29 protein-coding genes, 1 other RNA gene and 1 pseudogene are annotated in these 45910 nt (G+C 45.8%); 26 read left to right on the forward strand and 5 right to left on the reverse strand.

Going from position 1 to position 45910, the window contains the following annotated elements; genetic code table 11:
* The first annotated feature begins 96 nt into the window (after positions 1 to 96).
* Entirely contained in the window at positions 97 to 1338 is a 1242-nt protein-coding gene (gene serA / locus ACGF63_RS12485; RefSeq protein WP_036842827.1) for a phosphoglycerate dehydrogenase, read from the forward strand.
* Between the two features lie 48 nt (positions 1339 to 1386).
* Here serA and ACGF63_RS12490 read toward each other — a convergent pair whose 3' ends face one another.
* The 3 genes from ACGF63_RS12490 to zapA all read right to left on the reverse strand — a co-directional run bounded on the left by ACGF63_RS12490 (position 1387) and on the right by zapA (position 2655).
* Positions 1387 to 1983, reverse strand: a complete 597-nt coding sequence (locus tag ACGF63_RS12490; RefSeq protein ID WP_036842830.1) for a 5-formyltetrahydrofolate cyclo-ligase — start codon at positions 1981 to 1983, stop codon at positions 1387 to 1389.
* A gap of 39 nt (positions 1984 to 2022) precedes the next feature.
* A non-coding RNA gene (gene ssrS / locus ACGF63_RS12495) (6S RNA) lies at positions 2023 to 2208 on the reverse strand.
* Positions 2209 to 2325: 117 nt separating this feature from the next.
* Positions 2326 to 2655, reverse strand: coding sequence for a cell division protein ZapA (zapA, locus tag ACGF63_RS12500; RefSeq protein WP_021324001.1), 330 nt, complete (start codon positions 2653 to 2655; stop codon positions 2326 to 2328).
* Between the two features lie 183 nt (positions 2656 to 2838).
* Between zapA and ACGF63_RS12505 the strand changes: the two genes are divergently transcribed.
* From ACGF63_RS12505 to ACGF63_RS12545, 9 genes and pseudogenes are all read left to right on the forward strand, one after another.
* Complete coding sequence (locus tag ACGF63_RS12505; RefSeq protein ID WP_152962439.1) at positions 2839 to 3414, forward strand: YecA family protein; 576 nt, start codon at positions 2839 to 2841, stop codon at positions 3412 to 3414.
* A gap of 48 nt (positions 3415 to 3462) precedes the next feature.
* Positions 3463 to 4779, forward strand: coding sequence for a Xaa-Pro aminopeptidase (gene pepP / locus ACGF63_RS12510; protein WP_152962438.1), 1317 nt, complete (start codon positions 3463 to 3465; stop codon positions 4777 to 4779).
* A gap of 8 nt (positions 4780 to 4787) precedes the next feature.
* Positions 4788 to 5965, forward strand: a pseudogene (gene ubiH / locus ACGF63_RS12515) (2-octaprenyl-6-methoxyphenyl hydroxylase).
* 38 nt (positions 5966 to 6003) lie between these two features.
* Positions 6004 to 7236, forward strand: coding sequence for an FAD-dependent 2-octaprenylphenol hydroxylase (gene ubiI, locus ACGF63_RS12520; protein WP_036842838.1), 1233 nt, complete (start codon positions 6004 to 6006; stop codon positions 7234 to 7236).
* A gap of 358 nt (positions 7237 to 7594) precedes the next feature.
* Entirely contained in the window at positions 7595 to 8689 is a 1095-nt protein-coding gene (gene gcvT / locus ACGF63_RS12525; protein WP_036842841.1) for a glycine cleavage system aminomethyltransferase GcvT, read from the forward strand.
* A 107-nt stretch (positions 8690 to 8796) separates the two neighbouring features.
* Positions 8797 to 9189, forward strand: coding sequence for a glycine cleavage system protein GcvH (gcvH, locus tag ACGF63_RS12530; RefSeq protein ID WP_387631154.1), 393 nt, complete (start codon positions 8797 to 8799; stop codon positions 9187 to 9189).
* Between the two features lie 87 nt (positions 9190 to 9276).
* Positions 9277 to 12153 (forward strand): aminomethyl-transferring glycine dehydrogenase, encoded by a 2877-nt coding sequence (gene gcvP / locus ACGF63_RS12535; protein ID WP_387631157.1) that lies wholly within the window; start codon positions 9277 to 9279, stop codon positions 12151 to 12153.
* 263 nt (positions 12154 to 12416) lie between these two features.
* Complete coding sequence (locus ACGF63_RS12540; protein ID WP_081738130.1) at positions 12417 to 12536, forward strand: DUF637 domain-containing protein; 120 nt, start codon at positions 12417 to 12419, stop codon at positions 12534 to 12536.
* Between the two features lie 280 nt (positions 12537 to 12816).
* Positions 12817 to 13719, forward strand: coding sequence for an Rpn family recombination-promoting nuclease/putative transposase (locus ACGF63_RS12545; protein WP_387631160.1), 903 nt, complete (start codon positions 12817 to 12819; stop codon positions 13717 to 13719).
* Positions 13720 to 15648: 1929 nt separating this feature from the next.
* Here ACGF63_RS12545 and ACGF63_RS12550 read toward each other — a convergent pair.
* Both ACGF63_RS12550 and ACGF63_RS12555 read right to left on the reverse strand, forming a co-directional pair.
* Complete coding sequence (locus tag ACGF63_RS12550; RefSeq protein ID WP_387631163.1) at positions 15649 to 16056, reverse strand: hypothetical protein; 408 nt, start codon at positions 16054 to 16056, stop codon at positions 15649 to 15651.
* Complete coding sequence (locus ACGF63_RS12555; protein ID WP_036842849.1) at positions 16034 to 16720, reverse strand: hypothetical protein; 687 nt, start codon at positions 16718 to 16720, stop codon at positions 16034 to 16036. Before ACGF63_RS12555 ends, ACGF63_RS12550 begins: the two co-directional genes overlap by 23 nt.
* Before the next feature lie 954 nt (positions 16721 to 17674).
* Here ACGF63_RS12555 and ACGF63_RS12560 point away from each other — a divergent pair.
* From ACGF63_RS12560 to ACGF63_RS12635, 16 genes are all read left to right on the forward strand, one after another.
* Positions 17675 to 19108, forward strand: coding sequence for an FAD-binding oxidoreductase (locus tag ACGF63_RS12560; protein ID WP_152962432.1), 1434 nt, complete (start codon positions 17675 to 17677; stop codon positions 19106 to 19108).
* Positions 19105 to 19956, forward strand: a complete 852-nt coding sequence (locus ACGF63_RS12565) for a HemK/PrmC family methyltransferase (protein ID WP_387631167.1) — start codon at positions 19105 to 19107, stop codon at positions 19954 to 19956. The genes ACGF63_RS12560 and ACGF63_RS12565 overlap by 4 nt, the downstream gene beginning before the upstream one ends.
* A 24-nt stretch (positions 19957 to 19980) precedes the next feature.
* Positions 19981 to 21255, forward strand: a complete 1275-nt coding sequence (locus tag ACGF63_RS12570; protein ID WP_387631170.1) for an aminotransferase class I/II-fold pyridoxal phosphate-dependent enzyme — start codon at positions 19981 to 19983, stop codon at positions 21253 to 21255.
* 58 nt (positions 21256 to 21313) lie between these two features.
* A complete protein-coding gene (locus ACGF63_RS12575; protein WP_239002352.1) occupies positions 21314 to 21655 on the forward strand; it encodes a chorismate mutase in 342 nt (113 codons plus the stop codon).
* The gene (pabB, locus tag ACGF63_RS12580; RefSeq protein ID WP_387631173.1) at positions 21636 to 23705 is read left to right on the forward strand and encodes an aminodeoxychorismate synthase component I; all 2070 of its coding nucleotides are present in this window, start codon (positions 21636 to 21638) and stop codon (positions 23703 to 23705) included. The genes ACGF63_RS12575 and pabB overlap by 20 nt, the downstream gene beginning before the upstream one ends.
* Positions 23702 to 24574, forward strand: coding sequence for a prephenate dehydrogenase dimerization domain-containing protein (locus ACGF63_RS12585; RefSeq protein ID WP_387631176.1), 873 nt, complete (start codon positions 23702 to 23704; stop codon positions 24572 to 24574). Before pabB ends, ACGF63_RS12585 begins: the two co-directional genes overlap by 4 nt.
* A gap of 22 nt (positions 24575 to 24596) precedes the next feature.
* The gene (locus tag ACGF63_RS12590) at positions 24597 to 26129 is read left to right on the forward strand and encodes an MFS transporter (protein ID WP_152962428.1); all 1533 of its coding nucleotides are present in this window, start codon (positions 24597 to 24599) and stop codon (positions 26127 to 26129) included.
* Positions 26130 to 26894: 765 nt separating this feature from the next.
* Positions 26895 to 28154, forward strand: coding sequence for a hypothetical protein (locus ACGF63_RS12595; protein ID WP_387631180.1), 1260 nt, complete (start codon positions 26895 to 26897; stop codon positions 28152 to 28154).
* A 792-nt stretch (positions 28155 to 28946) separates the two neighbouring features.
* The gene (locus ACGF63_RS12600) at positions 28947 to 33395 is read left to right on the forward strand and encodes a hypothetical protein (RefSeq protein WP_387631183.1); all 4449 of its coding nucleotides are present in this window, start codon (positions 28947 to 28949) and stop codon (positions 33393 to 33395) included.
* Positions 33388 to 34662 (forward strand): hypothetical protein, encoded by a 1275-nt coding sequence (locus ACGF63_RS12605; RefSeq protein ID WP_387631186.1) that lies wholly within the window; start codon positions 33388 to 33390, stop codon positions 34660 to 34662. Before ACGF63_RS12600 ends, ACGF63_RS12605 begins: the two co-directional genes overlap by 8 nt.
* A 15-nt stretch (positions 34663 to 34677) precedes the next feature.
* A complete protein-coding gene (locus ACGF63_RS12610) occupies positions 34678 to 35022 on the forward strand; it encodes a hypothetical protein (protein ID WP_387631189.1) in 345 nt (114 codons plus the stop codon).
* Complete coding sequence (locus ACGF63_RS12615; RefSeq protein WP_387631192.1) at positions 34961 to 35242, forward strand: hypothetical protein; 282 nt, start codon at positions 34961 to 34963, stop codon at positions 35240 to 35242. The genes ACGF63_RS12610 and ACGF63_RS12615 overlap by 62 nt, the downstream gene beginning before the upstream one ends.
* 4 nt (positions 35243 to 35246) lie before the next feature.
* Positions 35247 to 37721, forward strand: coding sequence for a pentapeptide repeat-containing protein (locus tag ACGF63_RS12620; protein WP_387631195.1), 2475 nt, complete (start codon positions 35247 to 35249; stop codon positions 37719 to 37721).
* A 64-nt stretch (positions 37722 to 37785) separates the two neighbouring features.
* A complete protein-coding gene (locus ACGF63_RS12625; protein WP_387631198.1) occupies positions 37786 to 37953 on the forward strand; it encodes a hypothetical protein in 168 nt (55 codons plus the stop codon).
* 527 nt (positions 37954 to 38480) lie between these two features.
* The gene (locus ACGF63_RS12630) at positions 38481 to 40145 is read left to right on the forward strand and encodes a ShlB/FhaC/HecB family hemolysin secretion/activation protein (RefSeq protein ID WP_387631201.1); all 1665 of its coding nucleotides are present in this window, start codon (positions 38481 to 38483) and stop codon (positions 40143 to 40145) included.
* Between the two features lie 48 nt (positions 40146 to 40193).
* On the forward strand, positions 40194 to 45910 hold a 5717-nt coding region (locus ACGF63_RS12635; RefSeq protein ID WP_387631204.1), incomplete at its 3' end, for a filamentous hemagglutinin N-terminal domain-containing protein.

The following is a 45910-nucleotide window of genomic DNA, read 5'->3' on the forward strand; positions in this document are numbered from 1 at the left end:
TAGCAATCGTTTGTATTGCTGTGTCTGTTTTTTTTGTTATGTTGAGAGAATGAATCTTAAATGTAATGAAAATTGACGTAACAATAGGCAGGGTAAATGGTTAAGGTATCTCTGGAAAAAGACAAGATTAAATTTTTGCTATTAGAAGGTGTACATCAGAGCACGGTGGAAAACCTGCGGGGAGCAGGCTATAGCAATATTGAATATCATAAAGGGGCGTTAGATTCTCAGGCGTTAAAAGAGGCAATTCGTGATGCCCATTTTGTTGGCATCCGTTCTCACACACAATTGACAGAAGATATTTTCCAGGCAGCAGAAAAATTGGTTGCTGTGGGGTGTTTCTGTATCGGTACCAATCAGGTTGATCTGAAAGCCGCTGCCAAACGGGGTATCCCCGTCTTTAATGCGCCATTTTCTAATACTCGCTCTGTTGCTGAGATGGTACTTGGTGAGTTGTTGTTACTACTGCGCCGTATTCCTTTAGCGAATGCTAAAGCGCATCGTGGCGTATGGGATAAACAGGCTAAGGGCTGTTATGAAGTGCGCGGTAAAAAACTGGGTATTATCGGTTATGGTCATATTGGTACTCAGCTGGGTATTTTGGCTGAAAATATTGGTATGGATGTTTACTTCTACGATATTGAGAACAAATTGCCATTAGGTAACGCTCATCAGATTCGTCATTTATCAGAATTACTGAATATGAGTGATGTGGTCAGTTTACACGTACCAGAAACGCCATCAACGAAGAATATGATGGGGACGCAGGAACTGGCATTGATGAAACCGGGTTCTATCCTAATTAATGCTTCACGCGGAACGGTGGTGGATATTCCGGCATTGTGTGAAGCACTGGAAAGTGAACACTTGTCCGGTGCGGCTGTGGATGTATTCCCGGTTGAACCCGCGACCAATAATGATCCGTTTGAGTCGCCTTTGCTTAAATTTGATAATGTGTTGTTGACTCCGCATATCGGTGGTTCTACACAGGAAGCGCAGGAAAACATTGGTTATGAAGTGGCAGGAAAGTTAGCGAAGTATTCTGATAATGGTTCTACCTTATCAGCAGTCAACTTCCCGGAAGTTTCTCTTCCTGCTCATGCTGATGATACCAATCGGTTTTTACATATTCACGAAAATCGTCCAGGTATATTGAATAGTATTAACCAAGTGTTTGCTGCACAGGATATTAATATCGCTGCTCAGTACTTGCGTACCAGCGGGGATATGGGATATGTGGTGATTGATATTGTGACTGAGAACCCAGCTCAGGCTGAAATGGTATTTCAGGAACTGAAAGCTTTGCCGGGTACTATCCGTTCTCGCCTGCTGTACTGATTATTTTGCTACGCCGTAAATGGGCGCATTATGTAAGGTGCCCATTTTTTACTGCCATTGCCAGATTTTTTCGGGAGTGATGATTTCTGGTAATGGGATATCCCACTCGGCTGAAGGTAATGTATCGACTAATTGGCAGTTATGAGCCAGGCCAATCGGATAGAAATTTTTTTGTTGCCATTGGCTCAATGTACGATCGTAAAAGCCACCTCCCATTCCAAGTCGCTGTCCTGTGCGGTCGAAAGCAACCAGCGGGATCATCATGATATCCAGCTCAGATAAGGGTAAGAGCTGCTGAACATCCAGTGGTGGCTCTTCTATATTGAAACGATTTCTAACAAGCAACGTATTTGGTTGATAGTTTAAAAACAGCAGATGGTGGCGACTGAAAGGGTGCAATACAGGTAAATAGATCTGTTTGTTTTGTTGCCAGAGTTGGTTAATTAGTGGTCGGGTATCAAGTTCACCATCAAATGAAAGAAATAGTGCAATTTTATTGGCTTGGTGAATTCTGGGGTGGTTGACAACTTTTTCTGCGGCTTGGTTTGCAAAAAGGGCTTGTTGCTCAGGGGTTAGCTCACGGCGTTGCTGGCGTATTTTCTTTCTGATGTTTTGCCTGAGTGATAACAGGGGAGCTGATGGCATGGAACCTGACCTGTTAATGCGAGCAATGATTAAAATTGAGGGTTCTCCAAGATGCCGTTACAGGTAGTAACCCTTGAACCCTAGGTTCAAGGTGAACGCAGCGTCGCATCCTTAAGGCTTCTCGGACGGACCGAGCATGCACACCGGCTGCGGAGCACTACATTCTATCATGTATGAAATATCGGCTCAGGGGACTTTCCCCGTTCACGAACATCTCAGAGAAATTTATTCAGTGCTTACGCTTACTAAGCAACTTTATGTAACCTATTGTATAAAACTAAACACAGAAAGCAACTAATTATCGAATGATTCACTCACTAATGCATGATTTATCAATAGAATTCATTCATTTGATGCAATAGTACGCTCAGTGATGCGACCTTGCTCCACTAATGCTTGTTCTATAGTCTGTTGAAGCATCTTTATTTTTTGTTCCATATTGTAAGCATAGTCACGGGTTTTCACTTTTTCTTGTGCCAGCTCATGACAGACATTCAGTGCCACAATAAAAACCAGTTGTTCAGTATTGGTTACTCTGGTGCGTTCTTTTAAATCTTCTAAACGTTGTTCAAGTTCCACCGCGGCAGCCAGCAATGCTTCTTTTTGCTCTGATGGACAATTGACACGTAATGACCGCCCAAAAATCTGGATATCTACTGGTTGTGCAGACATGACCCCTTCCTGACTTATTACTGCGTCCTGGCTCTCATTCCTGATAGGATAAAGCAAGACGCCAATCATTACAGTGCGATACCGACAGACAACTCACGATTAGCTATGGCTGTTGTCTGGTATAGCGACTCCCCTTGGTGGTAGCATAGCATGAACTTACACCGTCAACGATGACCAATACACATGTCTATACAGAATTCATTACCAGATTATCAATCTTTTGACAAAATATTGCATCAGCAGTCAGTGGCGCTGACAGCGGCTGAGATGCATGGGTTGATTAGTGGCTTACTGTGCGGTGGTAACCGTGATAGTAGTTGGCAAGCTTTAGTTCATGATTTAGCCAATGATGGACTGGCTTTTTCCCATCCATTAGCTCAACAATTGCGTGAATTACGTGAAATTACATTTGAATCATTGGATGACAGTCATTTTGCATTCCATTTATTGTTGCCCGATGAGGAAGATAATGTGTTTGAACGGGCAGATGCCCTGTCTGGATGGGTAAACCATTTCTTATTGGGATTGGGTGTCGCGCAACCAAAGTTCACAGATAAAAAAGAGGTCAGTGAGATTGTGGGTGATTTGCGTAATATCGGTCTGCTTGGCTATGAAGAAGGCGATGATCAAGAAGAGCTGGCTCAGGCATTGGAAGAAGTTCTTGAGTATGTGCGGGTTGCTGCGCAGCTTTGCTATATCGCTTTTGCTCAGCCTAAAGCGGTTTCAATTGCAAAAAATGATAAGCCAACATTGCATTAATTGCTGTTTATTGAACTCAAAATAATTAACTAAGTCGCAGGAGAGGGTATGATCAAACAAGAATATTTATCCCGCCGTCAGGCTTTACTGGCAAAAATGGCACCGGCTAGCGCAGCGATTATTTTTTCTGCCCCGCCTGCACCACGAAATTCGGATAATGAATATCCCTATCGCCAGTACAGCGATTTCCTTTATTTGACTGGATTCAATGAACCGGAAGCTGTGCTGATATTAATCAAAAGTGATGATACGCATAATCATAGTATTCTTTTTAATCGAACACGTGACTTAACGGCGGAAATTTGGTTTGGCCGCCGTCTTGGACAAGAAGCGGCACCAGAGAAACTGGGCATTGACCGGGCTTTGCCTTTTGATGATATCCAGGAAGAGCTTTATCAGCTGTTAAATGGTTTGGATGTGGTTTATCACGCACAGGGTGAATTTGCCTATGCGGATGAAATAGTCTTCCAGGCGCTGGATACACTGAGAAAAGGCGGTCGCCGTAATCTTTCAGCCCCTTTAACGATAACTGACTGGCGTCCTTGGGTACACGAAATGCGGTTGTTCAAATCCAAGGCAGAAATTGAAATGATGCGCCGGGCAGGTGAAATCAGCGCACAGGCACATACGCGTGCGATGAAGACTTGTCGCCCTGGCATGTTTGAATATCAACTGGAAGCTGAAATTCATCACGAATTTACGCATCAGGGTGCACGTTATCCTTCTTACAATACGATTGTAGGGAGTGGTGAAAATGGCTGTATTCTGCACTACACCGAGAATGAAAGCCGGATGAAAGAGGGTGATCTGGTGCTGATTGATGCAGGTTGTGAATATCTGGGTTATGCCGGAGATATCACCCGTACTTTCCCGGTGAATGGCAAGTTCAGCCGTGCCCAGCGTGAAATCTACGATATCGTACTGAAAACACTGAAGGTTTCATTGGAATTGTATAAACCGGGCACCAGCATCAACAAAGTAACAGAACATGTTGTGCGGATTATGGTGGAAGAGTTGGTGAAACTGGGCATTATGCACGGTGAGGTTGAACATTTAATCGAAACCAAAGCCTATCGCCAGTTCTTTATGCATGGCCTCAGTCATTGGTTGGGTTTGGATGTGCATGATGTTGGGCACTATGGCGTAGAGCGTGATCGCATTCTGGAACCGGGAATGGTATTAACGGTTGAACCCGGGCTTTATATTGCACCGGATGCTGATGTGGCGCTGGAATATCGTGGTATCGGTATCCGTATTGAAGATGACATTTTGATCACTGAAACTGGTAACGAAAATCTGACAGCCAGTGTGATTAAAGAAGCTGATGAGATTGAAGCTCTGATGGCGAAAGCAAAACAGGGTTAAGTTAAGGTATGAACGTGATTATCGTTGGAGGGGGCATGACTGGCGCGACACTTGCGCTGGCGATATCTTCCCTGAGCAAGGGGCGGATTCATGTTTCCCTGATTGAAGCAGCAGAGCCGGAGCAGAAGCACCCCGGCTTTGATGCCAGAGCGATAGCGCTGGCTTACGGTACGTGTCAGCGTTTACAACAGATAGGGGTTTGGTCTGCTCTGGAAGATTATGTGATACCAATAACTCACGTTCATGTTAGTGACCGTGGTCATGCAGGGTTTGTGAACCTTTATGCAAAAGAATATCACATTCCGGCTTTAGGCAATGTTGTCGAACTGTATGATGCAGGTAAATGCTTGTTCGGCTTACTGAAAAATGCTCCCGGTGTGACACTGTATTGTCCATCCAAGGTTCTGACCGTTGAAAGAACGATGTCATCAGTGACTGTTACCCTGGACAGTGGCGATCAACTGCAAGGTGAATTGCTGGTCGCCGCAGATGGCAGTCATTCCGCGATTGGTCAAGCCTGCAATATTCAGCGGCAACAGCACCCTTATGAACAGATTGCCGTGATTACTAATGTGCTGACGTCAGAGCATCCACAGGGCAGGGCATTTGAACGTTTCACAGAATATGGCCCACTGGCTCTGCTACCAATGTCTGGGGGGCGGAGTTCACTGGTATGGTGCCATCATTTGGATCGGCGAAAGGAAATAGCTGGCTGGAATAATGAGCAGTTTCTGAGGCAGTTACAGCGGGCATTTGGCTGGCGATTGGGCAAAATGTTGGAAACCGGCTGGCGCCACAGTTATCCACTCACACTATCCACTGCAAATCAACAAGTCAGCCACCGATTGGCGCTGGTGGGTAATGCTGCACAAACATTACATCCGATTGCCGGTCAGGGTTTTAATCTTGGTATGCGCGATGTGATGACACTGGCTCAGATTGTTTCTGAGGCTTTTGCGGCTGGTCAGGATATTGGTGCTTACCCGGTTTTGGCTAATTATCAGCAGCAACGGATTTTAGATCGGGAAAATACCATTGGTATTACTGATGGATTGATACGGATATTTGCCAATCGTTATTTTCCATTAAGAGTTGGGCGTAATCTTGGCTTGATGGCGATGGAAAAATTCTCTCCTGTGCGGGATATACTGGCCCGCAGACTCTGGGCTGGGTCGCCCAAAGATAACCGCAGATAAAGCAGACAAAATAAGAGGACGTTATATTATGCAATCATTTGATGTGGTTATCGCTGGTGGCGGTATGGTAGGTCTGGCGCTTGCCTGTGGCTTACAGGGCAGTGGTTTGCGGGTGGCTGTGGTAGAAAGCTATCCGCCTGCTCAATCGGTTTCTGCCGGAGAAGAGTATGCTTTGCGGGTTTCTGCAATTAATGCTGCCAGTGAGCGCCTGTTACAGCATCTTGGCGTGTGGCAACAGATTTTGGATATGCGTGCCAGCCCTTATCAGGGAATAGAAGTCTGGGACCGGGATAGCTTTGGTCGCATTCGGTTCAGTGCGGCTGAATATGGCCTGGAATATCTTGGTCATATCATTGAAAACCGGGTTATTCGTGAGATGTTATGGAAAAAAGCAGAAAGCCTGTCGGATGTGACCATGTTGACGCCAGCGGCTTTGCAACAGATTGCCTGGGGAGAAAATGAAGCTTTCATGACATTATCCGATGGTCGCATGTTAACAGCCCGTTTAGTGGTTGGTGCTGATGGCGCTCATTCATGGTTGCGTCAACATGCTGATATCCCCTTGACATTCTGGGATTATGAACATCATGCGTTGGTGGCGACGATTCGGACCGAAGAGCCTCATGGCAGTGTTGCCCGTCAGGTCTTTTATGGTGATGGCATTCTGGCGTTTCTGCCTCTTGCTGATCCACATTTATGTTCTATCGTCTGGTCACTGCCGGGTGACGCTGCAGATCAGTACAAACAGCTTGATAACACGCTGTTCGACCAGCAACTGGCGGTGGATTTTGATATGCGTCTTGGTCAGTGTGAACTGATCAGCGAGCGCCAGACAATTCCATTGACTGGTCGTTATGCCCGTAACTTTGCCGCTCATCGTCTGGCCTTAGTGGGAGACGCAGCTCATACCATTCATCCATTGGCAGGGCAGGGCGTGAATCTGGGCTTTATGGATGTGGCTGAACTTATAGGTGAATTGCGTCGTCTGCATTGTCAGGGGAAAGATATTGGTCAACACTTTTATTTACGTCGTTATGAACGCCGTCGTAAACATAGTGCCGCTGTCATGCTGGCTGGAATGCAAGGGTTTCGTCAGTTGTTCGACGGCAATAATCCAGTGAAAAAATTTTTGCGGGATGTTGGGTTATCGCTGGCAGACAATTTACCCGGAATTAAACCGCCATTGCTTCGTCAGGCAATGGGGTTGAATGACTTACCGGGCTGGCTCTCTTCTCCGCCCTCTTCAGCTGAAAAAATCTAATTTAGCTTCTTCTTATCAATTATTTTTTCTCATGTATCGCTGAAATATGGATAGGTGATTTTATTCATATTTCAGTGAGCTCTTAATGGAAAATGTGTGTTTTCTAAAGTTAATTGTTCATTTTGAGTATTATGGCTCATTTTAATAGTTAAAAATTCTGCATACTCATAGCATGTTTTTTTGTTGTTACTGAATTGGACCCTATTTTTACTTATGGTTCATTTTTGTTTTCAGTGATAACTTTTATGTTAAGACATCGTTTGCGTCGCGTTTTTTAGCCGCTTTTTGTTCATGATTCACAGTAGCTGTCGGTTAATACGCGGTATGTTTTCATGTAGGAAATGAAAAGAGGGAAATAATGGCAAAACACACTCCATTGTATGACCAGCATCTGGCCTGCGGTGCGCGCATGGTAGATTTTCATGGCTGGATGATGCCTTTGCATTACGGTTCACAAATGGATGAGCATCACACTGTCCGCACTGATGCTGGCATGTTTGATGTTTCCCACATGACGATTGTGGATCTGCATGGTACTGGCTGCCGTGATTTCCTGCGTTATTTGCTGGCAAATGACATTGCTAAACTGACAGAAAAGGGTAAAGCCTTATACACCGGGATGCTTAATGCTTCTGGTGGTGTCATTGATGACCTGATTGTTTACTACTTTAGCAATGATTTTTATCGGATGGTGGTCAATTCTGCGACCCGAGAGAAAGATCTGGCCTGGATCAATGAACATGCTGCCAATTACCCGGTTGATATTCAGGTACGTGATGATCTGGCGTTGATTGCTGTTCAGGGGCCTGAAGCTCAGGCAAAAGTACAGTCTCTGCTGAATGATCAACAAAAACAGGCTATTGCCGGAATGAAACCCTTCTTTGGTGTTCAGGCTGGTGATCTGTTTATCGCAACAACGGGTTATACCGGCGAAGCGGGCTATGAAGTGGCGATGCCAAAAGAGCAGTCAGCCGATTTCTGGCAAAAATTGCTTAGTGTTGGCGTTAAGCCCGCAGGGTTAGGTGCCCGTGATACTTTGCGACTTGAAGCGGGTATGAACCTCTATGGACAGGAAATGGATGAAACCCTTTCTCCACTGGCAGCCAATATGGGCTGGACAATCGCCTGGAAACCAGAAGATCGCCAGTTTATAGGCCGTGAAGCGCTGGAAAAACAGCGTGAAGATGGCACTGAACAGTTGGTTGGCTTGGTGATGAGAGAAAAAGGTGTATTACGTGGTGGTTTGACGGTCAGTTTTACCGATGAAGCGGGCACCTTACACACTGGTGTTATTACCAGCGGTACATTCTCCCCAACATTAGGATTCAGTATTGCCCTTGCCCGTGTACCACAAGGGATTGGTGAACAGGCAATTGTACAAATCCGCAATCGTGAGATGCCGGTTCAGGTAGTCAAACCCAATTTTGTACGGGCGGGTAAACCTCTCGTATAGTCTAATAACTTAATGAATAAATAGTACCCTATCTCAGTAATCGTAATTGGGCAGGAAAACAAAATAGCCTAATGAGATAAGTTCTAAGATTGAAGGAGACAATAGTGATGAGTAATGTACCCACAGAGTTAAAATATGCTGAATCACATGAGTGGGTTCGCGCAGAAGGCAATGGTGAATACACTGTAGGTATTACCGAGCATGCGCAGGAGCTATTAGGTGATATGGTTTTTGTTGATTTGCCGGAAGTCGATAATGAAATCAATTTTGGTGATGAATGTGCCGTTGTTGAATCGGTAAAAGCCGCTTCTGATATTTACGCGCCACTGAGTGGTGAAGTGATTGCTGTTAATGAAGCCTTGAATGATGCTCCTGAATTGGTTAACAGCGAGCCTTATAACGAAGGTTGGCTGTTCCGTATTAAAGCCTCTGATGAGAGTGAATTGGCGAATCTGCTGGATGCCGCAGGATATCAGGCACTTCTGGACGAAGAAGAATAATATGCCCACTGTCGCCCTGTTTCACATCGTGAACAGGGCGTTTTTATTTGTATGCCATTTCTGGCCAGCTTCAGGAATCAGTAACAAATGACCCAAACATTAAGCCAACTCGAGAACCAGGGCGAGTTTATCCGCCGTCATATTGGCTCTTCCACCGAACAGCAGAAAGAGATGCTGGCGACAGTGGGGGCAAGTTCCCTCAATGAATTAACACAAAAAATTGTTCCCCGCGATATCGCGTTACCAGCGCCACCCGATGTGGGCGGTGGTGCAACTGAACAGCAAGCACTGGCTGAACTGAAAGCCATTGCCAGCCAAAATAAGCGTTACCAATCCTATATTGGTATGGGGTATGTGCCTTCTGTCCTGCCGCCGGTTATTTTGCGCAATTTATTGGAAAACCCTGGCTGGTATACCGCTTATACCCCTTATCAACCAGAGGTTTCTCAAGGGCGTCTGGAATCACTGCTGAATTTCCAGCAAGTGACGATCGACCTGACAGGTTTGGATCTTGCCTCTGCATCTTTGTTGGATGAAGCCACTGCGGCGGCGGAAGCCATGGCAATGGCAAAACGTGCCAGCAAACTGAAAAACGCTGATCGTTTCTTTGTTGCTGATGATATACACCCTCAAACATTGGATGTTGTCCGTACCCGCGCTGAAACCTTTGGTTTTGATGTGATTGTAGATAAAGCAGAAAAAGCCCTGGAACTGGAAGGTGTATTTGGTGTGTTGTTGCAACAGGTGGGGACAAAAGGTGAAATTCATGATTACACCGACCTGATCGCACAACTGAAACAACGCAAAATCATTATCAGCGTTGCCGCTGACTTGATGGCGCTGGTGTTGCTGACTGCACCGGGCAAACAAGGGGCGGATGTGGTGTTTGGTTCTGCTCAACGCTTTGGTGTACCGATGGGTTATGGCGGCCCCCATGCCGCATTTTTTGCCTGCCGTGATGAATTCAAACGTTCTATGCCGGGACGTATTATCGGCGTTTCCCGTGATGCTGCGGGTAATACCGCGCTGCGCATGGCAATGCAGACCCGTGAGCAGCATATCCGCCGTGAGAAAGCGAACTCCAACATCTGTACCTCGCAGGTATTGTTGGCAAACATCGCGGGGATGTATGCGGTATATCATGGCTCGAAAGGACTGAAACGCATTGCCGGCCGCATTCATCGTCTGACTGACATTCTGGCTGCTGGGTTACAGCAAGCCGGATTTACTCTGCGCTACAAAACTTGGTTTGACACCTTGACCGTTGAAGTTGCCGATAAAGCTGCGGTACTGGCACGGGCAGACAAAGCGGAAATCAACTTGCGTAGCGATATTCACGGCGCAGTGGGTATCACATTGAGTGAAACCAACAGCCGGGATGATTTGGTCAAATTGTTCTCTGTACTGACAGGTACAGATAGCAAGCTGGATGTTGAGGCACTGGATGAGAATGTGATAGCGGAAAGCCAATCCATTCCTGCATCAATGTTGCGCAATGATGACATCCTCCAGCATCCCAATTTCAACCGCTATCACAGCGAAACAGATATGATGCGCTATATGCATCGCCTTGAACGCAAAGATTTAGCACTGAATCAGGCCATGATCCCATTGGGTTCTTGCACCATGAAACTCAATGCTGCGGCAGAAATATTACCGATCTCCTGGCCTGAATTTAATCAGCTGCATCCATTCTGTCCGCCAGAGCAGGCGCAGGGTTATCAGCAGATGATAAGCCAGTTATCTCACTGGCTGGTTCAATTGACCGGTTATGATGCCGTTTGTATGCAGCCAAACTCCGGTGCACAGGGCGAATATGCGGGTCTGCTTGCTATTCGTCGTTACCACGAAAGCCGTGGAGAAGAGGATCGTCATATCTGCTTGATCCCCAGTTCTGCTCATGGCACCAACCCGGCTTCGGCGCATATGGCGGGTATGACTGTGGTGGTGGTGAGTTGTGATAAAGAGGGCAACATTGATCTGGCAGACCTGCGCGAAAAAGCAGAAAAATCCGGTGATGAGCTTTCCTGCATCATGGTGACCTACCCATCAACACACGGCGTATATGAAGAAACTATCCGTCAGGTGTGTGACATCATTCATCAATATGGTGGTCAGGTTTACCTTGATGGTGCGAATATGAACGCACAGGTTGGAATCACTGCGCCCGGTTTTATCGGCGCTGATGTTTCGCACCTCAACCTGCACAAAACATTTTGCATCCCACATGGCGGTGGCGGTCCAGGTATGGGGCCGATTGGCGTAAAAGCGCATTTAGCGCCGTTCTTGCCGGGGCACTCAGTGGTTCAAATGGATGGTCTTACTGAACAGAGAGCGGTCTCTGCTGCGCCGTTTGGCAGCGCCTCCATTCTGCCTATTAGCTGGATGTATATCCGTATGATGGGTTCGCAAGGGCTGAAACAGGCAAGTCAGGTGGCGATCTTGAATGCCAACTATATCGCTGCTCGCCTGAAAAATGATTATGACGTGCTGTATACCGGCCATAACGGCTATGTAGCGCATGAATGTATTCTGGATATTCGGCCACTGAAAGAAGCGTTTGGTATCAGTGAAATGGATATTGCCAAGCGTTTGGTTGACTATGGTTTCCATGCGCCCACGATGTCATTCCCGGTTGCCGGCACACTGATGGTGGAACCAACAGAATCAGAAAGCAAAGTGGAAATTGATCGCTTTGTCGATGCCATGCTGTCAATCCGTGCTGAAATTAACAAAGTTGCGCAAGGTGAATGGTCATTGGAAGATAACCCATTGGTCAATGCGCCTCACGTACAAACTGAACTGGCTTCTGACTGGAACCATAATTACAGCCGTGAAATTGCCGTTTTTCCAACCGCAGAAACCAAAGCCAATAAATATTGGCCTGCCGTTAAACGCCTTGATGATGTTTACGGTGATCGTAATCTGCATTGTTCCTGCGCACCTGTCAGTGATTATCAATAATCACTAAATAATGTGGCAACACCGGTATAATTACTGGTGTTGCTATTATCTCTATTGATTGCAATTTTCCTGATACTCACTAATTCTTAAAAACTACATGGATTAAGCTTTCCTATGCGTGTCGCTTTTGTTGGTTTGATTCCTGTCCCTTACTCCGTCACCATTTAATATCTCTAGCCTTATCGCCGAAGCCTGGCAGCACTTACTCTGCCAGTAATCTCCGAATGGGTACAGGCTTCAACACCGGGTGTGAACTAACTCCGATGTACTCCTTTATCCACAATTCCGTCGTGAGTTCAACAATAGGCCCTGCCATTAATGGCGGCAGTTTTACGGATAATCTGCAAACCGCGTTATTAAACAATATAGGTAGCCAGATTTAATCTATTTATCAGAGATTCCACACTCCACTTATTCTACATTTACCTAACCTGCCATAACCATTTAAAAGCACGAAAATAGAGATATTAAAGCTTTTATATATAACTATAAGTACAGATTTTTTAAAATACGTTAATCAACCTGAACTTTGCTTAAGAAGGAAATTAAAGTATCTGAGATACGATCAACGTTTTTGTCAAAGAAAATTCAAGACATCTCAGTCCGCTTGGTTTTTTGCTTAATATTCCTTCAATATAAAAGAAAGTATGCTACCATTCACCGATGAAGAGAAAAAATACACCAACGCCACATGACGCTGTTTTTAAACAGTTTTTAGGTCATATTGATACTGCCAGAGACTTTTTGGAGATACATTTGCCTGCGACATTACGGGCAGTTTGTGATCTGGATACACTGCGGTTGGAATCAGGGTCGTTTATTGAGGATAATCTGCGCGCGTATTATTCTGATATCCTGTATTCGCTAAAAACAGCGCAGGGTGACGGATACGTATATTGCGTGATCGAACACCAAAGTTCCCCGGACAAGATGATGGCATTCCGGCTGATGCGATACGGTATTTCCGCAATGCAACGGCATCTGGAGCAGGGACATGAAAAATTGCCGCTGGTCATTCCGGTGTTGTTCTATCACGGGAAAATACAGCCGTATCCCTGGAGTACCAGTTGGCTCGATTGCTTTGATGCTCCGACCATGGCGAAGGAAATCTATTCCGGTGCATTCCCGCTGGTAGATGTGACGGTAATCCCGGATGATAAAATTCTGACGCATAAACGGGTTGCGCTACTGGAAATGGTGCAAAAGCATATCCGGCAGCGTGATATGGCGGAGCTGCTGCAAGAGTTAGTCATACTGCTGACGTATGATTACTATACAGATGAACAGCTAAAAAGCGTGCTAAACTACTTATTACAGGTGGGAGATACCGCCGATCCAGAGGGTTTTATCCGGCGACTGGCAGAACAGTCCCCGAAGTATGAGGAGGTACTGATGACAATAGCACAGAAACTGGAGCAGAAAGGGCGTCAGGAAGGATTGCAGGAAGGCGAAAAACGGGGGATTCTGAAAGTCGCGTGGGCGATGATCGACATGGGTATCGACCGTGAAACGATAATGAAAACTACCGGGTTGACTCAGAACGAACTTGAGCAAATACGCCACTAACTCGTATTGAGAGTTCTTAATCAGTATTAACGATTTATGTTAAAAGAGGATCTTACGGTGACTGTCAGAACAGTCACCGAAGTATGAGTACCGACCGTGAAACGGTGATGAAAATTATCGGACTGGGCTTGAATAAATGTCCGACAAACTTACTGTTGATACGTTATCGGCATAAAAATGCGTGAGTCAATGCACGAAACGCATAGAAGCGGCACATTTACATTCCAAGCGATAAGACCGAGTCTGAATCTACGTGCTTCTGAAATCTCTGTTCTTAAGCAGAGCTGAGGTTAATTAAATTTACTCAAAATCTATTAACCATTAACAGAAAACTTAAAATAAATCAGAGAGAAAAAGAATATTATCCGAAAAAACATAAAGTGGTATCTTTATACCACCAAGCTATTTACGGGTTGATTTATGAAGATAAAATACAGTAGGGTAACTTATAAAAACTGCTCAGGATTACCAGTAAAACAGTGTCAGTAAAGATAAAGCAAGTATGATTAACGTTGATTAAATGTAAAACACAATATACCATAATGATTAAAATTAATAAAAATCAAGTGTTAAAAGCAGTAAAAACAACGGCTAAAACCTTATTATACCGATTAAAACCAGAGGTTAAAAAATGGCTTTTAATAACAGTTTAAAACCAGCCTATCATAAATCTATCAGTGAAAAATGAGAAAAATAATTGGCTTTATTAATATATATTCCCGTAAAAAAGGATAAATAAAAATATATAATAGATTAATCAGACAGTATATTTAAAAAAAGAATCCGGCTTTAATGACGCTTTTAATCGGAGGAGTGAATTTTTTCATCAACCAGTTAAATAATCATTAATGAACAATGGAAATAATGCAATCCGTAAAAAAATCATTTAACTGAACATGAACTGGATAACTTACAGGGCCATTAAATACATCCGTTTAAACTTGGTTTTACACTATCTTATCCCGTTTAATAGCATTGCTTTTCTACCGTTTTATTTAAGCCATGCCTCTTTTTATATCTTAAATGTGGTTTAACGCTAAAATAAATTCATATCGTTATTTTTCCAAGCTATTTTCGTTATTTATTAACGCTTAAATACCTGTTTAATCATGGCTAATTAATTCGCCAGACTTTTCACTATTGTTGATATAATAAGGCGTTATTAAATTAGTTTACCGATTTATTTAAACATCATTTAAATGGATGTCGATCGGCAAGTTAGCTACGGGTAAAGAACAGACGTCTATTAATGCCAGATTTTGAAAAGGTACAGAGTAGCCCAAAAGGGCTTATTCCCTATCATATTTAATGTATTTATCAGCGATGTTATCCTCTGCTTATTTTACATTTACCTAACCTGCCATAACCATTAAAATAAAGTTAAAAATAAATCAACGAAAAAAAGAATATTGTCCGAAAAAACATAAAAGGGTATTTTATACCATCAAGTGAAAACTACTCAGGATTGTTGGTAAAACAGCGTCAATAAAGATAAAAAGTGAGTATGATTAGCGTTGATTAAACTTAACAAAAAACAGACATTAAATGTGGTAAAAACAATGGTTAAAACTTCATACCAATTAAAATCATAAGTTAAAAAATGGTTTTTAATAACAGTTTAAAACCTACCTATCATAAATCCATAAGTGAAAATGAAAAAATAATCTGCTTTATTAATGTTTATATACCCCGTAAAAAAAGATAAATAAAAATGTTAATCGGTTAATCATACAATCTATTTTTAAAAAGGAACCAACGTTAATAACGTTTTCAATCGGGGAGTGAATTTTTTATCAGACAGTTAAATAATCATTCATAAAAAACAGGAATAACAATATCCGTAAATAAATGATTTAATTGAATACGAACTTATTTACTCGCAGAGTAATTATGTTGCACTTATTATGCTAAATCGCCAAGTAATATCTATTAATTTTTCTCTACTGAAACCATAATGGTACGTTCTGTGTCATTTTGTTTTATCTTTATCAAAATATTACCCTTATGCCAATCATTATCCTCTTTTCTTAGAAAACCTGTATTTTCAATGTAATTTATTATTTCTATTTTACGGTTTGGGTTGACGTTAAAAAATACAATCTCGTTAATCATTGGTTTTGTTCCATCTGGTGAATCGTAATAAATAACATAATCACTTGAAATAAATGGCATCACTTTAATTTCATCAAAAGTAAACATGTTATATTTAATGAAATCATTTTTCGTATATGAAAAATTAACATTCACAAATAAAATAGGGATAATTGAAATTACTCCCAAACAAACCAATATAATAAATGTTCTCTTTATAAAATTATTCAATTTCAATGCCAACATTTCTTTCTACACCTATGTTATATCTAGTCATATCTTTAATATGTATTAATATTTGACTTTTGTCTATATCAGTTATGGGGGATATCGTGTTCAGAAATTCTGGTAAAGACGAATAATAAGGCCTGGCGTTATTAGGGTATTTTTCAGGATCGGGGAATAACAAAGGCTTGAACATTTTATTTTTATATTTACCTATAGGACCATAGTAATCCCACCGTTTTAATGCGTCACTTTTACTGACAGGGTTAAGCCGAGGTAAATAGTCTATTTGATTTATAGCCTGATAAAAACCAAGTAAGTTAGAAACCAAATCTTCACCACTGTATCCACTATCCGTGTACCAGTTAAAAGGAAAGGAGTCCTGATGAGCTTCAAATAAATGGCTTGTATACATCATAATAGTCAGTGCAACTCTTTGCTTATCATGTAAAGACAACCCTTTCCTCACTCTCCATTTTGTCATTTTAGACGTTCCGTATTTCAACCCTAACCCCATATATTGTGTGTATCTAATAGTAAAATAAGACTCCTTAGTGTCATCCCCTGAATTTATAGCAGCCATGAGCTTTCTGGCATCATCTCCTTTAGCATGACCGGCATCTACCCATCCCGACTTTTCGGTATAAACCAACCTCCCTCTTTCTATATCACTTCTCTTGCTCATGAGTACTCCTGTGATTTAGTTGGCGGTTATCGAAGCTATTCGGTCACTGCTCCTGCCACCAGGTGTAACGATTTGCGTTTAAAATCGGATCGACCTGCATTTATCCCCAAATTAACTGCAACTGACGGCGCAGCAAACCCAAGTTAATTGTCAATGAAAATCGCTCCGCCAATAGTACAAAAAACATCCGTTGTTGAGACTAGAGAACGATATCTTCAATGTGGAAAAATAAAAGAGAAACCAGTCACAGGATAATCTGAAAAATTAGCGATTATCTCAACTATCCGGTCACTCCCCATAATAGTCAATTTCGGTATAATAACATTTGTCTCTATCTTATATATTTTGGTGAAAATGATGTAAAATATAAATTTAAAAAAACACCTTTCTTGAGAATTTTTGTTTTTTTATTGAAGAATAAAAGGTATTTAGAATATTGTTCCCCGTAACAATGCGAATATGAATTGTTTTTATTTTATACTGAAAACATTTATATGATTTTTTTATTGATAATATAAAATTAAATTTATTTGACAGTTTTGTATTTGATGACTATTGTTCTCTCCTGATTTGCAAATGTTATTTCAAACCTAATAATATCCTTTGTTATTATTTCTTTCAAATAGAATTGATATTTTTGATATGCGGTTAACTTATTGTTTTTATTGTATTTATGACTTTGTTTAAATTAATTTCATGGGTAATTATATTTTCTTGATAATAAATGGAAACTATTTCTAATGTGATAATTTTTTATTGTATATTTGTTTTTAAATTTAACATAAATCTGAATGTGATTTGTCATTTTAATTACTGATGAACACAAAGCTATTTTTTACAATTGATGTAAAGCAGTAAAAATAGCCTCACTGTAAGAGGGTAATAATTATTTATCCGTCATTGTTGACAAAATATTTAAAATAAATTGGCCATAGGCCATACAGGAGTAAATAAATGAAATACGACTTTATTGTCGTTGGTTCAGGCGCAATTGCTGGTTCAATTGCTTATGAATTAGCAAGCAGAAATCTTTCGGTTTGTAGGGTTGGAAGTACTGATCGAACCAATGCCGCTTCTAAAGCAGCAGGTGCGATGAATGGTTGTTTTGGCGAAATTACCAGTGGCTTATTAGCGAGTGAACACGGTAAGCTGAAATTGAATATGGATTGTATTTCCAAAGAGCTTTGGCCTGCCTGGGCGCAACGGTTAGCTGACTCTTCTGGTGATAGGCGATCGCTGTTCACCGCTCAAGGGACTCATGTGATACTGAATACTGCCGGGATGGAAGAGATTGATAGTGTTAATTATGACGCTATTGAACAAACCCTGAACGAATATGCGGCCCCTTATGAAACCGTTGATCCACGTGAAATTGAATGGTTAAAGCCTAACGATCTGGTGCGTCCGCTTCGTGCTTTATATATTCCTGATGAACATGCTCTAGATTCGCATTTATTGCTGGAAAAGCTGGATGCGGCATTGGTTGCTGAAGGTGGCGTTCTCAAAGATGAGAATGTCAAGAGTGTGTTGATTGAAGACGGTTTAGCCATTGGCGTCGAATTGCTCAGTGGTGAGCGTTTAATGGCGGATAAGGTGGTGGTTGCTGCCGGTGCGCACTCGTTGGATCTGTTATCTAATGTCCCTTCTGTTGTTCGGCAGATCCCGCCGATATTTGCCGGCTATGGGGTATCTATTTTGGTCAAGATGCCAAAAGGCAGAGAATTGCCGACGTCGGTGATTCGAACTCCTAACCGGGCATTTGCTTGTGGGCTGCATTGTGTACCCCGTGGTGATGGTGTTCTGTATCTGGGTGCGACAAATATTCTGTCTGAAAAACCACGCAGTCAGGCGCTGATTTCTGATGTGCAGTTCCTGCTGGATTGTGCGTTAGATCAGTTGGATATTAACTTACATGATGCTGAGATCCTTTCAATCCAGGTCGGTAACCGGCCAATCCCTGCTGATGGGTTCCCGTTAATTGGTGAATGTGGCGTGAATGGCCTTTGGCTGGCTACCGGGACTTACCGTGATGGCTTACATCAGTCACCGTTACTGGCAGATTATGTTGCTAATGCGTTGACTGGAATAGAAAATACGCAAATTAACCTGGATTCCTTCAACCCGGTTCGTCCTCCGTTAGTGGGTTTCTCTCGTGAAGTGATGGCTAAAGAAACTGTCCAGCAGATGCTTGCTACAGGTTACGAATATCGCTGGGATATCAAACCTTATTGGTTGCCACTGCTGAATGAAGGCATGACACGCAATTATCAGGATTTGATTGAGTCTCTTCACCCTCAGTTTACACCACCGCCAGAACTGGTTGCTTTCTCTTATATTTATGAATCCATGCGTGAACGGTTACGTAGTTACTATGAGGCATGGTCATGAATTCTTCGCTAAAAGATCAGGCTGCTATTGATAAGGCCAGGGAATTACTGGCAGAGGCGGGTGTTTGGGATGTGGAAACCGATCTCGCCTGTCTGGCTGACCGTTATCTGGAAAGGCGCTGTCAGGATCGCGCCCGTGATGAATTTATGCTTGCGGTTCATGAGCGCTGTAACCGGATCCCTCTTGGGCATATTGTCGGCATTGCGGATTTTGATGAACTGCCTTTGGTGGTCGGTACGGGGGTATTTATTCCACGTCCTCACAGTCAGATTATTCATAAATGGCTGGAGAATGAACATGAAGTACCTCAGGGATCAGGGGTTCTGGATTTATGTTCGGGGAGTGGTGCTATTGGTTTAGCCATCGCTAAACGTCGCCCGGATTTAAAGGTCACTTGTGTTGAATATGACGACATCGCTTTTCAATACCTGACACGCAATATCAACCGGTTAGCGAGCTGGGAGATTAAAGCCGATGCATTAAAAGCCGATTTACGGGATTGGCAGGCATTTTCGCAATTTAACGGGTCGGTGGCGTTAATTGTCGCTAATCCACCTTACGTTCCAGAGCAGCAGACAATATTACCAGAGTGGGAGGAGCATCATCCTTATGTGTCGGTGTATTCCGGGGATGATGGGCTCGATTTAACGCGGTTGATTATCAAACAAGCCAAACAGTTACTGCAATCAAATGGCTGGTTGGTCATCGAACATGGTGAAAGTCAGGAGGAGAGCGTCAGAACACTATTTTCAGACGCCGGTTTTTCCTTGATACGAACAATTATTGATGAAGAGATTTCTGACACAACAGGCAGTTCGGTAATCACTGTAGGTTGTCAGCTCATTTGAATTCAGACAGTTGGAGTCTAGATAATGGATGTAAAACAGAAGCAGGATTGGATGACGATTCGTAAGTCACGGACCACCGGCGCCTTAGCGCAAGCTATTGATGAAGGTTTGACCAGTTTCACGGTGGTAGAACGTCAAGGTAAGCAAATTACGACAGAAGAAGGCAAAGTTTTTACGGAATTTGTTTCCTGCTCTTATTTGGGATTAGAACATCATCCTGCGTTAATTGAGGCAGCAAATCAGGCAATGGCCCGGACAGGGATTCATTTGTCATCGTCCCGTGGTGCGATGCGCCCGCAATATTTGAGGCAACTAGAGGAACTGCTGGAAGAAATTTATCAAGGTGGCTCTGTTGCTGTTTTCACTTCCACCAGTAACGTTCACCTGGGTGTATTGCCGTTATTGGGCAGTGGTTCTTTACCTAACTATCCACTTACCCGGCCAGTACATTGGTTGATGGATAAAACGGCTCATGCGTCTATGCAGGTATTACGCGGTATTCTCGAACAGTTCGGGCCAGTATCGCGGGTCGATAGTGCGGATGAACCGTCGGTACAGCAAGCTTTGCAAAACTGCGGAGAGGATCAGCGTACCCCTGTCCTGCTGATTGATGGTATTGGCTCAATGAATGGCTTGATTCCGGTGGCAGAATTAACCCGAAAATTGGCTGCTGCCGGAGGTTATGTCTATGTCGATGATGCTCATGGTATTTCCATTGTAGGGCGTCATGGTGCAGGTTACGCCTTTGCTGCACTTGACCATATTTTGCCATCTAACCTCATATTGGCAGGTTCGTTATCCAAAGCATTTGGTGGTGCGGGGGGTTTTGTGGTTGTTGCGGGTGCCGATGATATTGAAGTGATTAGTACCCTGGCTAATCCTCTGGTTTTTGGTCATTCGATTATGGTGCCGATGTTGGCCGCTAACGTTGCCGCAGCAAAACTTCATCTTAGCCTTGAAATAGAAATCCGCCAGGAACAGCTATGGAAGAACGTTAATCTGTTTGATTCCCTGACGGGTAACAGCCTGATGAATGCCGGTGTGCAATCTCCTGTTCGTGGTGCTTTATTCGAAAATGAAGCTGAAGGTCTTGAAGCTGCACGTCTGCTGCGCGACAACGGCATCTTATTGTTCCCGGTATTTTATCCACTCGTCCAGGATGGCAATGCCATGTTGCGTTTTGCCTTCTCCAGTGAGCATAAGGAGAGTGAAATCAGTCATTTAGTAAATACCTTATTCAAAATACGGGAAAAAGGGCTGAATTGGTCTGAGCCACAAGCCATAGCTCCACAGGTATAAGTGACATAGATTTATTGATGAAAATGATTGAAATAAACCAGTAATGAAGACCAAATATATGACTCAATCAATAATAGATAAGCAGGACATATTGCAACCTCATAGGGAATCTCTGGATGTGATTAATATGCAGATATTGGCGCTTCTTTCTGAACGTATGAAGATCTGTATGAAAATCGCTGAGATAAAAGCGGAACAGGATATTCCGATGATGCAGCCACAACGTATTACCTCGTTATTGGCTATATTGAGGGATAAGTCAACGGATTTTGGGTTACGGTCTGAATACACTGAATCAATATTTCAACAGGTTATTGAAGAAACCTGCCGTCGAGAAGAAGAGCTGATTGATCAGTTGCTACACGAGAAAGCAAAGAATAATGAAAATACTGCTCATTGATAATTATGATTCTTTTACGCAAAACATTGCTCAATATCTGTATGAAGTTACCGGGAGTGTGCCATCTGTCGTCACCAATTCTCTGACTTATGAAGCGCTGGCGATAGACAATTATGATGCTGTTGTGCTTTCTCCAGGGCCAGGGCATCCGGCTGAAAACAGCGATTTTGGTGTCTGTGCTGAGGTCATTGCCCGCGCCGAAATCCCATTATTGGGTATTTGCCTCGGCCATCAGGGAATTAGCCTGGCATTTGGTGGTTTTGTCGAACATGCACCTAATCCGGTGCATGGTTATCGCAGTCGCATCAGGAATACCGGGGAAGGGTTATTCCTCGGTTTGCCTGAGCAATTTGACGTGGTCAGGTACCACTCGCTGGTCTGTACCCGGCTGCCGGACAATCTTAAATGTACTGCCTGGACTGATGATGGCTTAATTATGGCAATTGAACACACCCAAAGACCGATTTGGGGTGTTCAGTTTCATCCTGAGTCGATTGATTCTGAATATGGGCGTGAATTACTGAGTAATTTTGTTCGTATAGCAAAGACGTATAAAGAAAATAACGGGCAGGATATTACCGCTCAGAATCAGTGTATTTCTGCCAATGAAGCTTATCTGGCGGTGGGCGGAAAGCCGCATCTCAACCTGAATTACCGTGAATGTCAGAGCATCATCGATCCTGAATCTCTGTTCATTCAACATTATGGCAATGATACTCACTCTTTCTGGCTGGACAGTGAAAAGTCGGATAGGCCCAATGCCCGCTTTTCAATCATGGGAAGTGGCAACAAACAGGGTGCTGTCAGGCTTGAATATTGTGTACAGACGGAGAGTTTGCGTTTGACCGGTCCTGATGGTGAACGGGTTGTCCAGGGTGATTTTTTCTCATTGATGTCTGAACTGCTTGATCTGGTGAAAATTTCCACACCAAAACGGATGCCATTTGCCTTCAAAGGTGGCTTTGTTGGTTATTTGGGATATGAATTAAAGGCGTTGACTATTGGCAGCAGCAAATATCATTCAGAACATCCTGATGCCAGTTTAATCTTTACTCCGCATTTTTTTGTCTTCGATCACCAGCAGAATAAGCTTTATGAGTGTCTGATCACACCGGTAGGCCAGCCACAAAATTGGCCGCCGGCACCTTTAGTGACCATTGCAAAAAATACCGGTGGGGTGATACCTGATTTTATTCCTGGCGCTGTCGATCAGAACAAAATTCGTCTGGAATATGGAGCTCAGAAGTATCTGGATGGGATCCATAAATCGCTTCAATACATCACCGATGGCGAGTCTTATGAAATCTGTCTGACGAATAGAGCAAAGATGGCTTATGCAGGGCTGCCATTGGATGCTTATCGACGAATGCGTCATGCCAGCCCTGTGCCTTATGGCGCCTATCTGGCATGTGGGGATTTTTCGGTACTCAGTGCATCGCCGGAGACGTTTTTACGCATTGATGAGGCCAGAGGTATTGAATCCAGACCGATTAAGGGAACCCGGCCACGAGGAAGAACGGCAGCGGATGATCAGCATTTTCAGGTGGAATTGAGTCAGTCAGCTAAAGATAGAGCTGAAAACCTGATGATAGTGGATTTAGTGCGCCACGATCTTAATCAGGTGTGCCGTCCTGGCAGTGTTCATGTGCCTGAATTGTTTAAAGTTGAGAGCTTCTCTTCTGTGCATCAATTGGTTTCGACAATACGCGGTGAATTACGTGAAGGCACTTCATCGATGGAAGCCATCCGGGCATGTTTCCCGGGAGGATCAATGACCGGCGCGCCGAAGAAACGCACAATGGAGATCATTGACTCTTTGGAGTCATCGGCACGCGGTGTTTACTCTGGTGCGCTTGGATGGTTATCTTTCAGTGGTGAAGCAGAGTTGAGCATTGTTATCCGAACGGCGGTGTTACATCAAGAATGTGCCGAGTTCGGCATTGGCGGTGCCATTGTCGCTCACTCCGATCCTTATGGTGAATTTGAAGAAACATTGGTGAAGGCCAGTGTGCCCTATTTCAGTTTTAGTCATATCGCGGAGGAAGTGTGAGTAACCATAAAGTTGTCATTCTTGGTGGGCAAGGTGCGATTGGCTCTTTATTGGGGCGCCTGTTTACTCAAAGTGGTTGCATTGTATACCGTGTTGACCAACGAACGCAGGGAGAGCGTTCTCTTTGCTGCCAGCTTGATATCTTAAATCCCGCAGCGGGTTCTGAGGCGATTTTTACTGAGGCAAAGGCGGTCGTCTTCGCCTTACCGGAAGCGGTTGCAATACAGGCTCTGCCTTGGGTGCTATCGGCGGTTGGTGATGATGTACAGATAGTGTCAACCTGTTCGGTTCAGGCACCTTTCCATTCCGCTTTAAGCGCTGCCGCCCCTGGGCAGCCTTTCATCGGTGTTAACCCGATGTTCTCGCCATCCTTGTCGGAGCAAAAAAGGCCTGTTGCAGTCACTCTTGATAACTGTCATGTTAACGAGCATTGGATTGAGCGGGTATTGACGCAGGCGGGTATGCGCATCAGTAGAATGACGCCGGAGGAACATGATCGGGTAATGGCGTTTTGTCAGGCTTTACCCCATGCCGCGATATTGATTTTTGGCCTGGTTCTGGCGAAAAGCCCGTTGGATATTGGTACTCTGGCGACTGTTGCACCGCCGCCAATGCGTACCATGTTGGCGTTATTATCAAGGGTTTTACTCAATCCAATGGAAGTGTACTGGGACGTTCAATATGAAAACCCTATGGCTGCCGAACCGCGTCAGGAATTGTTGCATGCCATACAACAGTTAGATTCAATAGTGCAGGCTGGTGATCAAACTGAATTTGGCAATAACCTCAGACACATTGCACAACAACTGGGGGAACAGCTCAATATTAGTGCTGCTGATTGCCAGCATATTTTTTCAACGCTTAAATGATAATAGGAAAGGAGTTGAGGGGATGTCATTAAATAGAGTTGCTGAGGCTAACGGGCGGGCAGGACTCAGAAATTGGCTGGGATTGCTGATATTGATGTTGCCGGTATTGTTGGTGACGGTGGACAATACGATCTTAAGCTTTGCTTTACCGAAAATTGCTGAAGCTCTGGGGCCCAGCGCAAGTCAGCAATTATGGGTAATTGATGCTTATTCACTGGTGTTGGCGGGTTTGCTGGTATCCATGGGGAGTATTGGCGATCGTGTCGGCCATCGTTCATTGCTGTTATTTGGATCTTTGGGATTCACCGTTATTTCGGTATTAACAGCGCTGTCAACTTCACCCGAACAATTAATTGGAGGGCGAGCCGTACTTGGGTTTTTTGGTGCGATGTTGATGCCTTCAACTTTGGCTTTAATCAGCACTCTTTTTGAGGATCGTGAACAGCGTCGGTTAGCTGTTGCTATCTGGGCGACAACATTAACTGTCGGTTCGGCGTTGGGGCCTGTCATTGGTGGCGTTCTGTTGCAATTCTTTGACTGGAATTCCATTTTTCTATTGGCAGTACCGGTATTAGTGCCATTGTTGATCTTCGGACCGATGTTATTACCGGAGTCCGAGAAAAAACAGACTGGTATTATTGATGGATATAGCGTTGTATTATCGATCATCGCCATGGTTGGTATTGTTTACGCGATTAAACATCTTGCCAGTGACGGGTTTGAAATAAGTGTGATACTGGAATTGTCTGTTGGCTTGGTTGCTGGCGTGTTATTTGTTCGTCGGCAGCGGCGTCTGCCCGTACCGTTAATGGATCTCTCACTGTTCCGTAATGGTATGTTCACCGGCTCGATTATGGTCAACTTATTGAGTCTGGCCTTACTGGTTGGCTTTGTCTTTTTTGCCACTCAGGTCTTGCAAATTGTATTGGGTATGAAGCCGATTTCGGCCAGTTTAGCGCTGGTTCCCGGACAAATAATGGCGATTATTATTGGCATGGCGATAGTGCCTGTTGCTCAACGGATGCCGGCTTATTACCTTGTGCCAATGCTGCTTGCTTTTGCGGGTATTGCATTTCTTCTGGTAGCCAGTTTCGGCAGCGATTTGACCACGCTGGTGGTTGCATTCGCATTATTAAATGTGGGTGTAGGTGCAATTGCGTCGGTGTCTAACGATCTGGTGCTTTCGTCAGTGCCGTCCTCTAAAGCCGGGGCGGCATCGGCAATAAGCGAAACAGCTTATGAAGTGGGTGTGGTACTTGGCACGACAATTATCGGTGGATTGGTGACCGCTTTCTATCGTGTCACTCTGCAATTGCCGGATGGGATCTCTCATGAACAGACGGGGTTGGCATTAGAAACTCTGGCTGGCGCTTACGTTGTAGCGAACTCATTAGCTGAGGCGGAAGGGCAACAACTGATGACTGCGGCAGCGGAATCCTTCACCAGCGCTATTCATATGATGAGCTGGATGACAGCGGTATTGACCGGCGTCGTGGTATTGATCGCCTGGCGTTTACTAAAAGCGCCACAGAAACAACAAGTGCTTGAGTATTGATAATCTTATGTGCAGCCGTTGGTAATGGCTGCACCGCGTTTCTTGGCGTGACTGTCTGGGATTATTAAATATAAAGTATTCTGAAAATAACCTCTCACCTTTTACTATTTTTAATAATTATAAAGTGATAATAATCTTAAATTTATAAACTTTATTTAAATGTTTTGCGGTTGATTTTATTAAAAGCAAAGATTGATTTATTCTATTATGTTTTTGTCTGGTTGTAATTTAATTGAAAATAATAACTCTACATAATTGGTTGTCTTATTTTCGTACTGCCAATATTTAATTGCATAGAGTTTAAATTGAAATAATTAATTAATTGATTTATTCACATTAAAAAATAGTGACACACCATAAAAATTTCATTTTTCTAATGGAAAAAACAGAAAGGCATGTTAATATTTTTAGTTGTGAAAAATAAACTTAACATTAAACCATTTTATATATATTGAGTAAGTTTTTAATTAATTATGGGTATTTTTTCAATTCGCCTGAAATTATTTTTTCAGTTATTGAGTATCTATTGTAATGAATAAAATAATCACGCAAAAAGATAAGGTGAGAGTGAAAGTACATACGGTGAATAAAGATAGGTAATAAATTATCTTTGTCTATAAGTTTTCGTTCTAAACGAAGATAAATATGTCATTGAATGATGAGTACTCTGGATTTAAAGGGCTTTTGTGAGAATAAAATAGCGCGGGAAGTTATGTAATGGGAAGATGATTCTAAAACTATAAATTTATACTCAGGAGATTTTTTATGAATAAAGTAAAAATTGTTGCTGAAACTTTGGCTGAATTGCATGAGCATTATTGTCTGACGGGTATAGAGCGGCGACCAAAACAATTGAAGACGGCGGATTTTCATGGACCAGTCGTATTTTCCGATGATCCAAAAATAGCCACTGTTTCACCCGCATTTTTTACCGTACAAACTATACAAGAATTAAAAAGGTTGGGAGGTGTGCCTGATAGTGATTATGGCCCTGGGGGAATGGAGCCGCATCATCCACTGCCTGAACCTTATTCAGCTGAACGACTGGCGAATGTCACTGGCAATCATGCCGATGTATGTAAAGCCTTCCGTGCTTATATCTATGGTGATTCTGCTTTGGTCAAAGATTATGAAAATATTCTCAACGCCAAGCGTTTTCCATTGAAAATCGCGCTATATGGTGGTGATAGCATAACTATTTCTGCGGGTAATCCATTGATCGTTCAAAGCCAAGATAATCACGGTGAACCTATTGTATTAGTTTATGAACAGATAACTGTTGAACCTGGTGGACAAATTATTTATCGCACCAATGGGGCGGTTCAAGCGAATACCATGACAATGGTGAGTGCTTTAGATTTAAATAATGATTCGTTCAATATTATTAATCAGGGAAATAATGGGAGTCATGGCGCGAATGGGGGGAGTGGGGGAGATGGGAAGAATGGTAGTAATGGTAATGCTGGGCAGAATAATAAAAACTCCTGCGCAAAGGCGGCTACAGCAGGTACTAACGGCGCTAACGGTGTCGATGGTGGGTCTGGAAGCAATGGGGAAAATGGGGGCAATGCAGCAGATATTAATCTTAAAGTTGGTCAAGTTACCGGCGTAGTGAGCTTAGCGTCGATAGGCGGAAATGGGGGCGATGGCGGTAATGGTGGTCATGGCGGAATAGGGGGAAATGGCGGTAATGGCGGTAGCTCCACCGATTATTGTAGTGCTGGAAGGGGGGGGAATGGAGGAAGTGGAGGAGATGGTGGAAATGGGGGAAATAGTGGTAAAGGAGGAAACGGGGGGAATATCTATTTTAGATATGATAGTGGTACTCCAACCATTGATGCTAAGTCCGTAGGGGGTTCTGGTGGTGCCAGAGGTTATGGGGGTTATAGAGGGAGTGGTGGTAATGGTGGTAGCGGTTCTCCCTATGGCAGTGCGGGTTCAAGTGGTGTATCCGGTAAAGATGGCGTTGTTGGAACAACCGGCGTTAAGGGCCATGTCTATATTAATGGCAGAGAGCAGTCATAACGCGAGATACTTTTATCGAAGTGTTAGGGAATAGATATTCAAATTTGTATATCTAAATACTGACTGTCTATTTAGCAGTCAGTACTTGAAGTGAACGAGGGTATTGCGGTCTGACTCGGTTATTTTGATTTGAAATGTCGCTAAGATAATATTTCATTTCACAGTATTGATGATATTTTTAAAACATTTGGAAAATATTGTGAACAGAGTGGTTTATTATTGGTAATAAAATTAGATTCTGATATGTCGTTTAAGAATTTATTTATGAGATTAATTTGTTTAAAGGTTGGTTTTATTATTGAAGATAGGTTTTATAATTATAAGTGATTATTTTTTGATTTTAATTTAAATCATGTTAATGATTTCATTATTTGTATATTTTTATCTTGTTAACTTATTGAAAAATATCACCGTGTCTTATTGTTGTTCTTTTGTTTTTCTTTGCTAATAATATCGGGTAATGAAAATTCAAAATTGAAATTCTTAATTGGCTAACATTAAAAAATAGCTATGCGTCACATAAATATCTTCTTTAAGTAATGGAAAAAATTGAAAATCACATTAATATTATTAATTGTGGAGTTTAAATATCACATGCAATTGCTTTCTGTAAAGTAGATAAATATTTTTCTACTTAATTCTAGGTGTTTCTCATTTGAAAAATAAGTTTGTAGGGGGATGTGGCCATTCTCATGATAATTATTTTTTCAGAGTTTTCCGCCGAATTATTTATACGGTTGTTGAGTGTTTGTTGTGATAACAAAAATAATCATTAAGAGAGATAAAATCTAAATGAAAACGCAAATTCTACATTTTGACCTAGCTCAAGGCCATTTACGTACCCACTCCAGTCAATTAAGCCTTTGGGTTGGTGAACATAATATACCGTTGCAAGAACATGATGAGTCAAGTTTAGCCAGAGCGGCGGCTGATAACCCTGCGATAGATATGGTTCTACGCTATGGTTCGCACGGTATTAGCCATTTCGCAGAAATACCTGAACACTATTTTTTACCTCATCACGTTACTCTAATTAAAGTGGTTGGTGATAAATCTGGGCCTTACCGTTCTTCGTTACCGGTTCTTTACCATCTTTCTTACCATATCCCTAACGCTCATTTACGTCGTTATGCCAAACGTAACATAGAAAAACTGGCCGTAAATAATATAGCGGTGGCTTTGCCAGGTAAACTTAGCGCTCTCGGTGTTAATAGCCAACATTTAGCACGAAACCCTATTCATTGTAGCGATTTGTTGGTTGCGGCTAATGAAGTGAAAACACCCTGGGAGGTTGCCTGTTCTATTGTGTTTTCCCACCCGGAATTGTCTAACAGTCAGGCTTATGCAGCATCAATTGTGATGAATGCACATATTGCCCCACCACAGGAAATAGACCCACAGCAATATAACCGGGTTTATGAATTGGCTATATCAATATCGAGTCAGGGACCTGCGACAGAGACAGGTGGTTTTGCCACTTATGGTCAATTGGTTGACCCTGATGGCAACGAGATGTTTTATGAATTTGACTGGGTCGGTAAAGATGGGCAGGTGATTTTCGCCGAAGGTGATCCGGTGATGCAATATAATCTATCGGATGAAACAGAGAATTATTCAGGATCGCCGGCCTCTAATGCGTTGAGAACCTCGCATAATGACACCCGTTTGCAAAATCATAACTGGAGTGTCAGCCAAAGTGCGTCTCTCGACGTTACCGAGTTCAAAGATCAAACTTCAGCATTGAATGTTCCGCGAGATACCAGCCAAATTTGGACTGCCACTAACCGCACACCTAATCACGGTATGGATGTGTATGCTGACAGCATCCGTTACGATCCCGGTCAAAGCCATTTTTCCATTGATTTTAAGAATAAATATTTACGTCAGCTAGGTGTCTATATTCAATTCTTTAAAGACACTCAAATGGAACAGCCGATCGATAATCCAACGGTTGACGGTGATTGGCCGTTTTATTTCCCTAAAGAGTTGGCAGCATTATTCGAAACACCATCACAAAAAGCCCTTGGAGTGTTGGCTAATGTCAATACGATCATGGGAATTCCGATGCCCACTGATCCCACTAATTTTGGCTTGCCTTGGCCGGATGAAGCCCAGGCGGCTAAATTCCTGTTTGGTGGCTTGGGAACTTCCCGTTGGGAAAACCCGATTGTTTGGCCGGGTGTGATTTTAACCGGGATGTTCCAGTACGGTATTCCATCCCTGATGATGTTGGCTGGTGCCGCAGTGACCAATAGCCAGTGGTATAAAGATTTTATTTCTAATAAAGATAACGTTGCCATATTAGCAGGTATTGCTTTCCCATTAATTGGCGGAGGTGCCGCTGTTGGTTCAGCGTTATTCAATACTAAAAAAGTGCTCACCAGTTTAGCCAGTATTGCTATTGGTATTTTGGCTAAAAAAGGACTGGAAGCATTAGCCACTTATGTTACAGCCCAAGTTGCAGCCAGTGCAGCCGCTCAGGCGGTTCCTGTTGTGGGTTGGGCGTTCAGGATTGCTTCAATTGCGCTAGATTTGGCTCAGATTGCAGTGACTACAGGGGAATTGCTCTCCACGCCGGCGACATTAGAAGTGGATATCAAGCGCCAGATGACCCTGGCTTTTACCCTGCATCCCGATCCTGCTCATGGTGAAACAGGTCGCCCGGAAACTGCAATCTGGCCGCCGGTGGGCGTTCAGTGCCAGGTGACGGTCGAATATACCAACGGCACCTATTACACCCAGACTATTCCATTACCTACAACCGGTTCCAATACGCCGCTATCTTTTAATTTCAATTCGGTTGGTTGGGGTGGCACCCTCAAAATCAAGGCTAATGTTTATTCTGCTACTGGCTGGTTAGCGGGGAGCTACACCAGTGAGCTGCTGAATGCGCAGCCAGACAACCCTAATGAGGGCATCATGCGCGTCAGTGGCAATATAAAAGAGATGTTAGTGCCTCTGACTCAGGTCACTCAATACGAATATTGGGAACAGTTGTCTTACGATAGCGATAAGAAGGAATATCAGTGGATTGAAGGCAGCGTGCCATTGGAAACCCAGTCTTCAACCAATTGTAGCAATGTAGGCAATAACATCTGCAAATTGGTCAATATGACGATACTGAATTCAGATTATCAGGTTGGTTATTGTTGCCAAGCTTCTGGTCAGAATATTCCATTGGAAGATCCATCCAGTCCGCCCAATAGCGGTCAGATGTATGTGTTGCAAAACATTTCCACGTTGAGCAACGACACGCTGAATCAGCGTCTGAAATTATCTAAGGTGGGTTTCAAAGTACAACCCTTGATCAGTTATAACAGTTTTGGCGAGGGGCCGGACGACAAAACCATCACGCCTTATAACTTTATTATTGATTCACGATTCGGTGAATATCATTTGCGTCGGGTGGACTTGCGTGACGGCAAACATGATTTTGGTTTGACGGATAATCCGCTGTCTTGGGGAACGTTCACTATTCCTCATCTGGATGCGATGGTGGTTCATCCGAGCGGCTATGTCATTGCTGTCAGTTGGCAATATAGCAAGATGCAGATCCTGGCGTTGGGTGATCAGGGCTATCCGGATGATCAGGCTCCGGCTGCACAGATTGTTTCTGGAGAAGGGGTTCGACAAGGGCTAACTCATGGGCCAATTGCCCTGACTATCACGCCAGATGGTCGCATCTTATTACTGGAAACAATCAATACCCGTATTCAGGCGTTCGATACTAAAGGGAACCCATTTCCAAGTTTTCCAGGGGCAACACTGTTTAAACTGGCTACTGCTGAGTATCAGGCAACACTGGATGCTCAGGTGTTCTCCCCGGCATTACAACAAGCGTTTCGTGAACAAGGGCTGACATTCCTGTTTGGTAACAGTGATCCGAGCTTTATGCGTTCGCTGAATACTGGAGTTCTGGATGAGCAGATTATTGCCGCCTTTGCTGAGGATGGGATCTATCTGAGTTATAACCAGACCGCAGACGGTAATATTGACCCAGTTGGCAGCACAACGGTTGACGTGATACAGCAAGGGCAGAGCTGGTTGGTATATGACCCGCAGAAACCCGCGACTTACACGCTGACCGCTCAGGGACAAACGGTATCTGTATATAACGATTTAAGTAATGTACGGGTCATCGCTATCGGTCAAGGTGTCAAATGGCAAATTGATGATCTTGCGGGCGCCCGCTCTTGGCTATTAACCCTTGATGCAACGAATCTGGCTGAAATTGTCGTGGCTGATTATCTGTCCTATATGCCACTGAATAAGCCAGACGGCATAACTTATCTGGATGTGGCGGTCGAGTCTAAGGGATATATTTATATTCTGTCATACCGTAATGAAGGACGTGATCCAACGGATTATATCCTTGATATCTATGAGCCTGACGGTAAGTTCCTAGTCACTGTCCCTGATTCGACACTGGTCCCTGATCCGGCTAAACGCCAGCATATTGTGGCGGCACATTTGGCGATAGATCCATTCCGGACTCTGGTGGCAATGAATTACGGCAAGTTCTTGGGGGAAAACCAGCGTACCCAACCCCAGATAAGCCAATGGACACCAACCACGCCGATATTTGATCTGGGTATCGATCAATTACCGATATTCCAACAACACGACATGGACAAAATCCGTGCAGTTTTTGCTGATAACAAACACCCTCTTAGTCATCAGGCAACTATCGAAACTATCAATAACAATGGTTATTTCATCATTACAGATGTTAATACCCGTTACCCGGTCATTTGCACAGTAGATAGCGATAATTTGCAGATTATTTCTGTCTACAGTTTCTCGGAGAAAAATATGTTATTAAAAAATTATAGTTCAGGATTTAAAGCGGTTTTGCAGTTATTAGGTCTCTCGGAGAACGATGTAACAGAGAAAGTCGTTATTTCATCTTCGTCGCAAGGCGCTTTACGCCCTAACGATCCACAGTCACTGGCTCCTGCTTATCCGGCAGAAGTGTCGTCAGCAGCGGAGCTGTTGATCCTTTCTGGCATCCCCCCAGTTGATGCACCGATATCCTTGCCGGCAACAGTTGATGTTTTTGCGATTGCTGAACTGGAGATTGCTGATGACGCGGTTCTGAATATTAGTAATCCGACTTCACGACCGATCGTGGTAGTCGTCGACACCCTGACTGTTAAGCAAGTTGGACAACTGATATGTGACGCCTCTGTGATTTTAAACGTACAAACTTATACCCAAACTCAGGAGAATACCCATGAATAAAATGAAATCTGTTAACGAAACTTTGGCTGAGTTGCGTGAGCATTATCATTTGACTGGTACAGAACAGCAGCTAAAACAATTAAAAACGTCGGACTTCGACGGGCCAATAGTATTTTCTCACGATCCGAAAATAGCTACTGTGCCACCCGCGTTTTTTACCGTACAGACTATACAGGAGTTGAAGGAACTTGGCGGGGTGCCTGACAGTGAGTATGGCACGGGCGGAATGGAACCCCATCATCCGTTGCCTGAACCCTATTCTGCTGAACGATTGGCGAATGTCACCGGTAATCATGCTGATATATGTAAAGCTTTCCGTGCTTATATCTATGGTTATTCTCCTTTAGTCAAAGATTATGAAGATATTCTGAATGCTAAACGTTTTCCGATGAAAGTCGCGTTATACAGTGGTGAAGATATCGTTGTCACTGCAAGTAACCCATTGATTGTCGGAAATAAAGGTCGTCACGGTGAACCTGTCAACTTAGTGTTTAATAAGATAACGATTGAACCTGGCGGCAAGATTATTTATTTGACCAATGGCACGGTTGAGGCGAACGAAGTCGTCGTAGTTAATTCCCCAAAACCATATCCAACCCCGGGTGATAATGATGGCCCGAACATTGAAAGTATTGGCAGTAACGGAAACAATGGTGGGAGCGGAAACAATGGTTCCGCTGGAAGAGACGGCAGTAATGGCAGTGCTGGTAAAGATAATAAAAACTCTTGCGCAAAGTCGGCTACGAACGGTACCGCTGGTGGTAGTGGTACTAAGGGTGCCAGAGGAAGTGATGGCGAGAACGGTAGGCATGCGGGTGATGTTAATTTTAAAATAGGTACCCTTAACGGTTTTGTGAATATGCTGACACAAGGCGGTAATGGTGGCGATGGTGGTAACGGTGGTAATGGTGGTAATGGTGGAAAAGGAGGGAATGGCGGTGGTTCTACCAACAACTGTAATGCTGGATATGGTGGTAATGGGGGGAATGGGGGCGACGGTGGTAACAGTGGTAACGGTGGTAATGCAGGTGACGGCGGTAACATCTATTTTACTTACCAGGAAGGAGGAAGTGCGACGTTCCAGGCCAGAGCGATAGGCGGTAACGGTGGCAAAGGCGGCAACGGTGGTGCTGGTGGTGCCGGTGGTGCTGGTGGTAAAGGTAGTAGCGGTGGTAACCCAGGTAAGGGTGGTTCATCGGGGACCACAGGAGCTGCCGGAAAAGCCGGTGCTGTAGGTTCAGTTTATGTCAACGGCAAAAAACAATAACCGCAAGGAGGAGTTATGGTCGCAGATATTCAAATTTTGGGTACTAACGGTGTGAATGGTGCTGATGGAGCCAATGGCGCTGATGGTCAACGGGGTGCTGATGGTCAGAATGCTTCTCGTCGTAAGCCACCCACTGCCGGTAGCCCTGGTGGCGATGGTCAATCTGGTCAGAGTGGCCAGGGTGGTCGACCAGGTTCCAGCTGGTGGTTTGCCCTGCTTTGTACCCGTTTTGACGTACAGAGTGTAGCACGCATTAGCAATAATGGCGGCATAGCGGGTTACGGCGGCAATGGGGGTCGTGGTAATTCGTCATCGTCAGGCAAACCGGGGGGGCGGTGGCAATGTTTGGGGCAGATATAACCAGACTAGCTCACCAAAACCAGTATCTGCCACCTCTAATGGCGGGAATGGCGGACTCGGGCAGGCAGGTGGTGCTGGGGGAATAGCCGGGCGTGGTGGTGTAAATGGTGACGGTTCACATGCACTTGATGGAGAATATGGCGTTGGAGGTATTAGCGCCAGCGGTGGTCAGGCTGGGAGAGGTGGAAAAGTTTCTGTAAATCAATTGCCGCGAGGATAATGACATGAGTGAATCCAGATCTTTTGCTGGCAAATGGCAATTTACAGCGACTTCAGGCCAACTGATTACTGTTCAGGCGGATGGTACGCTCAGCCTGTCCGCCAGGCAATCAGGGGCGATGAATCAAATGATTAATGCTTATGGCATGACTCGCTTTTGGTTACAGGCAGGCAATGGTCAATATTTGGCCGCGAGCGGTAATACTCCTCAGGCTAATCAACCGCGCGATGGCACAGTTGCTGAGATCCAGTTGGAAGAGGTGGGAGGATCTGGATTTCGTCTTCGTCGTATCAGTAGTCGTGGTGATAGCTATTTGGTGGCGCAGCAATCTGGGTTGATCTGGCAAGCGGTCAGTAGCAATCCGCCCCTATCAGCCCAATTTACTCGTACCATAGTGACAAAAAGCCTGGAATTTCTCAAAGAATGGGGGGCGATGGGAGCAGATTTGCGTTTTGCCTATCTCGCCGAAGAAAATTTGAATGATATGGTGATGATGGCCGTCAATTTGTCCAATGCTGACCTGCGTGGTTCTACATTGCTTGGCGCTGATTTAACTAATGTCAAAGTTGATAATTGCAATTTTAGTGGTTGTGATTTAAGTAAAACTGATTTAACGCATGTTCATGGCGAAAGTGCGCTTTTTGAAAAGTGTGTTGTGGGTAGTGATACCAATATGCCTGACGCTGAGCTACCGAATGCCATTTTTCGTGGCTGTAAGAGCAGTGGTGGTCAGCCTATATTGAATCGTCTACAAGCGCCCGGGGCGGATTTCTCTGGTGCAGTGTTACCTTCAGTGATAATGGAGAATGCCGATTTATCTCAGGCAAATCTGGTTAATGTTGATCTAAGCGGCTCCAGTCTGGCTTCCTGCAATTTTACTAAGGCAATCATGACGTTGGTGAATTTGCAAAATACCACCTTGCAGGCCTCGGATTTTAATCAAGCCACGTTAGTGGGGACTGATTTTACCGGGGCGAATATCAATAATGTTAATTTTAGTCGCGCTAATCTGACCAATGCCCGTCTATCGTTAACCACCGGTTATAGCCAACTAAACCTTAGCGACAGTACCTTATTAGCGGCGGTACTGACAGGGATGGATCTGGTTGATGCCACGATTACCGCTAAGACCGATTTTACTCAAGCACAGATGGATGGGGTCAATCTGAGCAAGCAGAGGTTGGATCAGGTCATATTCCTGATGGCATCGATGAAGAAGGCGAATCTGGATAATACATCACTCAACGGTGCCGTTTTGGTCGGCGCTAATCTAGCCGGTGCTACTGTCTTGGGTAATGTCTCTTTAGTTGGGGCGAATTTGTCCAATGCGAGTTTGCAGAGTGTTAATCTGACTGGCGCTCAATTTGGTGCTTTATCCACAGTGGCATATCTGGATGAAGCCGAGGTTCAGTCGCTGGATAACCAGCAACTGCCCGAACAATTACGTCGTCTGTTGTATCAGGGTAAAGTGCTGATTAATGGTCAGGCGGAGGTGTTGGTTCGTCAACCCGGTCAAAACTGGTTGGTCGAACATGAGGGTAAACCGCTATTTGTCCACCGTCAGAATGGGCAATTAGATGTTGCTCAAGACAATGGCGGCAATGCCGCGATTCTTGCCAACACGTTTATGCCTAATGCTATCCTGACTGGCGCTAATCTCTATGCGGTTGATATGTCCGGTGCTCATTGGTACGGCAGCGACGCCAGAGCCGATAATGCTAATCTGGAACAAGTCAACTTGTCGAATGCGAACTTAGCGACGATGAATTTCACTCAGGCGCGGTTATATGGGGCGAATTTATCCTATGCCAATCTAGTCGGTACTGACTTCAGCAAGGCGATGTTGGAACCCACCCAAGGTCTTAAACCGGCATCTCTGGCTTTTGCTTCAATTCAAGGCACTATCTTTACGGAAGCCAAATTAACCGGTGCTAATTTGACGAATGGCGCGGTAGCTTTGCCGTTTGAAGAAACGGGTAATAAGTTGGCAGGTGTTCCTTTATTCAGCGCGGCGCTTGAGCTGATGAGTTCATTAGATAGTGGCGTGATATCAAAGGAATTGCGTCAGGTATTTACCGATAACGGCTATAGCCTGTTGTCTAATGCTAAAATCATCGAAAAACAAAATGATCAATATTGGATTATCTCCAACCAGCCGCCGGATACTGATCTGAGTTACCGAGGATATTGTAACTTTATTGTGATTCGGGTAAGTGAGGTCGGCAATAACCACTTGCAAGTTTGTGGTGGATCGCCATTACGTATCATCCGTACTGCGGCTGACAATACATTACAACCGGTTAATATCGCTTTTGGGGTGACAATTGATATCACTCAGGCGATGGATGGTGCCACCACCTGCCCAAGTGGTTTGCGTTATCAGTTACTGAATAGTGGTATCAGCTATCAATCATTGATGACACCGGGATTACCTCCGCATCCGCCGAAATGTATTCCCAGCCCGACCGAATGGTGTTAATGAGTAAGCGCGATAATATGGTAATCGACTGATCGGAGTAAAGAATATCACTATGGATATCAATATGATGAAAAGCGACAATATGTCGATTACCATTATCGGTATGGGGTGCCGTTTTCCGGGGGGCGTGCGGGTCAGAAAACGTAAAAACCATTCATTAGATAAATTTTTAGTGGCGGATTTGCATAATAAATGTCCCTTTTTAATAAGGGAATTAATGATATTTAGCTAGAATCCGGTAAAAAGCAAAACTGGCATAGATAAATCCGCCTTTGTTTCCTTAGGATTTATGATTTTTTCCAATCTGTGAGTGAATTACGGAGTCTGATGGTTATCCCCCAATCCGAAATAGCCCAGCGCCAGTCCTGCCAACTGAGCTAAAAGTCATCATCTAACTTAATCAGAAAAGGTAATATCTCATCACTTATTAATGACAATTGTCACATTGCAAGTGCTTTTATCCTGAAATTAAACATCATAAATGTGATATTGGTCACAAAAATAAACAAAAAACAAAATTATTTTGAAATTATTAACATTGGTTATTAAATAACTAATATTAATCTATTTTTTATATAATTTGTAACATTGTAATAACATGAGTCTATTTTTTGGATAAAAATATAACGTCTTGTTTTTGTTAGTCTCTTAATTAATCAACCCCCAATTTAGTTGCCTGGTTGATTATTAATCACGAACATTGATCACTCAGTGCAATGGGGGGTTAATACTGCTTCGTAATTGTGGAATAGACATACAATGAAAAGCAGTATTTGGGTGTTGACGGTTTTTTGTAGCGTGGTTTCAGGCAGTCAGGCCGCAGACATTGCAGATCAACAACTGATCCATCAACAGGCTCGCCAGCAAGCGCTGGAGGCCCAATTAGCGCCACCGCCTGCGGAGGTTCGCCTGTCTGTACCCGAACAGGCGGTGTCATCCGTATTTCCGGTGGAAACCCCGTGTTTTCCTCTCTCCCACGTCAGACTGGCAGGCACCGAAAATTTCCCGCACTGGTTACCGTTCAGGCGTGTCGCTCAACAGGGCGAAAACCATTGCCTCGGTGATAAAGGCATTAGCCGGCTGATGACCCAATTGCAAGATCAGCTCATCAATCATGGCTATGTCACCAGCCGGGTTCTGGCTCCTCGTCAGGATCTGCATACCCAAACCTTAAAACTGGTGATGATCCCGGGCAAAATCCGGCATATCCGCTATACCCCGGACAGCGGCCATTACATTCAACACCTCACGCCATTCCCCACGCGTGAAGGCAAGCTGCTGGATTTACGGGACATTGAGCAAGGATTAGAAAACTTGCAACGTTTCCCGACCGTGCAGGCGGATATGAAGATTGTCCCGGCAGAACAGCCAGGGGAGAGTGATATTGTACTGGACTGGCGTCAGTCACGGCACTGGCGAGTTGCCACTTATCTGGATGATACCGGATCCAAAAGCACCGGGCGTTATCAAGGTGGGTTAACCTTTTTTCTGGATAACCCGCTGGCATTGAGTGATCTGTTTTATCTCTCCGGTGGGCGCGATATTCACGCGTCTGCCGGGAAAGGCAGCCAAAACAACACGCTCTATTACTCACTGCCATTTGGCTACTGGATGACGAGCGTGACGGCCAGTCATTACGATTATACCCAGACGATAGCCGGGCTGAATCAGGCGATTCAATACCGGGGCAAAAGCCAAAACCTGGCGGTCCAGCTCAGTCGGGTGCTACATCGTAACGCTGACCAGAAAACCTGGTTTAACGGTGAAATTTATCGTCGGACTTCGCGCAATTTTATTGATAAGACCGAAGTTGATGTTCAGCGCCGGGAAACCGCGGGCTGGAAGCTGGGGCTGTCCCATCATCACACTATCGGCAACGCCACTCTCGATACCAAAGTCACTTACCAACAGGGCATGCGCTGGTTTGGCGCGCAACCTGCGCCGGAAGAGTCCCGGAATGAAGGCACGGCTTTACCTAAAATCACCCAATTCTCGGCGACGCTGGCCGGGCCGTTAACGCTGTTTGCTCAGCCCTTCTCTTATCAAACCCAGTATCTGCGGCAGATAAGCGCCAGCCCATTGACGCCCCAGGATCGATTCTCGATGGGCGGCCGCTGGACGGTACGCGGCTTTGATGGCGAGTTGACCTTATCCGCTGACCGGGGTTGGTACAGCCGGAACGAACTGGACTGGCAAACCCCGCTGCATGGGCAGTCGCTGTATCTGGGGATAGATTACGGCGAAGTGGGCGGTCCGGGTAGCGACGCGCTGCTCGGAAAACACCTGGCGGGGAGTGCCCTGGGGTGGCGAGGCAGCCTGAAAGGGGTGAGCTACGACTTGTTTGTCGGTGTTCCGCTATCCAAACCCGCCGGTTTCCAAACTTCCCCTGTCACGGCCGGATTCAACCTGTATTGGCAGTATTAATTCAAATAGCAAAACTGCCAGTGGGTAGTGTTGTGTGGAGCAAAAATCATGAACAAGCAGTTATATCGTATTATCTTTAATCAGGCCCGTCAGATGTGGATGGTGGTGGCCGAGATAGCGCGGGCCGGACAGGGACGAACCGGACGTCGTACTCGTCGCCCCTCTTCACCGCAACGTCGTTGTCGGCTTACTGCGCTACGCTTTGGGGTGTTATTCGCCCTTGGCGGGATTTCACTCACGGCACAGGCAGCGATTGTGGTTGATGAACAGGCACCGGGACGTCAGCAGCCGACCCTCATTCGTAGCGCCAATGGTACGCCGCAGGTCAATATCCAGACCCCCGGTGCTGATGGCGTTTCCCACAATCGCTACCGCCAGTTTGATGTGGATAAGCCCGGCGTTATCCTCAATAACAGCGCCAGCGCTACCCCAACACAACTCGGCGGCATGGTGGCCGGCAATCCGTGGCTGGCGAAAGGGGAAGCCCACATTATCCTCAATGAAGTCAACAGCCGTGACCCCAGTCACCTCAACGGCTGGATTGAAGTCGCCGGACGCAAAGCGGACGTGATTATTGCCAACCCTTCGGGGATTACCTGCAACGGCTGCGGCTTTATCAACGCGCATCGCACGACGCTGACCACCGGACAGGCCCTGATAGAACAGGGCCGGCTGAAAGGCTTTGACGTCAATCAGGGCGAAGTGCGCATTGAAGGACACGGGCTGGACAGCCGGCAGCAAAACTACACCGACATTATTGCCCGCTCCGTCGCCATCAACGCCAAATTACACGCGCAAGACCTGAAAGTGACCACCGGGCGCAATATCGTGGACGCGGCACATCAGAACATCACGAAAAAATCCGCGGCGCAGGAAGAGGCCCACCCGCTGTTCGCGCTGGATAGCACGGCATTGGGCGGGATGTATGCCCATAAAATCCAGCTGATAGGCACCGAAGCGGGTGTGGGGGTCCGCAACGCCGGCGACATGGGTGCCGCGGCGGGTGAAGTGCATATTACCGCAGCGGGCTGGATTGAGAACCGGGGAACCGTCAGCAGCCGTGATGCGCTGCAATTAACCTCGTCTTCTGATGTCACTAACTCAGGCAAATTGCTGTCACAATCGGCGGTCAATTTACAGGCTGGCGGGGCGCTACAGAATCAGGGCCGGGTGGAGGCGCGGGGCGATACCCTAGTGACCGCATACACGATACACAGCAGTCAGGACAGTGTGTGGGCTGCCGGGCTGGATGATAAAGGGAAAACCACCCGGCCCGGTTCATTGACCCTGACGGCACAACATGTTCAGGCCGGCGGGAAAAATCTGGCGACTGACACGCTGGCTATCCACAGTCAACAAATTGACTTAAGCGGCAGCCAGACCGCAGCCAGTCAGATTCAACTGACTGCCAGCCAACAGGGGATAAGTACCGCTCACGCCACCGTCAACGCAGACCGTTTTACCGCTCAAACACCGGGGCAGTTTAACAACGACAAGGGGCAACTGGTGGCGCGGGAAATCCACTTAAGCACGCCCAATATCTCGAATCATCAGGGGACTATCAACCAAACCGGTCAGGGTGAATTAGCGTTTCATACTCAAACATTCAGTAACAATGGCGGCACCTTGTTCAATACCGGAAAAGGGCTGACGATAACAACGGCAAAGCTGGACAACCAGCAGGGCAACATCGTCAATCAGGGGGATAACCTCAGCCTGACTACGCAAGAAGTGGACAATACGCAGGGCACCGTGCAACTGGCGGGCAATGGCAAACTGTCACTCAACAGCCAGCGGTGGCTGGGTGATAAGGGCCAATTGCTCGCCAACGGTGAGCTGGACCTCCAGGCTCATGACCTGAAACTGAATGATGCCGTCACCTCCGCCAATAAAATCACCGTGAAAGCCGACACCGTATGTCATCAACGCGGTGTTATGCAGCAACGGGGCAACGATACGCTGTCCCTCACCGCGAAAACGCTGGATAACCAGCAGGGCAAGATTGGCGGTAACGGCGACCTGATCCTTGAAGCCACGACTCTGGATAACCGTAACGGCCACCTGGTGGCCGCCAAAAGTGGCAATTTGACGCTGACGGTGAAGGACCTGTTGAATAATCAGGCGGGGCGTCTGGAAGCCGGTCACGCGCTCCGGCTCACTGCCGGCTGGCTGAATAACGAACAAGGGAGTCTTGTGGCGACCGGCGACAGGGCCATCCTGACAGTCAAGAAAAATATTCAGAATACCCACGGACAGATTGAAGCGAAAACTGCGCTGATCACCCACAGTCAGGCGCTGGACAATACGCAGGGAAAATTACTGGCGCAGCATATCGATAGCCAGACTACCGGGCAGGCCTTCACCAACACCGCAGGTCAAGTCATCGCCGAGGACAGCTTGCGCTTAAATAGCGGCAAACTGAATAATACCGCCGGACGATTACAATCCGGCGGAGAGATGACCGTGGATACCCACGGTCATCAACTCATCAACAAAAAGAATGAGCAGAAAAACCAAAAGGGTGGCCTGCTATTCAGTGGCGGGCACCTGACCCTGCGCACCGGCGACATCGATAACACCGGCGGGATAATCGCGGCGGACGGCAAAACCACGCTGACCAGCACCGTGCTCACCAATACGCGGGGACAGATAGCCGGGAATGGTGGACTGGACATTCACAGCCGGCAACTCACTAACCACAATGGGACCTTACAATCCGCAGACGCATTAAATCTGGATACCGACGGGCAGTTACTGGATAACCAACAGGGCCTTATCCTCGGTGACGGGGAGACCACGGTCACCAGTGGCAAACTGGATAACCGTCACGGTCATGTTCAGGGAGGAAAACTGACCCTCAACACCGGACAAACGGAGACCGATAACCGGGATGGCAAACTGTTATCCGTGGACACGTTAACCCTGAACACTCACCAGCTCGACAATCATCACGGGCAGGTGCAGGCGGTGGGCGACACCACACTCAATGTTGAAACCCAAACCGATAACACTGGCGGCCTGATCCGTGGCGGCACGCAGCTCACCCTGAACACGGCTCACCTGATTAACCGCGAGACGGCGCAGGCGGATAACGGGCTGGAAGCGCAAAACCTGACGATTCATGCCCAACAGGTGGATAACACCCAGGGGGCCTTACGGGCGGCCAATCACCTGCAAGCGAACATCAGCCAGACCGTAAATAATACCCAGGGGCTGATATCGGGCGGTAAACAACTCATTATCAACGGCGAAACACCGCAACCGCATCTGGTGATTAACAATCGACAGGGCACTCTGATTGCCGGGAAGCAGGCGGACATTAGCGCCGGGGCCCTCAGCGGTGACGGCCAATTGTTATCGCAGGGCGATATGGCGGTCACCTTAACCCAGGATTTTCACCATACTGGCAACACGGCGGCTAATGGCAATCTGACCCTGAAAACGGCGGGCAATATTCTCAATGATCGCCAGATGAAAGCCGGTCAGACGCTGCATCTGGCGGCGCAAAACCTGACTAATACCCAGAAAGCTGAAATCAGTGCCGGTAAAACCCAGGTCAATGTGCATGACACGCTGAACAATACCGGGCTGATTGACGGCGACCTCACGCATCTCACCGCTAACACCCTGAGCAACACGGGAACCGGGCGCATTTACGGTGATCAACTCGCGTTCCAGACGGGGACCCTGAATAACACCGCACAGGACGGCAAAGCCGCCGTGATTGCGGCGCGTAATCGGCTGGATATCGGCACCAGAACGCTCAACAACCAGCATCATGCGCAGATTTACAGCGTGGGCGACATGCACATGGGTGGGCAACTGGATAACACCCTGTCAGCGACCGGTCAGGCTGGTAAGCTTGAGAACCTTGCGGCGACGATTGAAGCCGGGGGCAACCTGAAAATTGACGCTGACCAGATCCACAATACCAACGCTGGGGTGGTGACTCAGGTTGTCGAAACGGAAAAATCGCTCCATCACGACGCGGTACTGAGCGGCCAGACCACCCGGTATGATTGGTCGCAGGTCGACACCTCCCGCCGCAACAAATACGGCATACACGATGCCATCATGCCGGACGGCAGCCGCAGTAATGACTTTTACGAATATCAGTACACCCGTACCGTCAGGGAAACCCAGGTCAAACACAGTGATCCGGGTAAAATGCTGGCCGGCGGCACTATCACGCTGAACAGTGCGAAGGTCACCAATCACGACAGCCAGATTGTTGCCGGCGGTGCGCTAGGCGGGGAAATCGGCGAGCTGCATAATATTGCCACTCAGGGCGAGCGTATCACCACCGATGAAGGTCGCCGGACCCACTGGTACGCCAAAAAAACCAAACGCTGGCACCGGTTCGGCACCAAAACTTCCCAGGGGAAAAGCCGCCGCGGTTATGACCCCGCGCCGGTAGTGGAAACTCTCGACTTGAAAGCGCTGGCCTGGCAGGACCACACTCGCCCGCAAGGTACTGATATTATCCTCACAGACCGACAAACCGGTCAGGTACGACAGGCTCCTACCGCAGTGAAGCCCGTTGCCGGGATAAACGGCCAGCCGCGGGTGCTACCCCCCGGCCAGCCATTCGAACTGCCTCTGCCCCCGGAAACGGTTAAAGGGCAGACTATCGATCCGGTGATACGCGTGGTCACCCCGGATACCCGCCTGCCGGATAACAGCCTGTATACTGTGCAACCGGGCAGTGACAGCCACTATCTGGTGGAGACCGACCCGAAATTTACCCAATACAAACCGTGGCTGGGCTCGGACTACATGCGGCAACAGTTAACGCATGACCCGGCGTTGGTCCACAAACGGTTAGGCGATGGGTTTTACGAACAGCGGCTGGTGCGCGACCAAATCACTCAACTGACCGGCCAGCGTTATCTGCCCGGTTACCATAACGATGAAGCACAGTTTAAGGCGTTGATGGATGCCGGTATCGCCTTTGGTCAGCAGCAACAGTTAACGCCGGGGGTAGCCCTCAGCCCGGCGCAGATGGCGCTGCTGACCTCGGACATTATCTGGCTCACCAACCAAACCGTGACCCTGCCGGATGGCACCCCCGAGGTGGTCACCGTGCCGCAGGTTTATGCGCGCGTCCGTCAGGGCGACCTGAGCAGTGATGGCGCCCTGCTGGCCGGTCATACCGTGGCGCTTAACAGTCAGGGCGATATCACCAACAGCGGCACGATTAGCGGGCGGGATGTGACCCAACTGACCGCCAACAATCTGACCAACAGCGGCTTTATTCGTGGCGGCAAAGTGGATTTGACGGCCCAACAGACGCTCACCAACCGGGGCGGCCAGATTCAGGGAAATGACCGGGTGACCCTGCAAGGCCGCGATATCACCAGTGCATCGACTGTGCGCGGAGATGAAGCTAACCGTTGGCTGGACCGTCCGGCGGGGATTTATGTGCGGAACGATAAGGGCACCTTATCGCTGAGCGCCATCAACAATGTGCAATTAACCGCCAGTGAGGTGAAAAATGCCGGTAAAGACGGCCACACCGAGATAACGGCAGGCCATGACCTGACGCTGGAGACCTTAAACACGCAACACACAGAAAGCGGCGACTGGGGCGGCGGTAACACCCGCCATCTGACCCAACAACAGGATATCGGCAGCCAGATAACCGGCGCAGGTGATGTGATACTGCAAGCCGGGCATGACTTGAAGGCCACTGCTGCCCATGTTAATGCCGGTCAACAACTGACGGCGCGGGCCGGAAATGACCTGATGCTGACAACCGGTACAGC

It is taken from the genome of Photorhabdus sp. RM322S, from assembly GCF_042879395.1.
In the GTDB taxonomy this organism is placed as follows: Bacteria; Pseudomonadota; Gammaproteobacteria; order Enterobacterales; family Enterobacteriaceae; genus Photorhabdus; species Photorhabdus khanii.

What these genes read in the sequence shown, in the direction of transcription:
- serA (WP_036842827.1), top strand. Translation starts at nt 97, where the DNA reads ATGGTTAAGGTATCTCTGGAAAAAGACAAGATTAAATTTTTGCTATTA.
- ACGF63_RS12490 (WP_036842830.1), bottom strand. Translation starts at nt 1,983, where the DNA reads ATGCCATCAGCTCCCCTGTTATCACTCAGGCAAAACATCAGAAAGAAA.
- zapA (WP_021324001.1), bottom strand. Translation starts at nt 2,655, where the DNA reads ATGTCTGCACAACCAGTAGATATCCAGATTTTTGGGCGGTCATTACGT.
- ACGF63_RS12505 (WP_152962439.1), top strand. Translation starts at nt 2,839, where the DNA reads ATGTCTATACAGAATTCATTACCAGATTATCAATCTTTTGACAAAATA.
- pepP (WP_152962438.1), top strand. Translation starts at nt 3,463, where the DNA reads ATGATCAAACAAGAATATTTATCCCGCCGTCAGGCTTTACTGGCAAAA.
- ubiI (WP_036842838.1), top strand. Translation starts at nt 6,004, where the DNA reads ATGCAATCATTTGATGTGGTTATCGCTGGTGGCGGTATGGTAGGTCTG.
- gcvT (WP_036842841.1), top strand. Translation starts at nt 7,595, where the DNA reads ATGGCAAAACACACTCCATTGTATGACCAGCATCTGGCCTGCGGTGCG.
- gcvH (WP_387631154.1), top strand. Translation starts at nt 8,797, where the DNA reads ATGAGTAATGTACCCACAGAGTTAAAATATGCTGAATCACATGAGTGG.
- gcvP (WP_387631157.1), top strand. Translation starts at nt 9,277, where the DNA reads ATGACCCAAACATTAAGCCAACTCGAGAACCAGGGCGAGTTTATCCGC.
- ACGF63_RS12540 (WP_081738130.1), top strand. Translation starts at nt 12,417, where the DNA reads ATGTACTCCTTTATCCACAATTCCGTCGTGAGTTCAACAATAGGCCCT.
- ACGF63_RS12545 (WP_387631160.1), top strand. Translation starts at nt 12,817, where the DNA reads ATGAAGAGAAAAAATACACCAACGCCACATGACGCTGTTTTTAAACAG.
- ACGF63_RS12550 (WP_387631163.1), bottom strand. Translation starts at nt 16,056, where the DNA reads ATGTTGGCATTGAAATTGAATAATTTTATAAAGAGAACATTTATTATA.
- ACGF63_RS12555 (WP_036842849.1), bottom strand. Translation starts at nt 16,720, where the DNA reads ATGAGCAAGAGAAGTGATATAGAAAGAGGGAGGTTGGTTTATACCGAA.
- ACGF63_RS12560 (WP_152962432.1), top strand. Translation starts at nt 17,675, where the DNA reads ATGAAATACGACTTTATTGTCGTTGGTTCAGGCGCAATTGCTGGTTCA.
- ACGF63_RS12565 (WP_387631167.1), top strand. Translation starts at nt 19,105, where the DNA reads ATGAATTCTTCGCTAAAAGATCAGGCTGCTATTGATAAGGCCAGGGAA.
- ACGF63_RS12570 (WP_387631170.1), top strand. Translation starts at nt 19,981, where the DNA reads ATGGATGTAAAACAGAAGCAGGATTGGATGACGATTCGTAAGTCACGG.
- ACGF63_RS12575 (WP_239002352.1), top strand. Translation starts at nt 21,314, where the DNA reads ATGACTCAATCAATAATAGATAAGCAGGACATATTGCAACCTCATAGG.
- pabB (WP_387631173.1), top strand. Translation starts at nt 21,636, where the DNA reads ATGAAAATACTGCTCATTGATAATTATGATTCTTTTACGCAAAACATT.
- ACGF63_RS12590 (WP_152962428.1), top strand. Translation starts at nt 24,597, where the DNA reads ATGTCATTAAATAGAGTTGCTGAGGCTAACGGGCGGGCAGGACTCAGA.
- ACGF63_RS12595 (WP_387631180.1), top strand. Translation starts at nt 26,895, where the DNA reads ATGAATAAAGTAAAAATTGTTGCTGAAACTTTGGCTGAATTGCATGAG.
- ACGF63_RS12600 (WP_387631183.1), top strand. Translation starts at nt 28,947, where the DNA reads ATGAAAACGCAAATTCTACATTTTGACCTAGCTCAAGGCCATTTACGT.
- ACGF63_RS12605 (WP_387631186.1), top strand. Translation starts at nt 33,388, where the DNA reads ATGAATAAAATGAAATCTGTTAACGAAACTTTGGCTGAGTTGCGTGAG.
- ACGF63_RS12610 (WP_387631189.1), top strand. Translation starts at nt 34,678, where the DNA reads ATGGTCGCAGATATTCAAATTTTGGGTACTAACGGTGTGAATGGTGCT.
- ACGF63_RS12620 (WP_387631195.1), top strand. Translation starts at nt 35,247, where the DNA reads ATGAGTGAATCCAGATCTTTTGCTGGCAAATGGCAATTTACAGCGACT.
- ACGF63_RS12625 (WP_387631198.1), top strand. Translation starts at nt 37,786, where the DNA reads ATGATGAAAAGCGACAATATGTCGATTACCATTATCGGTATGGGGTGC.
- ACGF63_RS12630 (WP_387631201.1), top strand. Translation starts at nt 38,481, where the DNA reads ATGAAAAGCAGTATTTGGGTGTTGACGGTTTTTTGTAGCGTGGTTTCA.